The sequence below is a fragment of the Acidobacterium sp. FHG110202_01 genome (assembly GCF_059115305.1).
In genome coordinates this window covers 228,334-286,004 of the sequence record NZ_JBZYWJ010000001.1, presented here as the reverse complement: position 1 = coordinate 286,004, position 57,671 = coordinate 228,334, and the positions used below count along the sequence as shown (strand labels likewise).

Sequence of the window (57,671 nt, the reverse complement as noted above, 5' to 3'; positions counted from 1 at the left end):
GGTACCTGAACCAGGCCTATGAAACCACTCTCGCCATGAGCAGCCAGGCCCCGTATTACACGCAATTCGGCCTGATGGAAGGAACCATTTTCCTGCGCCTGCTCGACGACCTGCGCGCCGAAGGCTGGACAGAAAAAGCAACGCGCCTCGAAAGCGTTATGCGCTTGCGTGCCGATCATTGGAAGACCGAAGCCTATCCCTTCGGCAGCGAAATGCCATGGGACTCCACCGGGCAGGAAGAAGTCTACGGCTGGTCGCGTTTCTTCGGCTACAACGACAAAGCCGACGTAACCCTCAACGCCGTCCTCGCCTACACTCCCGTGCTACCTAGCTGGGGATACAACGGCAGCGCCCGCCGCTACTGGGATTTTCTCTATGGCGGCAAGTACACGCGCATCGAGCGCCAGCTGCATCACTACGGCTCAGGCCTCAACGCCATTCCCCTGCTCGATGAATATCGCGCCCATCCCGATGACCTCTATCTCCTCCGCGCCGGCTATGGAGGAGTGATGGGCCCGCTCACCAACATCGATCAGAAAGGCTTCGCCTCAGCCGCATTCCACTCCTTCCCCGATCGCATGGCCTTCGACCCATACACCGGAGACTACGGCCCCAACTTCTTCGGTCACGCGATGAATACGGCCACCTACCTCACACACGACGATGCCCTGGGCTGGCTATGCTTCGGCGGCAATGTCATACAAGACCACGGCCGCATTCACGTAACCGTGCTCGATTCACTCAGGCAGCGCGTCTTCCTCGCGCCGCTCTCTCTGTGGATCACCCTCGATGCAGGCCGCATCTCTTCACTCGACTACGACTCGAAGAAGAACACCATCGCGCTCCACCTGGCTCCCGCCAGTCCCAATAATCAAGCCGCGCGTCTGCGCCTGAGCATCACCACACCGAACACCCACGCATGGACGCTGTCAGAAAAAACCACCACAGATGCCGGAGCCTACACCATTCCCCTCAAAGCAACAGAGACCACCATCACACTCAGGCCACAATAAACTTTGGAGTTTGAGGTAGGCGAGGGGTTTCAGCCCTCGCCTGAAGATGAATGGGAATTCACGGGGCTTTAGGCAGTATCTGACGAATCAGGAAGCATAGTTTTCGGGTAGAAGCACCGGCCTTTAGGCCGGTGAATAATGGCTGAAACACAGGGGCTTCAGCCCCAGCCGGCACGCGGATGATTCATCAGATACTGCTTTAACCCCAGAGGGATGACTTTTCTTCCTATATACCCAGACGAAACCAACTTCAAAAATGCCCATCCGCATTCCAATCCGGAGTCGCCTCATTCAATAAATTGCGCACAAAGAAATCCATCAGCTTCTTTCTGCCGTAATCGCCGCCCGCCCCATGCTTTCCTCCGGGAACATAAAGCAGATCGAACATCTTGTTCGCCTTCTCCAACCGGTCCGCCACCTGGAACGTCGAAGATGGATCGACATTATCGTCCATCTCTCCCACCACCAGCATCAGCTTGCCCTGCAGCCGCCATGCATTGTCCACGTTCGACGACTCGGAATACTGCGGCCCGATTGGCCAGCTCATCCACTGCTCATTCCACCAGATCTTGTCCATCCGGTTATCGTGGCAGCCGCTGTTCGCAACCGCTGCTTTGTAAAACTCGGGATGGAACAGCAGCGCGCCCATCGCGCTCTGCCCGCCGGCAGACGTGCCGAAGATCCCGACGCGCGAAATGTCGTACCACGGATGATTCGCAGCATATGCCTTGTGCCACAGAATGCGGTCCGGAAATCCAGCGTCCTTCAGGTTCTTCCAGGCAACATCGTGGAACGCTTTGGAGCGGTTGTTCGTGCCCATCCCATCCATCTGCACCACCACAAAGCCAAGCTCCGTCAGCGGCTCCGCGCGCGTGCTGAAGGTCTTCGGCACAAACGACCCCTGCGGCCCCGCATAAATGTCCTCAATCACCGGATACTTCTTCGCCGGATCAAAATTCGCCGGCTTCCACACCACTCCCCAGATATCCGTCTTGCCGTCGCGACCCTTCGCGACGAATACCTCCGGCGCATGCCATCCCGCCGCTTGCAGCTTGTCAATCTTTCCGTGCTCGAGTTCCGTGACCTTCTGATTGTCATCCGTGCGATACAGTGTCAGCACTGGCGGAGTATCAATCGTGCTCACCAGGTCCACGTAAAACTTGCCGTCATCGGAATACTCCACCCGATGATTCCCCGGCCCCGGCGTCAGCGGAGTCAGTCCCGTGCCGTCAAAATTGATGCGGTACGCATGAACAAAATACGGGTCCTCACCCGCATTCATGCCGCTCGCCTCAAACCATATCTGCCGCTTCTGCTCATCCACGCGGTCCACCGCGCGCACCACCCAGTCACCCTTCGTGATCGCGTGCTTGAACTTGCCGGTCGCGCCATCCACTAAATAAAGGTGCTCCCACCCATCGCGCTCTGAAGCCCAGAGAATCTCCTTCCCATCCGCCAGGTCATGGCGATACTTCTTCCCCGTGTCCGCCTGGTCTTTCACCAGCGGCCTGTAGTCAACGAATGTCTTGCTCGGCTCATCGATCAAAGTGCGCGCCGCGCCCGACTTCGCATCCACATCGACCACCCTGTAGAGCTGATGCCCGCGCTGGTTGTATTCAAAGGTGAAGCCGCGGCTGTCCTTCCACCACGCCGCATTGCTCAGCTCATACGGATTGGGAAACAACGCATTGTCAATCGGCAGTTCACGCTTCCCCGCTACATCAAAAAGCACAGGCTGTTGCAGATCAAGCGTATCGCCCGGCTTCGTGTACACAATCGACGGATAAAGCGGCTGCAGCTGCGTCGCCGGCGACGACTCAACATAGTGCACCATCCGCCTGTATCCCGGCTTGATGCGATACGCCACCAGATACTTCGAATCAGGCGACCACGTAATCGAATCGAAGTCGTAGTAATTCCCTTCAGATCCGTCTGTGCTTAACGTGACCGTCTCCTTACGATCGGGCGTGCGCACCACAACGTTGTAATTCGCAATCACCGCCTCCCACTTCTTATCCGGAGACGCTTTCAACTTATCGAGACTGTTGCGCAAAGCAACCGGACCGCCGTCACCCTCCTCATCATCGTCCTCATCGCGGCGATGAACCGCTTCGCAATGATAGCTGTTCAGGTTGCACCGCCATCGTTTCTGCTCCGCCGTAAATTCAAGAGCTGTACGGTGATCCGTCATCTGCACCCGCATCAGCGGCAGGTCCAGCGGCTTCACATCCGTATGCGCAGCTTCATGCAGAGCCGCAGCCAGGCGCTGATGATCAAATGCAATCTGTTTGTTTCCATCCGAAGGATTCGCAAGAAAAAATTCATGGCCGCCGGGCACGGTCTTGCTGTAGAGAAGCATGTCCTCGCCCTTGATCCAGCTCGGGGCCGTCACCACGTCCTCGGTCAGATCGCGATACTTCGCCGTTAATCCCAGCGCGCGTTCGTAATCCGCCTTCGTCAGTTGCCCCCGAACCACGCCCGAACAACACACGAGCACACCCATCGCACCGCATAGCATCCTGCTGCCTGTACGCATCACGCTTATTTCATCTCCCGCGCTTTACATGTCTACGACGACTTCAAAACTCCGCTGCTTCGCAGGAGAAATCACCACAGTATGGTTGCGTATCTCCCCCGGCGAAATCGTTTTCCCATTCACGGTTGCTTTCGTAATCTTTTCAGCAGTACGGAACGCCACATGAAGCTCCGCCGGCAGTTCCCTCTTCCCCTCGAACTCAATCGTTGCCGCCAGCGTCTTTTCGCCGCGCGGCTTCAGCGTGTAATTCACGCGCCCCCACCGTGTCGGAGCGCCTTCAATTCCAATCGGCTTACCCTTGCGGATCCACTCCCGTGGCAGAGCGCGTCCAAAGTGCAGGCGGCTTTCATTCTGCTCCTCAAACACCAGCATCCAGCGAACCAGCAGAGGAATCGTCTGCTGCGCAGGAATGCAGAAGAGCGCACCGCCGCCGGTAATGCCGGAAACCTCACCCGCCGTCCAGCTTCCGCGCGAGTGGTCATGATAACGATGCGCATATGTGAAAAGGATGTACTCCTCGATGCGCCCCAGTCTTAAAAGCATCTGCGCGTAGCCATAGGAAATGAACCCGAGAATATCGCGCCCCTCCGCATTCGGCCGCCCGACATTGGCCACCACACCCAGCGTCGTCGCTCCATAAGCGCGCATGCAGTCAATCACCATGTTTGCCTGAGCGTCCGTCAGCACATCTGGCTGCAGCAGTTCCGCATAACAACGATGCGGCCATCCCTGCTCGCTCGGATGTTCCTTTTCAAGCGCCTCCCGGAACGTCAGCGTCGTCCCCGGCAGCGGCCCGATATACGGCGGCTTCATCTCATGCCGCGTATTGACATCGATGCTCTTCGTCAATGCAGCATGAAGCTGTTCCGCCCGGTGAGACCAGTCCCCGCTGCCGAATCCAAGCTCACGCCAGACCTCAACCAGATCGCGCCATCCGCGCACCGCAAAAGCGCTGTTCGAGAAATAAGGCTTCCACCACACTGCAGGATCAGGCGCAAGACAAGCATCCGACTCGCACCATCCATGAATCAGCCCATACCCACGATCCGACTCAGGCAATTTCAAAGCCTCATCCTGAAGCTCCGCCAGCATGACGGCGATAGCTTCAATCTTGCCGCGATGCTTCGCCAGCAGTGACCGGTCACCCGTGTAATGAAAGTAGCGGGCAATCAGCGAGAGCGTCAGGCCATACTGCCCCGTCTCCGGCCCGCGCATATTCACCATGCCCTTGGCGTCCGTGAAGTCCGTAAAGTAGTTATCGAATATCTCCCGCGCCGCATCGAAGCGCCCGCATTCCAGGTTCGCGTAAAGCGACATGGTAAAGATGTCCTGAAATCCGTCATACTCCGGCCCATAGTAGTCGCGGTCCACCGCGCCATACTTGGGATAAACACCGCCCGGACGCACCATCAGCTCTTTCACAAAGGCATACCGCGGCATGTCCATCCAGCTCGCATCCGGCAGAGTCATGCGGACCATGTTTTCCGTCTGCCGCTCCCAGTATTCAGCAAATTCCAGCAGCCCGCGATAAAACTCCTCGGCGGATGGTTCCTGCCGCCGCCGCGTATATGCGGGATAGCTGTATCCGTACTCGACCTTCACCACATGACCATCTTTTATCTGCGACGTGCGATGCCACGTCTGCACAATGAAACGGTCTTTGGCCAGCACATCGCCAAAAACAACCACCTCAAAGTAGGACCCGTCATCACTCGGCATCACCTTGCGCACCGCCGGCATCCATCCGCCTACCAGCCCTTCATAGCGCTGCTCCGTGCGCTTCTGCGTCAGCTCATGAAAATACTGCACCGGATGATAAGTGCGCGTGTTCCCGCTGGGATAAACCGGCATCGTATCGCTGCACTCCCGCGTGCCCACAATCGTGTTCCACCGCGGCCTGGCATTCGGTCTGTCGTTTCGCGCCGAATCCATCGGAGGCGCCGCGCGTCGCACTTCCTCCTCATCCGGATCGCCATGCGCCAGCAGCTTATCGGCCAGCAGGTCCGGCCCCGACAAGGCGATATCCTTAAGCGGCAACCCAAGATACTGCGGCCCGTCATCGGCAAAAGTCTTTTCCGCCGTCTTGCGCAGAACACGCGCCGTGGACTTCGACGAAACAAACGTAATCACGCCCTCACGCCTCGTCAGGTCTTCATAGACCGTCCACGTCTCGCCATTACGATCAAACCTCGCCAGCTGCGTATGCCCCGCAACATTCGCCTCGCTCGCAGGCACAGAACCGCCCGTCGCCGAAACGCCCTTATGCTGATCGCGCATCTGACCAATCGCAGAAAAATCTTTCAAGACAACAGCACTCGCGGCAGCAGTTTGCAGAAATCTCCGACGATCCACCGATTTTCCTTTCGTGATGTTGAATCCCGATACGGATAATCCTTGATATCACAAATAAATTCATAATTGTATACAATTTTTGAATCGAAAAATAACTGCCCCGACAGCACAAACCTGATGCCATTACCTCGTTTTTAGGCCCCGAAACGCTGGAGCCTAGGGAGCCACATCGGCTGTACGAGGCAGCACTACGGCCTTCCCCGCCTTATGCGCCCACAGAATCAGCAGCCCTCCGGCAATCACTGACCCGATGCTCGCCACCTGTGCATTGCTCATGCCCCAATAAATTCTGGGATTGATGCGGATAAACTCCACCAGGAAGCGCGCCACGCCGCTCAGCACAAGGTATTCGCCCGTAATCGCCCCCGCGGGCCGTGCCGCTTCCGGACGGCTGCGCCGCCACAAAAACCATGCGATCACCAACGCCACAATCAGCTCATAAATCGGCGTAGGATGCACGCGCACACCCGGAGCCGTAGGCACCAGCCCATTGGGAAAGCTCATCCCCCACGGTAGATTGGTAGGAATGCCATAATCCCCATCGCCCGAAGTCAGGCAGCCAAGCCGGCCCACGCCATAGCCGACCGCCGCTGCCGGAGAAGCCAGATCAAGCATCCCCAGCTTGCTCAACCCTGCACTGCGCCCCTGCCACAGCAGAACAAGAATTCCAGCAACCAGGCCGCCGAACCAGGCGAATCCGGCGCGGTCCAGCAGCAACCCCGCAGGGTCCTGCATCAGCAGTCGCGGTGTTTCCAGAACATGCCAGAGCTTCGCGCCAATCACGCCCGCAACAGTCGAGATGGCTACAATGCCGATCGCATCAGCGGCGACATTCCAGCGGCGAAAATTACGATAGAGCACCCAGCAGGCGCAGACTGCGGCCAGCCAGAGCATAATGCCGAAGGTGCCGATGGAAAACCGGCCAATGTGGATAAAGGGGTACACATAATTGAGTATAAAAGGGGCACACCTGATTGAATATAGACAGTAGTAGCTTTCGAGCTATCCTATGTCCATCATGAGCGCGCAAGCCACACTTCCTGCCTTGAAAGTTCTTTTCAGTCGTGAACAGATTTCCAGCCGCGTCGCCGAACTGGGCCGCCAGATTGACCGTGATTACGCCGGCCAGAACGTAGTGCTTCTCGGCGTGCTTAAAGGCGCAGCCATTTTTCTCGCCGATCTCGCCCGCAACACATCGGTCAACTGCACCTTTGATTTCGTTGCTGTCGCCAGTTACGGAAAGGGTCAGCAAACCACTGGCGCGGTCAGGCTCATCAAAGATATCGACCAGTCAATTGAAGGAAAAAACGTCATCGTAGTGGAAGACATTCTGGACACAGGCCTCACGCTCGACTTTCTCAAGAAGCTCTTCGAGCAGCATCAGCCGCGTTCCCTGCGTATCGCCACTCTGCTCGATAAGCCATCGCGCCGGCTGGTGAAAATTGATGCCGATTATGTCGGCTTCACCATCCCCAACCACTTCGTCGTAGGCTACGGCATGGATTATGCCGAGCGTTTTCGCAATCTGCCTGACATCTGTCTCATGCCTCCGGATTATCCGGAGTAAGTATTCCCGGAGTTGTACCTGATGACCACCAAAGCAGTATCCGCCATATCCATAGAAGAAGAATTCACGAACGGCACATTCGACGCCGCAGCCTTCACCGGGCAAACCCTTTCCAGCAGAAATAATCTCGCCGCCGTCTTCGACCACACCCTGCTCAAGCCGGAAGCGACACGCGAGCAGGTCATCAAACTTTGTGAAGAGGCAGCCGAACACCGCTTCGCCTGCGCCATGGTCAACCCCGCATGGGTCGGCACAGCCTGCGCGGCATTGAATGGAACCGGTGTTCCCGTCGGCACCGTCCTCGGCTTTCCGCTGGGCGCAACGCTCTCTATCACCAAGCGCGAAGAAGCCGTCGAGCTCATCAAGCTCGGCGCGCATGATCTCGACATGGTCCTCAACATCGGCATGCTCAAGTCTGGAATGAACGATCGTGTGCAGCAGGACATTCACGGCGTCGTCGAAGTAGCTCGCGACGCCGGAGCCATCGTCAAAGTTATTCTCGAAACCTCCCTGCTCAACGTGGAAGAAAAACTGCGCGCCTCTGAGCTCGCCATCGCCGCAGGCGCAGATTTCCTCAAGACCAGCACCGGCTTCTCCACCGGAGGCGCAACACCAGAAGACGTTGCCCTGCTCCGTGGCGTTGCCGGTAGCCGCTGCGGCGTCAAGGCATCAGGAGGCATCCGCACACTCGCCGACGCGCGCGCCATGCTCGAGGCCGGAGCCAGCCGCATCGGAGCCAGCGCGTCCGTCAACATCCTCCGCGAATTCGACCAGACGTAATCATTCGCATTTAAACTCGGGTGTCCAGAGCTTGCCCTGAGCGAAGTCGAATGGGTTCGCGTAGCTAAACCTGGGGTAGTTTTGCAAACAAAGCGGACCCTGAGGCAGGCGAGGACTTAGAGGGTGCTGAACAAGTTTTGGCTTTGAAGGGGCACGGCTTCAGCCGTGCCATAAAATGTTCAGAATTCAGCGCGGCTTTAGCCGCGGGATCGCTTCTCAAGTCAAACGAACTTTTCAGCGTCTTCCCGGCTGCAGAGGTAGGTGATCTCGCCAAAACGGTTTCGAGCTGCGTTCGTCTCATATAGCCGAACCATCTTAGCCAACCGGACCACGCAACCCTTCACCTCTGTGCCGCGATATCATGGGGCGTTCACCTTTGTGTGTCTAAAATCAACCAGGAACCCAGTGACCAAAGAACAGACCCGAGCCAGCAAAACCAATGAAACACCAGCAGCCGAGAATACAGGCACGGGTCTGGACAGCGCGGAGTACTCCGGAGATCCGGGGTTTCCGCCCCCGCCCACGAAAAACGCGCATGCCGGGGAGCCCGGCTTCGAAGGCGACTATCGGCCGGCCTCCGAACTGCAATCGCCAATTCAGGTTCGAGTCGAACCACTGCAGACAGAATTCCTCGTCCGCCTCGCTGACGCGCTCAACACCACGCTCGACCTCCAGACGCTGCTGCAGCGTACCGCCGATCTCGTCCGGGCTGCCATCGATTACCGTATCTTCGCCATCCTGCTGCTCAACGATCGCACTCATGACCTGCGCATGCGTTTCCAGCTCGGACACACACCGGAGGCTGAGCGTCTGCGCATACGCGTCGGCAAAGGCATCGTCGGACAGGCGGCGCAGCAGCGTCAGCCTGTGCTCGTCAACGACGTCTCGCAGGCCGAGAGCTACATCAATGTCAATCCCGATGTCCGCTCCGAGCTGGCCGTGCCGCTCATCGTCAAGAACCGGCTCATCGGCGTCATCGATATTCAGTCCGAGCAGCTGAACTATTTCCAGCCTGAACACCTGCACCTGCTCAAGCTCACCGCCTCGCGTATTGCGCAGGCCATTGAGAATGCGCGCCTCTACACGCGCGTCGCGCGCCAGGCGCAGACACTTCAGGTACTCAACGAAATCAGCCGCGAGCTTACGTCCATCCTCGACCTTGAATCGCTGCTCGAGCGCATCGGCACTCTTCTGCGCCGCATCATCGACTACCAGATGTTCTCCATCTGGATCGTCAACGAGCGCGACCAGGTGCTCGAAAACCGTTTTGCCGTGCGCTTCGGCGAACGCTTCTACCCGGATGAAAAACTGCCGCTCGATCGCGGACTCGTCGGCGCGGCCATCTCCGAGCGCCGCCTGATCTACGCGCCAGACGTGCGCAAAGATCCGCGCTATCACATGTTTAATAAAGAAACGCGTGCCGAGATGGCAATGCCGCTCATCTACAAGGGCACGGTCATCGGCATTCTTGACATCGAGCACACGCGCGCCCACTTCTTCAATGAAGATCACGAGCGCGCCGTCACCACGCTCGCCGCGCAGATCGCCATCTCTATCGAAAACGCGCGTCTCTACCAGCGCGTAGCGCAGCAGGAACAGCGCCTCGAGAGCGACCTGGCCATGGCGCGCGAAGTGCAGCTGCGTCTGCTGCCTTCCGCCAAGCCAAAGCACAAACACGCCGAATTCGCAGCGCGCTTTCTCCCCGCAAGAATGCTGGGCGGCGATCTCTACGACTTCATCACCTATGAAGGAAACCGCAGCGCCATCATGCTCGGCGATGTAAGCGGTAAAGCCGCGCCGGCTGCGCTCTACGCCGCTTTGGTCAGCGGCATCATGCGCTCCGAAGCGACACAGCACCTGTCGCCTTCCGAGATGCTGAAGACGCTAAATGACGCATTGCAGGAGCGCCATCTCGATTCGCAGTACGTCACCATGCTCTACTCTGTATGGGACGACGACAACCAGACCCTCCAGATATCGAATGCCGGCGCTGTGCAGCCGCTCTTCTGTCGCGAAGGCGACGTGGACACAGTAAAAGCAGAAGGCTTCCCTCTCGGACTCTTCCCCGACGTCCGCTACGAAGAATTCACCCTCTCGACCCAGCCCGGCGACTCGCTCATCTTCTACTCCGACGGAATCGTCGACGCGCAAAACGCCGCCGGCGACATGTTCGGCAGCGACCGCCTCATCGCCGTAGTCAAAAAGAACCAGCAGAAATCCGCCGCAAAAATCGCCGAAGCCATCTTCAACGAAGTAGGCAAATTCCAGAAAGGCGTAGAGCGCTTCGACGATGAAACAGTAGTAGTACTGAAAGTCCTTGCATAACTCAGGACTCGGATCACAGGACATAGCGCCCAAAGCGCATCGCTAACACAAATCGCACCACCACAAAGATGTCATCCTGAGCGAAGCAACGCGGACCGGGGGTTCCCGGACTGCGTGGTGTTCGCAGGCTGGGGTGGGGGAGTCGAAGGACCCCCACGAGCAACGCTCGTGGGAGGCTGACCGAAGGTCAGCGGGGAATGCATATCGAGGCGATGCAACCCATTGGCAGTCACAAAATCGCTTCCTGCCGGGTGCCCCAGGTTCGCGTAGCTAACCTGGGGTAGTTTGTCTCGAAAGCCACAACATGGAGCATCCACACTTTGCGCTGATGTCGCATAAGTGTGGGAGCCACATCTCTAATTCGTGCCCTGAACGCTGCGCCCTGCCCCTTGTAAAATAAAAAATAATGCTAGCCACCAAAACAGAACGCATCATCACGCCCGCGCGCAACATCCTCGGCAGCCTTCGCCTCCCCGGAGACAAAAGCATCTCCCATCGTTACGCGCTGCTGAGCGCGCTCGCTTCCGGAACAACGAAGATCACCAACTTCTCCACCGGAGCCGACTGCGCCAGCAGCCTCGCCTGCTCCGCCGCGCTCGGAGCAAAGGTGTCGCGCCTCGAAGACGGCGTCATCGAAGTCACAGGAACAGGCGGCAGCCTGCAAGAGTCCGGCTCTCCACTCGACTGCGGCAACTCCGGCTCGACCATGCGCATGTTGACAGGCCTGCTCGCCGCAACCCCGCACACCTACACACTCATCGGCGATGAATCCCTGAGCCGCCGCCCCATGGAGCGCGTGCGCAAACCCATCTCGCAAATGGGCGCTGAAATCACGCTGACCGAAGGCCACGCTCCGCTCACCATCCGCGGCGGCAGGCTCAAGGGCATCGACTACACCACGCCCGTGCCCAGCGCGCAGGTAAAGACCGCGCTCATTTTCGCCGGACTGCAGGCCGAAGGCACCACCACGGTGCGCGAAGCCGTCCGCACGCGCGATCACGGCGAGCTGGCATTGCGTGCCTTTGGTGCGAACGTCGAGCGTACAACCGATTCCGTCAGCATCACCGGCAGCCAGCCGCTCACAGCCATCGAAGCTGCCGTCCCCGGAGACATCTCATCGGCAGCCTTCTTTCTCTGCGCCGCTGCGCTCTTCCCCGGCTCAAACCTCGTTTTCGACGCGCTCGGACTCAACCCCACACGCGCCACGTTGCTCGACGTGCTCACCGCACTAGGCGCGCACATCGGTGTACTCAACCTCGAAGAAAAGAACGGCGAGCTCGTAGGAACCGTGCAGGTCAATGCGCCTGCGAACGGCCTCACTGGAACCACCATCTCCGGAAGCCTGGCCGCACAGCTCATCGACGAGCTGCCTGTACTCGCCGCCATCGCGCCTTACACGCAGAACGGCATTCGCATCCGCGATGCGAAAGAACTGCGTGTCAAGGAATCAGACCGCATCGCGCTGGTCGCCAATAACCTGCGCGCCATGGGCGCCGAAGTAGAAGAGTTCGAAGACGGCCTCGATGTCCCCGGCGGCCAACAGATCCACGGAGCGGAGATTAACTCCGGCGGCGACCACCGCATCGCCATGGCCTTCTCAGTAACAGCATTGCGCGCCACCGGCGAAACCGTCATCCACGGAGCCGAATCCGCAGCCATTTCCTTCCCAGAGTTCTACGAATTGCTTGACCGTGTCGCAGAGCGGTAGCTAAGGCTTTCCATCCGTTTTGCTATCGCGAAGGCAGACCATACGAATAATGAATAGCAATCAATAAAAAGAGCAGGAGTTTTTACTCCTGCTCTTTTTATTGGTACGTCCGTCTGGCGAAGACCGCCCTGCGCGCAGCGGCCTCCGGAGGCATAGTTATTGTGGCTGTTGCGGCTGAGTTGGCTGCTGTGGCAAAGGCTGAGGCTGTGGAAGATTCTGCGGCTGTGGCACAGGCTGCTGCTGTTGCTGCTGCAGGTTCTGTTGCTGGCCAGGAACCACGACGTCCGGCAGCTGCTTCGCCGGCTCGAGCCCGGGAACAACAGGCTTCTGCGTGACCGTGCCCGTTGCTGCCTCGGCAATGTTAATGCCATAGCGATCGAGAGTATTGGCAAGCGTCTGCGCAAGACCGGAACGGTCCGTGGCATACTTCGCCGTCGCCGAAATCACATTGTTCTCCGCCGTGGCGAGGTTGCGCTCCTGCTGCAGCACATTCGCCGTAGTCGAAGCGCCAAGACGGTATTTCTTCTGCTCGGAGTCAAGACTCTGGAAGGCAAACTCGCGCGCAGCCTGTGCAGCCTGTACCGCAGCACGGTCATTGGTGAGCGCATATTGCTGGTTGGTGACGTTCATGCGCGTCTGCACATAGAGCTGCTGCAGCCGCATCTGCGCCTGGCGGTATTCCAGCATCGATCGCGCCTGCTCCGCCTGCGCGGTGCGGTTGCGGATAGGAACCGTGAGGTTGAATCCGACACCCTTGTTCGGCCCTGAGCTGTTGAAGAGGTTGCTGAAAACCGTCCCATAACCGGCTGTGGGCAGGCTTGTGCAGAAATCCGAACCAGTGCTCGCGCCAAAGATTGCCGAGTTGCAGTACGGGCTGATCGCACCGCCTACCGCCTGTGCGCCATAGAAGCCGAAGACATCCAGCGTAGGCAGCAGCCCGTTCTTCACGCCCTTCAGCGTGATCTCGTCATTCTTGATAGCGAGAACGGCCTGCTCGATCGATGGACTGTTGGCATCCGCCTGGCGTACCAGGTCCTCGACCGACATCCTCTCTTCCGGAGTCTCCAGCAGGCTCACGCGGTCCGTCGGAATAACAGGAGCATTTGCCAGTCTTGGATCGTCCAGGTTGCGCGAAATCGCCTGCTTCATCACCAGCTGCTGATACTCCAGCGTGCTCTGCGATGAAATAAGCGCCTGCTTGTCGCTTGCGACCTGGCTGTCCGCGTTGACTACATCCAGAGGAGCCAGCGTGCCGATCTCCAGCTGTTTCCGGTTATCGGAAGCCAGCTGCGTCGACTGCGCCAGCGCGCGCTGCTTGGCTTGCACGTCTTCATATGCGCTCACCAGTCCCCAGTAGATGTTCTCTACCTGATTAATGGTGTAAAGCAGCTGGGCGCGGAAGGCCGAATCGGAAATGCGGCGGTTGTTCTTCGCCTGCACAATAAAGCGGCCATTGATGCCCCATCCAAAGCCCTGCAGCAGGTGCTGCGTAAGCTGCATGTTAAAGGTGCTCTGCAGAGCCGGGCTGTAGACGTTATAGATGCTGTTTGAAGTCGTATAGCTGTTGTTGAATGACACCTGCAGCGCGGTGCCCGTAATGAATCCCTGGTTGTAGGAAAAGTTGTACTGGTTCAGGTTCGTGTTCAGGTGCGTCGTGCCTACAAACAGCGGGCTGAGCTCGGGCGTCACCTGCCGCTGGAGCTCAATCAGCCCCGTCAGCGACGGGTCCATGTTTTCCGGGGCCGGACCGCCGCCGTTTGTCGAGAGCGACAAACCGCCTTGGCCTGTGCCCGCGCCACCCGAAGCAACACTCGTGCCACCCGGGCCGCCGCCCACCGAGCTTACATTGGATGTGGCGCCGCCGACTGTGCCCGTGACTGTACCGCTGTTCACGCCGAGAAGCGTCGATCCGGCGCGCGCGCGCAGCAGATCGGTGTCGGCAATATCCAGGTTCATCCGCTGGATGGCAATGTCAAAGTTATTCTCAAGCGCCAGCAGAACCGCATCGCTGAGGCTGAGATAGATCTTCCCGTCCTTCACCAGGTTGTCGAGGCTGGGCGAGTTAAGAAAGTTCGGCGCAGCAACCGTAGTTGTCCGGTAGGGCTCCAGCGGATTGGGCCAGTAATTGCGCGCCTTCGAAAAATCGCGGTTCGTCGCGCGCATAAACAACGGCTGCGTGTAATTCGGCGCTGGCTCCGGCGGAAGCCCCTGCAGGGCCGGATCGGTGGTGTTGGCCTGATTCTGTGGAGCAGCCTGCTGGCCCATGGCCCACGACGGCATAGCCCCCGCCAGCACGCAGCCAATAGCGGCTGCGGCCCGTAATTTTAGAAATAAAGCGTGTTGCGGCCTTAATGATTCGCGGCGCCCGTTAGAAAATTCCATTCGCCTCTCCATCGAAAAAAATGCAGCTGTTCCCAGGCCACGTCCTGTTTTGAACGCGCCAATCTGCCCCTGTGCACGCCCCCGCTGCGTCTGGACGCACCTCGTGAATTGCCGTAATGCTTACGGTTACTTCGTCATATACGCGACCGGCTTCCCCTTCGTTCCCCGGGATGCTGCAGTTCGCGTGGCGAACCCCTGCAGGAAAGCTGAGTATATCGCAGCGATTGGATGTTTTATCCTCGCCATTGGACGCGCTAAATGATTGAGAAAAATCAAGAAAATGATTAAGAAGAATCAAGAAACCGTGAGCCGGCCCATTTCCGGATGGAAACTGGTCCTCGCCTATGATGGTACCGACTTTCATGGATGGCAGGTACAGCCCGAACGGGCCACCATCCAGGGAACCCTCGCCGATGCCATCGAACGCGTTACAGGGGAAAGGGTTCTGCCCCAGGGCAGCGGCCGCACCGATGCCGGCGTGCATGCCCTCGGCCAGGTAGCAAGCTTCGTATTAGCCGCTCCGATACCCCCGGCCAATTTCCACAGGGCACTGAACCGCACCCTGCCTGCCCCCATCCGGGTGCTGAGCGCAGAGCCCGTTTCCCCGGATTTCCATGCCCGCCACGACGCCACAGGCAAGACCTATGAATATCGCATCTTTCGCGGCGAAATCTGCCCACCCTGGCTCGCGCGCTACGTCTACGCCCTCAACTGGCCGCTGAATATAGATGCCATGCGCAAAGCCGCCGAGCTGGTCGTCGGCGAGCATGATTTCGCCTCCTTCGCCGCCAGCGACTCCGACCTTGCCCAACGCCTCTCCGACGGCGAGCCCCGCAGCACCATCCGCAGAATTTTCTCTTCAGAATGGAAAGAACACGAAAACGACCTGCTGACCTACCGCGTGCACGGAACAGGCTTCCTCCACCACATGGTGCGCAACCTGGTCGGCACTTTCCTCGACGCAGGACGCGGCCATTTCGCCCCCGGCGAAGTCAAAACCATCCTCGAAGCCCGCTCCAGAACAGCCGCCGGAGCCACCGCCCCCGCTCGCGGCCTCTTCCTGGTTTCAGTAGATTATTTAGGTTAGGGTATTCATACCTCGAATATTGTCATCCTGAGCGGAGCAACGCGGACCGGGGTCCCCGGACTGCGTGGGGTTCGCAGGCTGGGGTGGGGGAGTCGAAGGACCCCCACGAGCAGTAAGAGCCTTCCCTGAACGGACCCGAAGGCTCGTGGGAGGTTGGCCAGTGGCCAACGGGATGTGGACCCAGGTGATACTCTCGCCGGGTGCCCCAGGTTCGCGAAGCTAATCTGGGTTTGTTTGTCGGTTTCTTCCACATCCAACACCAACAGGTGCCCCATCCTGTCGCGCTGGGTTTGCGCGATAGGATGGAAAAGCAAGCAACCATCCAAGCCACAACAATCAAAGCCCTGAGCCCTGTACGCTGAGCGCTGCACCCTGTACGCTGAGTCTAGTGTCCGCCACGCTCCCAGCAACGGCCTTCGCTCGCATCGCCCAGCTCGCATCGCAGCGGAGCGTTCACGAGGCCTTCGGCTGGCTGCATCTTTACGAACAGAAAATCATGCGCTGGCAGCAGGAGCTGGTCGAGGTCCCCGCTCCTCCCTTCGGAGAAGGTCCGCGCGCCGAATGGCTCTGCGCGCGCTTCCGCGAGCTGGAGCTCGAAGATGTTGCCATCGACAGCATGGGCAACGCCATCGGCATTTACCCGGGCGAAACCCGAAGCGCTCCCTGTGTTATCCTCTCCGCGCACATCGATACCGTCTTTCCCGCCGAAACTCCCATCCACCCGCAGCTTGACGGCACGAAGCTCTCCGCGCCCGGAGCATGCGACAACGGCGCTGGCGTCGTTGCCCTTCTCGCCATTGCCTCGGCGCTGCGCCACGCGCAGATCAGGCCCGCAGGCGACCTTATATTCATCGGCAACGTAGGCGAAGAGGGCGAAGGCGATCTCCGCGGCATGCGCCACATCTATGAACATGCGCCATGGCGCGACCGCATCGCAGCGCATGTCGTGCTCGACGGAGCTGGCCACGAAGTCGCCGTAACCCACGCTCTCGGAAGCAAAAGATACCTGGTCACCATCCACGGTCCCGGAGGCCATTCGTGGACCGACGCCAGCCGCCTCAATCCCATCGTTACCCTGAGCCGTGCCATTGCACGCCTCGGTGACTTGCAGTTCAGTGGCACGCCGCGCACCACGCTCAATGTCGGCACCATTGAAGGCGGAACCGCCATCAACGCTATCCCCGAACGTGCCAGCGCCCGCTTCGATGCTCGCTCGACCGATTCCGAACAGCTCATCCGCCTCGAAGTCGAAATCCATCGCGCCGTCGAAGACGCAGTGCTCGAAGCCAACCATGGCGTAAAGAAAGAATTAGCGCTCAAGTTCACCATCGACAAGATCGGCGACCGCCCCGCCGGAGCGCTGCCCGAAGCATCATCGCTCCTGGAAAATCTGCGCGCCGTCGACAGGCACTTCAATATCCGCACAGAGCCGCGTGTCGCTTCGACCGACGCGAACATCCCTCTCTCGCTCGGCATCCCCGCCGTCTCTCTCGGAGCAGGCGGCGACGGCGGCGGCATCCACACCCGCTCCGAGTGGTACGACGCGCGCAACCGCGAGCTGGGCCTGCGCCGCATCCTGCTTCTCCTCCTGGCCTCCTGAAAAGTCGTTACAATCGAGGACCGGTATACCGTTGCGCGATCATCGCGGTATAAAGGCGCAATACCTCAACTGAGGAGACGCGATGAAAGTGCTACTCTACTGGACAATTACAGCTATCCTCGCAGCGGAATTGTTCGTCGGTGGCATCGCGGATCTGATGCGGGCGAATTGGGCCACGGAAGCGATGCGCCATCTCGGCTATCCGCCATACATGATGTCCATTCTTGGTTTCTGGAAAATTTGTGCGACAGTTGCGCTGTTAGTGCCCCGATGGCCTCGCATCAAGGAATGGGCCTACGCTGGGGTCTTTTTCGAGCTCACCGGAGCAGCAGCATCTTACCTGCTTCACGGTGATTCTCTGCTGAACGTAATCGCTCCTGCTGCCTTTTCCCTTCTAACAGTTTTTTCATGGCTCCTCTGGCAAGCACAAAACCACAATAAGCCGTCATCCTGAGCGAAGCGCAAAGCGCGGAGTCGAAGGACCCCCACGAGCAGAAAGAGCTTGCCCTGAGTAGATCAAAGGGCTCGTGGGAGGTCGGCCAGAGGCCGACGGGATGCCGATCAAACCAACGCAACCAACAGAAGCCACAAAGCCAGGCAATTGTCATTCCGACCGGAGCCAAAGGCGAAGCGGAGGGACCTGCAGTTCGTCTCGATAGCCACAACAATGGGTGCCCCATCCTTTTGTCGTGTTGTTCAACAAAAGGGTGGGAAAGCAAACACCCACCCAACCACAACAATCTATCCCCTATACCCTGCACTCTCCCACCTTGCTCTTGATAGACTCCAAAACGTGAAAGCCATTCTCCTGCTCGCTGCCTTCGCTTCCTTTGCCGGAGCCCAGACCGTGACGCCAGCCGACGCCATCTACTACCACGGCAACATCTTTACTGGAACAGACACGCAGCGCGTCTCCGCCATCGCAGTGCAGCACGGAACCATCGTCGCCACCGGCAGCGACTCTGACATTCAGAAATGGAAAGGCCCCTCAACCCAGATGGTTGACCTCGGCGGCGCCTTCGCCATGCCCGGATTCAACGATGCGCACCTGCATCTGGGAAACGCAGGACAGATCAAGCTCTCCGTCGACGTTACCGGAACAAAATCGCTCTCCGAGATGCAGCAGCGCGTAAGTGCCGCTGCCAAGGCCGCTGCACCCGGAGCATGGCTCACTGGAGGAGGCTGGGACCACACTCTCTGGCCATCAAAGACCCTCCCCACAAAATCCGACCTCGACGCTGTAACCGCAGGCCATCCAACGTTTCTCATCCGCGTCGATGGACACATCGCCATCGCCAACTCCGCCGCGCTCACCGCAGCCGGCATTTCAAAGAGCACACCCGATCCGCAAGGCGGCAAAATCGACCGCGACAAAAACGGCGACCCCACAGGCATCATTCGCGAAACAGCCCGGGCACTGATCGAAAAGAAAATCCCTCCGCCGCTTCCAGCGCTGCGCCGCCGCGGCATCGAGCTCGCACTTGCCGATGCCGTAGAGCACGGTCTCACCTCTGTACAGGACAACTCCGACCCGGAAGACTTCCAGGTCTACGAGCAACTGGAAAAGGAGGGCAAGCTCCCCATCCGCATCAGCGAGTGGCTTCCCTTCAACGCCTCCGTCGATCAGCTCAAGCAGTACCGCGCCTCTCATCCACAGGACGACCCGATGCTCCACACCACCATGCTCAAAGGCTTCATGGACGGCTCACTCGGCTCCCGCACCGCAGCACTCAAAGCTCCGTACACTGACGACCCGGGCAACTCCGGAATCCCGCGCTACGACCAGCAGAAGCTCAACCAGATGGCCGTCGAGCGCGCGCAGGCTGGTTTCCAGCTTGGCTTTCACGCCATCGGCGACCGCGCCGTAAGCATGGCCCTCGATGCCTTCGCCGCCGCACAGAACGCAGGTCCCCTTAAAGCCAACATGCAGACCCTCCACGTCCCCGGACACAGAATTCTCCACGCAACTCTCACCGGCCCCCGCAACCGCATCGAGCACTCGCAGGTCGTCGACCCCGCAGATTTCGCCCGCTACAAACAGCTCGGAGTCATCGCGTCCATGCAGCCCAATCATCTTCTGACAGACATGAACTGGGCCGAGCAGCGCCTCGGCCCAGAGCGCGCAAAGACTGCCTACGCCTGGAAATCCTTTCTCGATGCCGGCGTGCCGCTCGCCTTCGGCACCGATTACCCGGTCGAGCCGGTCACGCCCTTCCGCGGACTCTACGCCGCCGTCACCCGCATGAACGAAGCCGGAACCATGACCTGGCACCCCGAAGAAAAACTCACCATCCAGCAGGCCATCTACGCCTACACGCAAGGCTCAGCCTACGCAGAATTCGCCGAACAGGAAAAAGGCAAGCTCTCCAGCGGCTACTACGCCGACTTCGTAGTCCTCGACAGTGACCTGACCACAATCCCCCCCGCCGAAATCCTCAAAACCAAAGTCCTCCGAACAGTAGTAAGCGGCAAAACAGTGTATGTAGCCGGTATAAAAGCCCGCTAAAATACCGTCAGGAGGAGCGATGGCCACAACGACGCACTTGGCGCTCGAAACCTATCTCAAGACCTCCTACCACCCCGACCGCGACTACGTGGACGGCGAGGTCGAGGAGCGCAACTTGGGCGAATTTGATCACGCTGAATTACAAACGGCCTTAGCAGCCTGGTTTCATGCGCATCGCAAGGAATGGAATATCTATGCACTGACCGAGCAGCGTGTCCGCGTCTCCGCAAGTCGGGTGCGCATTCCCGATGTGTGCCTTGTCTCCCGCGACCTGCCCATCGAACAGGTCATCACCAGATCTCCTGTCGCCATCATCGAAATCCTGTCACCGGAAGACCGGGTGCGCCGCTACAACGACCGCCTCGAAGACTACCGCAGCATGGGTATCAAGCACATCTGGGTGCTAGATCCCGCCACGCAATCAGGCTTCGACTGGATCGCCGGGTGGCACGAGGTCCAGCGCTTCGAAGCCGCAGGAACCCCGATCTATCTCGACGTCCGCGAAATCTTCGAAAGTTTGACAAAATAAAACCGCCACACCTCGCCCTGAGCCCTTCGGAAATTGTGATGCTAAAATAGATCACATGAAACGCGCCTCCGTCCGCGACCTCCGCTACAGCTTCCCAAAGATCGAGCGCCTTCTGCGGCAGGGCGAGGAGATCGAGATCACCAAGCGCCGCCGCGTCATCGCTCGCCTGCTCCCGGAAAAACAGGAGCCCGTCAAGATGCCTGACTTCATGAAGCGCTTGCGTGAAATCTATGGCGACAAGGCACTCGAGGTCACCGGGGCTGAAATCATCGCCCGGGACAGGGACCGCTATTGAGAACCTACCTCGATACCAGTTTCCTGGTATCGCTCTACAGCCCTGACGCAAATTCCCAACTCGCCGCGCACATGCTGCGCGCCCAAACCGTTGCCCTTCTTGTTTCCACATTGGGCGAATTGGAGTTGCTCAATGCCCTTGAATTACGTGTCTTTCGCAAGGAAATCTCTCCAGCCAGCGCGCTCTCTTCGCGCAATGACTTTGAAAGCGACATCCTGAACGGGGTCCTGCTTCTCACTCCTCTCCCCGAGCAATCCTTTGAACGCGCAAGATTTCTCTCTTTGCAGTCCACCGCAAAACTCGGCATCAGAACAGCCGATCTCCTGCATGTAGCCATTGCCCTTGAACTCAAAGCCGACAACTTCTACACCTTCGATCGCCAGCAGAAAAAGCTCGCGCAATCAGTTCGCCTGAAAACCAACTGAGCCACCACCATGTCCCGCTCCCTGCGCGCCCACCTGATGCTCATCGCGGTCGTCTTCATCTGGGGAGCGACCTTCGTCGTCATCAAGGACGCGCTCACGGACATCACCCCACTCCTCTTCAACCTCATCCGTATGACCGTGGCCTTCGCCTGCCTGGCCATCGTCTACCGCACACACTGGAAACACCTGACCCGTCAGTCATTAACAGGCGGAGCCGCCGCCGGCTTCTGCCTTGCCATGGGCTATCAGTTCCAGACCGCCGGCCTCCGTCTCACCACGCCATCAAAATCCGCCTTCATTACCGGACTCGTCGTCGTACTCGTGCCTCTGCTCTCGGCCATCCCGTTTCTGCGCCCACCCGGAGCGCACGCTCCGCGCTGGAACGCGTACCTTGGCGCGCTCGCAGCCTTCGCAGGAATCATCCTGCTCACCATTCCTGCACATGCATCACTTGGTTTTGATTCCATCAATCTCGGCGACCTTCTCACCCTGGTCTGCGCTCTCGGATTCGCCCTCCACGTGCTCGCTCTCGCCCACGCCCTGCCGCGCGTCCCCTTTACGCAACTGGCACTGTTACAAATAGGATTCTGCGCGCTCTTCATGGCCCTGACCAGCCCGCTCGTCGAACACCCTCAGGTCCACTGGACGCCCCGCGTCATCCTGGCCCTCCTGGTGGCCGCCGTGCTCGCCACCGCCGCCGCCTTCACCGTGCAGTCCTACGCGCAGCAGTACCTTCCCGCCACCCACACCGCGCTCATTCTCGCACTGGAGCCGGTCTTCGCCTGGCTCACATCGTTTGTCGTCCTGGGAGAACACCTCGGCCTGCGCGCTTCCATGGGAGCCGTGCTCATCCTCGCCGGCATCACACTGACCGAACTCGTGCCCTCTCCCATCCCCGCAACCCCGCACGAACTTTAAAAGAACGGGGTAGTTACAGATTTTGCCTCAGTGTGATCCGTCATTCTGACCGAAGGGGGGAAGAATCCATACGAAATTGAATGTGCCGTTGCAGCTTTCCGTTTTCTCCCTGAATACCCTGATTGCCGGGTGCCCCAGGTTCGCGGAGCTAACCTGGGGTTGTTTTTATCCCGGCCACATCCGCAGCAAACAGCCGTAAATTTTAGTGCTGTCATCCCGAAGAGTGGCCCATTCAAGCCTTCTGTTGGCTTGAGTGGGGCAGTTAGGATTTTTCTGTCCCACCACAAAATTTCCCACCCACTCCCATGCAACCAACTTCCCTCAAAGACGTTCCACTGACAGAGACGTAACCTCAAAACCATTTCCTGCGTCTAACAAAATGAGAAGAGAAAGTGAAACCTGCCCTTTCGCACGCCATCCGCTTCCGCAGTTATACTGAAGTGTTGGGAAGTGACTGCGCCGGCAGTGCTACAGAACAACTCCCGAAACAGATACGAGGTTAGATTCGAATGAAATCTTTGCTGGAACGGCTTCGCATGCGCCGTCTCGCTTCTACATTTACGATTCTTGCAACACTTTCAGCCGGAATCATCATCGGTTCGGTCGTTGCTCACGGAGTGCGCGGTCAGGAAGCCAAAGTTGACAGCTCCGACGCCACTCCCCTGCGCGTGCCTGCTCCAAAAGAGCTTTCCACCGACTTCACCAAAATCGCCAAGGAAGTCGGCCCTGCAGTCGTCAACATCAATACTGAAACCCTGCCCAAGGAACAGCAGCAGGGCCGTCGTCGTCCCGGACAGCGCTTCCGCCAGCTGCCCCAGAACCCCGGCAACGATGACAACAATGATGACGACCAGGATCAGCAGGGTGGTGGCGGCGATCAGGGCCAGGGCGGCATGCAGGACTTCTTCAACCGATTCTTCGGCATGGGCCCCGATCAGGGCCAGCCCGATGACCAGGCGCGCGAAGCCCTCGGCTCCGGTTTCATCGTCGACCCCAAGGGATACATCATCACCAACAATCACGTCGTCGAAAAAGCCGACCGCATCTACGTGAAGCTCTCCACCGATCCCGACGGCAACCAGGGCCATCCGGCAAAAGTCATCGGCGTTGACAAGTCCACCGACCTCGCCGTCATCAAAATCGACATCGACCACCCGCTGCCCACCGTCAAGCTCGGCAACTCTGACTCGTCCCAGGTAGGCGACTGGGTCGTCGCCATCGGCAGCCCGTTCACCCTCAATCAAACCGTCACCGCCGGCATCGTCTCCGCCAAGAACCGCACCATGCCCGGCATTCAGGGTCAGTTCCAGCACTTCATTCAGACCGACGCCGCCATCAACCCCGGCAACTCCGGCGGCCCGCTGCTCAACATGGCCGGTGAAGTCGTAGGCGTCAACACCGCCATCTTCACGCAGTCGGCAGGCTATCAGGGCATCGGCTTCGCCATGCCGTCGAACACCGTTGTCGATGTCTACAACTCGCTCATCGGTCCGACCCATAAGGTCGTTCGCGGCTCTATCGGCATCACGTTCCAATCCGCAGTCTCGAGCGCCGTGCAGCGTGTCTACGGCGCAAAGAATGGCGGTGTCATCATCCGTAACGTGCAGCCCGGTTTCCCTGCCGATAAGGCCGGCCTCAAGCCCGGAGACATCATCACCACCATCGACGGCCGCCCGGTCAAGGATGGCGACGATCTGGTGAACCAAATCAGCGCGCGCAAGCCCGGCAGCAACGTCCAGCTTGGATACAGCCGCGACGGCAAACAGTCCACCGCAAACGTCTCCATCATTGACCGCACAGACATGGAGCGCGCAGCAGCCGGCGGCGATAACGACGATCAAAACGCCGGACCGGGCAGGGGCGGCGATGATACTTCGCAGAGCAAGCTCGGCATCACCGTCAGCGACCTGCCGCAGAATGCTCCTCCGGGACTGCACGGCGTGCTGATCCAGCGCGTCAAGCCCGGCTCCTTTGCTGACGAGATTGGGATGTCTGGCTATGAAGGTTCTGTTATCGCGGCTGTCAATAAACGTCCGGTGAATAACAAAGCTGAATACAATGCGATCATTTCTAATCTCAAGTCTGGACAGGATGCGGTCTTTGATGTTGTCGATCCACAACATCCAAAGGCAGGCGGACAGTTATTCGGTGGAACACTGCCTTAGATAAAAGAGATACGGACGGCACTGTTCGTGATATCGGCCAGTGTTTTCGGGGCGATGTCTAATCTCGTGGGCTTTATGATAAGTTAATGTGCTAGTGGTTACTTTTTGGTTATAAGAGATTCCCGTGAAAAGCAAGTTAGTACCGTGTTGTTTCCTAGCACTTCTGTTGATGTTCGTATTCGGAAGTAACCGTTCAGCACTTGCGGCCAGCAATGAGCAGTGCACTGTTCAAAAGTCCAGCATCTCAACAACATCTAATCTTTTGCAAACGTCAAATTTTAGGGCTACGCCCACGGCTAGCTTAAAGCTAGGTCCTGCTCCAGACTGTGACTGGAATTGCATGTGTTTGAGGGGATGCATGCCATGCTGTTATCACTCAACTGAAAGGACTTCGTCGCCAAATCAGTCCGAAGTCATAAAGAAAGAAGAGTGGACATTAGCTAAGAGTCTCAATTCAGCAGAGGCTTTTAAAGTCAATCGAAAGTGAATTGCTCTGTTTTTGCTCAATAGTATTAGTCTGGTACTGGCGTCACAAAAAATTGTGACGCCAGTACTGTTTCGCTTGCAATCTGGTGCGATCTTTTTTAGTCTCACCAAAAGGTTTGAATTGATTTCCCCCAGATGAGGTTCCATTGCAATGCTTTCAGTCAGAGCTTGCTCAACATTCTTGTTAAGCGCCATGCTTGTTGCCGCGCCCGCTTTTGCTGGACGCAGCCATCGCGCCGCCACTTCCGGCCACAAAAAGAAACCTGCTTCCCATAAAGTGAAAGTCGTGGGGCAGCGAGGCATCACCGACGACCGCGCCCGTGAAATTCAGTCCGCGCTCATCAAGGAAAAGTATCTGACCGGCGAGCCATCCGGCCAGTGGGACGATGAGACCCAGGCAGCCATGGAAAAGTACCAGTCCGACCACGGCTGGCAGACCAGGCTGGTCCCCGACTCCCGCGCTCTGATCAAGCTCGGCCTGGGCCCTGACCACACCACCGGCAGCCTGACCGCCACAGCGAGCGCAGCAAGCAAGCCGACGGCGCAGCCAGGCGTTCCCACTCCCGCAACTCCGGCCACACCGAACGTAGCGGCAGCCAACACGCTGGCCTCAGCCCACTCCATCCAGAACTGAAACCTGGTATCAATCCGGAATACCGGCTGATTCGTATCAGACAGAAAAAGCCCGCCTCACTGGCGGGCTTTCTGCTTTTAAGGAAATGTCATCCTGAGCGAAGCGAAGGATCCATACAGAGTATCGAGAGCCGCAGTGTCCGGCAGCTTTCTGCCACGAATCACGAATATAGAAGAATCAATGAGATAGCAGGAATGCCCCCCGTTATCTCATTGAAAACAAACAATCCCCATAAAACAGGGAAACCTATCTACGCTCCTCGACCGCATCCCCTTCCCCAGGAGCGAGAAACAGATTCGCCTCGAGACCATGCTGGCGGGTATAGAGGTCGTAGTACCGGCCTCCCAGGGCGTAGAGGCTGTCATGCGTCCCGCGCTCTATGATCAGACCGCCTTCGACCACGAGGATCTGGTCAGCGCGGCGGATGGTTGAGAGCCGGTGGGCAATGACGAAGGTCGTGCGCCCCTGCATCAGATAGCTGAGACCTTGCTGGATCATCTGCTCCGATTCGGAATCAAGCGACGACGTCGCCTCGTCAAGGATAAGGATGCGCGGATCAGCAAGAATCGCGCGCGCGATCGAGAGCCGTTGCCGCTGCCCGCCCGACAGCTTCACGCCGCGCTCGCCGACAACCGTGTCGTAGCCCTCAGGAAAACGCTCTGCGAACTCATCGACGCGCGCAATGCGGCAGGCCTCGAGAAACTGTTCTTCCGTCGCGTCCGGATACGAAAACACCACGTTCTCGCGGATGGTGCCGTCAAAAAGAAAAGATTCCTGCAGCACCACGCCGAGCTGGCTGCGGAAGCTGCTGAGCTTCACCGTCGCAAGGTCGATGCCGTCGACCAGCACGTGCCCCGAGTCCGGTTTGTGAAAGCCGCAGACCAGGCTGATGATCGTCGACTTGCCCGAGCCTGAAGAGCCGACGAGCGCCGTCACTGTCCCTGGCTTCGACTGGAACGAAAGGCCGTGCAGCACAGGCTTGTCCGGCTCATAGCTGAAGCGGACATCTTCAAACTCGACATTGCCATGGATCTCGCCCAGCGTGACCGTGCGCTCCGGATCACTGAACTCGTCCATCTCGCTCATGATCTCGGTGGTGCGGTCGAGCCCGGCAAGCGCCTCTGTGAGCTGCGTGCCGATGTTCACAATCTGAAAAACAGGCGCGATCATGAAGGCGAGAAACATGTTGTATTGAAAGTAATCGCCCAGCGTGAGCCGGTGCGCCAGCACATCACGCCCGCCAAGCAGCATTACCGTACCGCCGACGATGCCGAGCACGGTCGTCGCCGCAAACGAAAGCGCGCTGGTGGCTGTGAGCGAGCGCATCACGTTGTCCAGTAGCCGTTGCACGCCCTCAGCAAAAACTCCAGCCTCGCGCCCTTCGGCATGGTAACCCTTCACAACGCGCACTCCGCCAAGCGATTCGGTGAGGCGCCCGGTGACTTCAGCATTGATCTTGCCGCGCTCGCGGAAGATGGGGCGGATGGTCTTAAAGGCGCGCTGCAGAATGAGGACGAAGACGGCAATGACGGCAAAGACAATGAGCGTGATCTTGCGGCTGGTATGCAGCAGCAGCACAAAGGCCATGATGGCCGTCATCATTCCGCCAAGGAATTCGACCAGGCCGGTACCGATAATATTGCGCACGCCTTCCACGTCCGTCATGATGCGCGATACCAGCGTGCCCGTGCGGTTGGCGTCATAGAAGCTGACCGGCAGCAGGCCGATATGTTCCTGCACTTGTTTGCGCAGGTCGGCGATCATGCGCTGTGCAGCCTTCGAGAGAAGCTGCGTTAAGGAGAACGATGTGACGGCCTGAATTGCAGTCGCAGTGAAAACCACTCCCACCAGCGGCAGTAACTTCTCTGCATGGTGCTGGCGCATGACCGTGTCGATGAGGTACTTGGTCGAAGCCGGCAGGACGAGTCCGGCAACACGGTTGATGGCCATCAGGACAAGCCCGAAGACCAGCAGCCAGCGGCGCGGGCGGATGAGCTTCCACACCTCGGGAAGCACTTTTTTAAGATCAGCTTTCTTCTTCGGAGGATCGTCGCCAGCCGCTCGGATAGCGTTGCGGCGTCCGCCGCTGGTCCGCTCCGCCTTCATCGACATGGAACCGGGTCGCATAAAATCTCAGGCTCGCGCGCGGCGCGCTGCAATAAATGAGCGCACGCAAAGCAAAACAAAAAGCAGCAGGATCGCAGCCATGGCCGCTTTGGCCTCAACCGCCGCGGGAAAAGCAAACTGCCGTCCTCCGATCAACTGGAAGTAATCGTAGATGCTCTTCGCTGTGCCGAGAAAGCCCAGCAGTCCGACAGTGACGGCAATGTGCATGAAGAGCATGCGCCTCTTCGCGTCATCTGTGATAGCGAGAAAGCCCAGGATGCTGAGAACGATGCCAAAATATGTGGGTATCAGCGCAGTGGGATGCTGGTGGCCCGTAGATACAAAGCCGAAGATGCCGAGAAGAATCAGAATAACGCCGAAGACGATAGTAGTTCTTGCCATGCGTGGGAATATGCCTCCACTTATACCTATTAGTGTAAACGTGCCGTCATCCTTCTCCAGACGCTGAAAGGTATAAGCTCGACTCAATTTGTTTGCGCGGCAATGGCATCGAGAATCTGCCGGGCCGCAGCTTCCGGCGACTGCTGCGCCGAAACATGCAGCGCATCTGCTGGATTTTCGAGCGTGGCCAGCTGGCTTTCAAGCAGAGCAGGAGGCATGAAGTGGTGCCGCACCTGCATGCGCTCAGCGATCAGTTGCTTCGGTGCTTCCATCAAAGCGAAACAATAAGCGCTCGCAGGCAGTCCGCCAACCAGCGTGTTGCGGTATGTCTGCTTCAGCGCCGAGCAGGTGAGAATGCCGTTTTCGCCGCGCTCGTGCCATCCGCGGATGAGCCCGTGCAGAGTGGCCAGCCAAGGCGCGCGGTCTTCATCGGTGAGCGGAATGCCGGAGGACATCTTCCGGCGGTTGGCCTCCGGATGGTAATCGTCGCCTTCTGCAAACTGCCAGCCGGTGAGCTTCTGCAATGCCAGCGCAGCTGTAGTCTTGCCCGAGCCGCTGACTCCCATCACGATCACGATCATGCCTTTCCCTTTTCCGCCATGAGTTGCTTCACATCATCGACAATCTGGTCCGGCGACCAGTCGTTGGTTGGATACCACTTGAAGACCTTGCCGTCCGGCCCGATGACAAGCGTCGAAAGCGAGTGCGTGATGGTGCGATCTTTTTCCGGAGTGGCGCCTACATCGAAAAAGCGCAGCACAGCAGCAAGATCAGCTTTATTGGGTGCAGCGAAGTCCCAGTGCGCAAAGGTCTCTTTCGTGTAGTTGCCGGTGTAGGCACTCCCATAGCTGCGCAGCACCTGCGGCGTATCGTAATCGGGATCGAAGCTGACGCTCAGCAGATGTGTCTTGCCGTAGAGCTCGGGCTCCTTCTGCAAAGTCTTGTCAATCTGCGCAAAATTACGGCTCATGCGCGGGCAGAAATCAGCAAGCGGGCAGCGTGTGTAGATAAAAGTCATGAGCAGCACCTTACCGTGAAACTCGCCGAGGTGAATCTGCTTCCCGCTCTGGTTGAGCAGCTTGAAGTCGGGTATCTGATCGCCAGGCTTGATCGGATGATAAAAGTAGCTCGGCTTGTAATCGGGCTTGGCCTGGGCGACGATGACAATTTCATCAATCGAGTCGGAGTCGCTGGTCGCAGTCAGAGTGGCCGTGATGCTGTCGCCCGGATGAAGCTCGCTGATGATGCTCGGATTCTTGAGTTTGTAAGGCATCGTCATCGCTTCCATGTATCCGGGAATAGCAGCAGCGTCGAGCACCACTTCCGCATGCTGCGCATCGACGGAAACGACCTTGCCGCGTACAGGATAGTGCTTCGCTCCAGCGTACGATGCTTGGGTATTTTGTCTTCGGCAGCCGCCAAAAAGGAGCAGGCCCGCAAGCGCGGCGGCGCAAACTGGGCTCAGAAATTTCGGGTTCACAGGTCAGTTTACACTCTTTATGTGCTCCCACTCTTTGACTCTGAGACTCCGCAAACTCTGGCAGAAAGAGTGCACGATGCCCTTCACGACGGCGCTATGGTTGTCACGGCAAATGCGCGCGCCGCACGGTCTCTGCGCTTCCTGTATGCGGAGCAGCAACGCGCGAGCGGACGCGAGATGTGGGCCTCACCGCCAATCTTTGACTGGGACACATGGTTAAGGAGCCTATGGCGGGAGCTGGGATTTGTTGATCCAAGCCTTCCTCTGCTGCTCACGCCGCTGCAGGAGCGCTCTCTGTGGAGGCAGGTCGAGCAGGCTGACGCTGAGCTGGTGGTCTCGCCCGACGGCATGGCATCGCTCGCGCAGAGCGCTTATGCGTTGCTGAGCGAATACCGGCTGCATGATGCGCGCCGATCGTCATGGGCGGAGCCTGATGCGGAATGTTTTCGCAAGTGGGCCCAGTCCTTCGACCGGCTGTGCAGCGGCAATCGCTGGATGAGCCGCAGCGATCTCGAAGACAGGCTCTGCGCAGCAGTGAGAGCAGGCGCGCTTGTGCCTCCGGCAAACCTGCTGCTGGTGGGCTTTGACCGGACGACTCCGGTGCAGGAGCGATTACTCGAAGCGCTGCGCAGTGCGGGATCGACAACAGAAGACGCCGAGATGGCGCAGCCGGGGCAGGTGGAGCAGACGCTGGCTGTGGCCGATGATGCTCGCGACGAGCTCTTTGCCTGCGCGCAGTGGGCGAGAAAGCTGCTTGAAGCTGATCCGGCAAAGCGCATCGGTGTGATTGCCCCGGATATCAGCAGCATCCGAACAGAGGCGGAGCGCGTTTTCCGCGAAGTCCTGATGCCGCAGTCGCTCGATGTAACTGCCGAAGCGATTGCTGCGCCGTTTGAGTTTTCACTAGGCGTTCCGCTCGCTGGAGTTCCCGTTGTGCGCGCTGCGTTGCTCATGCTGCGTTGGACAATCGATCCGCTTCCGGAAGAGTCGATGACTTGGCTGCTGCTTTCAGGATTTTTTTCAACTGATTCAACGGAAACTCTCACCCTTGCCGATCTCGACTGCAGGCTCCGGGATTCGGGTTCGCTTTCTCCTGAGACTTCGCTTGAAGCATTCATCCAGAGAACAAAGCCAAATGCCTTCAGAGAACGGGCACAGCGCCTACTGCGCAAAGTTCCGGATGAGAAGAAGACCTACATCGAGTGGTGCGAGCTGGCGGAGCAACTGTTGAAGGAAAGCCGCTGGCCCGGTTATCGTCCCGTGGACAGCGTGCAGTTCCAGGCGCAGATGCGCTGGCAGAAGCTGCTGGATGAAATTGCGCTGCTCGATTTTTCCGGGCGCGCTATTGGCTTTAGAAGTTTTCTTCAGACGCTCGACCGACACGCCGCCGATACGATTTTTACTCCCGAATCGCATCATGCTCCTATCCAGATACTCGGAGCACTTGAATCATCTGGGCAGACCTTCGATGCCTTGTGGTTTCTGGACGCAGACGATGCGCAATGGCCTCAGTCAGGCAGACCGCATCCGCTTCTGCCGCCTTTTTTGCAGCACAGGGCAAAGCTGCCGCACTCAAGCACTCAGGCTGACACCGAGCTTGCATTGGCAGCGACGAAGCGCATCGCAGCCAGCGCGCCTGAGATTGTCTTCAGCCACGCGCGGCAGAACAAGGAAGGCGAGTTGCGGGCATCGCCATTGCTTACGGCAGTCTTTGGCACGGGACACGTGCCGATCACCACGCATGACCTTCGCAATCGGCTGGCGATCAGCAAGCCGATAAAAAATCGCCTCCTGCTGGATACGATCGTCAGATCTTCAGAAGCCGCTCCATGGCCCGCGGAGCGCGTCGCCGGTGGTGCAAGCATCCTCAAGGAGCAGGCAGCATGCCCCTTCCAGGCGTTTGCTACGCGGCGGCTGGCGGCGCGTCCGTTGAACCGGACGGAGTGGGGCCTGAGCGCGATGGAGCGCGGCAGCATCATGCATGAGATTCTGGAGCGCATCTGGTCGCCGGAAACCCCGGAAGCGTTCCGTATGGTCACGCTTGAGGATTTGAAAAAGGTAATCGCAGCGAACAGCCTGGACGATGTTTTGTCTTTTCATATCGGACAGGTCTTTGCGCAGCGAATCGAGGAGCACTCCGCCGATGCATGGATGCGTGCATATCTCGAATCCGAGCAGAAGCGCCTGCTCGTCCGCCTGCGCGAATGGATGCAGTGCGAAGCAGAGCGCGAGCCGTTCACTGTGGAAGCGCGCGAGAAGAAGCTCGAAGATGTAAACGTGGGTGGTCTGAAGCTGAATCTGCGCGCCGACCGCATCGATCGATTGGCTGACGGCAACCATCTGCTCATCGACTACAAGACAGGCAAGGTATCGACGGCGGACTGGCAGGGCGAGCGGCCGAGTGAGCCGCAGCTGCCGCTTTACGCGGTCTACGGAAATGTCGAACAAGTTAACGGCCTGCTTTTTGCCCAGATTCGCGCCGGCGAGACAGACTTCATTGGCCGCGTAGCTCATGCGAAAGAACAATTCAAGGCCGGCCTCACGCCAAGCAGCGCGCTGGTCAACGAGCCTTATGGCGACAGCATGCGCGAAGGCTGGCAGCGTGCGCTGCTCGGGCTGGCAGAAGAGTTTCTGCGCGGCGAGGCGTCAGTCGACCCGAAAGAAGGATTGAAGACGTGCAAGTTCTGCGCGCTTCCGGGACTGTGCCGCATAGCCGAGGCAGAGATCGCTGCGGATGGAGAAGAAGCGGGCAATGACTGAACTGCGCGTTGTGGCTCCAGATGAAGCACAGCGCAAGGAAGCGCTGAACACCCGCATCTCCTGCATTGTTCAGGCGCCTGCGGGCTCTGGCAAAACGGAACTGTTGACGCAGCGTTTTCTTAAATTGCTTTCCGAGGTGGACGAGCCGGAGCAGATTCTGGCCATCACCTTCACGCGCGCGGCTACGGCGGAAATGCGTTCACGCATCCTGAAGCAGCTTGAGTCTGCGCGCAACAAACCACATACAAAAGGCGACGTAGCGCTCGCTGCCGCGCGCGCGGCTCTTGCCCATTCCGAAACCAGGGGATGGAAGCTGCTCGAGCAGCCGCAGCGCCTGAATATCCAGACCATCGATTCGCTGTGCATGCGTATCGCGCACGAACAGCCGCTGCTGGCACGCATGGGCGGGCACCTGACGCCGCAGGAGGATGCGCGTGCGCTCTACGATGAGGCAGCGAGGCTCACGCTCGCAAATCTCGGCGGGAAACACGAGATCCATGCGGCGCTGATGCACCTGCTCGCGCTGCGCGACAACAACCTTCCCGACGCTCAGGCGCTGATTGCCTCGATGCTCGCCGCGCGCGATCAGTGGCTGCATGTGCTTCCGCTGAGCCGCGAGCTGTCGGGCGAAGACTGGGATAACATCCGGCTTCAATTGGAGGAACCTTTCCGCAATGCAGTCCGCCGAGCGCTCAAGGACGTCCATCAGACACTCACGGCCATACCGGCTCTCGGCAAAGAGCTGATCGAGCTCGCAAACTATGCAGCGAGCAATCCGAATGAACTCGATCTGGGACCGGTTGCTCATATGCGTTCGCTGCCTGAGCCCACGGAGAAGTATCTCGACCAGTGGCTCTGCTTCTGCAAATTGCTGCTGACGAAAAACAGCGATGCGTGGCGCAAACAGGTGACAGTCAAGGATGGCTTCCCTGCTGCAAAGAGCCGCACGAAAGATTCGCCGGAGCAGCAGCACAAAGACCGCATGATGTCGCTGATCGGGCGGCTTTCGAAAATGGATGGCTTGCTCGAAGCGCTTGCGAGCATCCGCAAGCTGCCGCCATCGCGCTACAACGAAGATCAGTGGAGCATTCTGCACGATTTGTTCGTAGTCCTGCGTTATGCGGTTGCTGAGCTGCGTGTTCTCTTCGCAGAGCAGAACATGATTGATTTTGTCGAGCTGGGCATTGCCGCTTCACAAGTGCTCGACAGCGATCATCCGAGTGAAAGCGCTCTGCGCTTCGGCGAACGCGTGCGACACCTTTTGGTGGATGAATTCCAGGACACGTCGCGCCGCCAATTAAAGCTTGTAGAAATGCTGCTGCGCGCGTGGGGCACCGATGAGCACCGAACCTGCTTTCTGGTTGGCGACCCGATGCAGTCGATCTATATGTTCCGGCAGGCTGAGGTCGAATTGTTCGAGCAGGTGCAGCGGCATGGCATTGTTTCTGATGGCCAGGTGCACGAATGTAGACCGCTGCAACTCACAGCAAACTTCCGCTCCCATGCAGGATTGACGGAAAAGCTGAACGCCTACTTCGATACGATTTTTGGAACTGCGCGTATTCCCGGAGCAGCCGCGGTTTCATTCTCGCCCTCTGAAGCAGTTGCTCCTGCATATGCTGGCGATACAGTAGTACTGCATCCGCGCTTCGTTCCCAAGGGCGACCCGGAGACCGCCGAGCAGGCACGCAATCATGAATCCGAAGAGGTGTTGGAACTTATCGGGACATACATGCCGCGCATCCAGCAGGCAGAGACAAATCCTGATGATTCGTTCACGGTCGCAGTACTGGCACGGGCGCGACAGCACATGACCCTGATTGCGCAGAAGCTGCGTGAAAATCATATTCCCTATCGCTCGGTTGAGCTGGAGACCCTGGGCGAGCGGCAGGAGGTCCGCGACCTTGTGTCGCTGACGCGCGCACTGCTGCATCCGATGGATCGCGTGGCTTGGCTCTCTGTCCTGCGTGCTCCGTGGTGCGGGCTGATGCTCGATGACCTGCATGTTCTCTGCGGCGAGGATGAGAAGCGCTTTGCGCGCCGGCCCGTGTTGCAGTTAGTCAGCGAAAGATCGAAACTGCTGACCAATGACGGGCAGCAGCGGCTGAAGCGCGTTTCCGCCATCCTTCAACGCGCACTTGAAATTCAATATCAGCAGGGACAGGCGTTCTCTACGTGGATCGAGCGGACATGGCACTCGCTGGGAGGCCCGCTATACCTCGATGAGACAGAGCGTGAGAATGCACGCGTCTTCTTCTCCATGCTGGATAGTCTATCTCCTGACGGCATTGAGATGGATCAGCAGTTGGAACGTCTCTTTGCTCAGCCCGACCCGCGCGCGAGCGAACGCTTTGGTGTGCAGCTGATGACCATCCACAAAGCCAAGGGCCTGGGTTTTGATGCGGTTATCGTGCCCGGGCTCGAGCGCAATACGGGGCGTGATCCGAAACCGCTGATCAGCATGCTGCAACGCGCGCGTCTTGATGATGCGGATGAGGACGAGCTGTTAGTGGCCCCGATCGACAGCAAGGGCAGCGACACGCATCCGCTGTATCGCTGGGTGCAGAAGCAGCGTCAGATACGCGATGTCGAGGAGCGGAAGCGCATCTTCTACGTTGCCTGCACACGTGCGAGGCGCGAGCTCCACCTATTTGGAACTGCCACGGTGACAAATAGTGGTGACCTTCTGGCAGGCACAACGGATAGCCTTCTGAATTCAGCATGGCCTGCGGTGAAAGATGAATTTGTTTCGGTGTACGAGGAAAAGAACAGGCAGAATGTGATTCCCTTCCCTGCTCCGCAGCCCGGAGTCGTGGATATTGCAGCGGTCGCGGCTCCTGTACATCCTTTTCTGATGCTGCACCGGCTGCCTCTGGATATAGCGTGGCCGGATGTGGAGACAAATGTAACTGTCACTGGCACATTTGCGACTCCTATAAACGTCGAGCGCGAGCCTTTTGAAAGGCCGGAGGGTTCGCGACTGCAACGGTTGACGGGCAGCATAATCCATGCGTTGCTGGAGCGATTGAGCCGGCGGCCGCAGTCAGATGACAAGCTACGCCCCTGGCTTGAGACGCAAGCGACAGCGATGCTGCGCGCAGCAGCTCTGCCTTCATCTCCGTCTGCGCGCACGCAGGCGGAGATTGTGGAGGCTGTCGAAGCTGCGGCTGCCGATCCTTATGGCCGCTGGCTGCTGGCGGAGCATCCAGAAGCGCAGTCGGAGGCTTCGTGGACAGGATGGATGGATGGAACACTGCGTACGCTGCGCGCAGACCGCATTTTCCGCGCCGGCGGTGAGCCGCTGTCTTCAGGAACAAGTCATATCTGGGTGGTGGACTACAAGACGACGCAGTATTCCGGCGCGGATGTGGCTGGGTTTCTTGCTGCACAGCGGGAACAGTACGAGCCTCAGCTTGCGCTCTACGGACGAGCGCTCCGGAAGATTCACGGCGAGAACATATCGTTGCGATTTGCGCTTTACTTTCCGAGGATAAGAAAGCTGGAGTATTGGCAAGCCTAAAACGGATGACCGCGGAACAGATAAAAGAGCTCGATGATAAGAATGATGACGACCGTCAGCTCCAGAAAGAAGGCGCGGCTCTGGTTGAACTGGTCGACCATAAAGTGGTAGAGCTCGCGGGCGGTCTGGACCTTGTTGGTGACGAGGTCCTTATAGTCGGGCACTCCTACTTTGGCCGCAGCCAGCTTGTAGAGGCGCGCAGAGAACATATCGCTCAGGAACTTGATGGCATTGTCGGCGTGCTCGGTCAGCTCGGTAACTTCAAGCAGAACAGTGTTTAGCTTTGTGGCGTCGCGCGCCAGTCGCCAGCGCGCAAAGAGTCCTGTGCCTTTGTCGAGCGAGTTGTAGACGCCTTCGAGTTCGGTAGTAAGCAGGTCATCGTAGTGGCGGAATTCTAGAAGCTGTGAATTCGCATATTCGAGCAGCTGGATGGCGCTCTCGGCTCCGGCAGGCGTGTCATAGAGAAAGGCAGCGTTCCAGCCGATAACAGCAAGGTCGCAGACGGAGTAAGAGATGCCGGACTGCAGGACTTCCTGGCGTTCGCTGGAAGATAGTTCTGTCGTGTCGCCGCGCACAATCTGCGAGATTTCCTTTCCGTGCTGTGCGAGCAGCATGGCTGCAGTTGGCGTTCCGGGCAATTCGTGGACATGAAAAATGAAGTAGTCTTCGTTGAGCCAGTTCTTATAGGGCTTGATCAGCGCAGCTGCGGCCTGATCGAGGCGCCTGCGTGCGATGCTAAGGGCATGCGCAGAAAAATCGACGTCCCACACCCAACGGCTGGAGAGTTGGACAAGTTTCTGCCAGTTTCCGGTAAAAGGCAGCTCGAAAATCACGCTGACGACACCGTAGTCGTAATACTTGATCTGCCCATGCAGACGCTCTCCGGTTTCGAGGGTGAGGCTCTCGGCGGATTCGACGACGGGCGGGCGTTCATAGCGGATGTAATTAGGCAGCGCGTGCTTCAGCGGCGGCCTTTGCACGGTCTGCGCGCTGAAGATCTGCCTCAGCTTGTCGAGGCGGATTTCTTCGCAGACATCGAACTGGATGAGGACGCGGACGGAGCCCTGAAGGATTTCGTCGTTTGCCACGAGAAACAATTGTATCGCCTGGATTTAGTTGTCGTGTCTACGCCCCGATTCTCTCGGGATGACAAAATATCTGATATGCCGAAGCGGAGCGCCGGGGTTTTGATGTATCGCCGTCGTAATGGCGGGCTGGAAGTTTTTCTCGTGCATTTTGGAGGTCCTTTCTGGGCTAGAAAGGACCTGGGAGCGTGGTCTGTTCCCAAGGGTGAATACTTGGACAACGAAGAACCTTTGACTGTCGCGAAGCGTGAGTTTGAGGAAGAGACCGGAGTTACAGTCGACGGGGATTTTGTTTCACTCGGCGATGTGAAGCAGGCTGGCGGAAAGCTGGTGAGTGTGTGGGCGGTTGAGGGAGATTGCGATCCTTCGCGGATGAAGAGCAATACATTTCAGATGGAATGGCCTCCCAGGTCGGGGAAGATGGCGGAGTTTCCTGAGGTGGATCGCTGGGGGTGGTTCTCACTTGAGGAGGCCGGAGAGAAGATTTTGAGCAGGCAGAGGGTGTTTCTGGAGAAACTGTCGGAGGTTGTTTAGACAAGTTCCTTCTGATCTTTGCTTTATCTACCGATGCAAAAGATGATCATTGCTTTCGCGACGATTAACCGCGGGTGCCGTCGCCTATGCTCATCTGGTGGCGAACGTCATAGCCCTGCACCCAAAAGATGACATCTTCGGCGATGTTGGTGGCGTGATCAGCAACGCGTTCCAGGCTGCGGGCAATCACCAGCGCATTGAGTGCCTGGGGCGTGTACTGCGGCTGCTCGCGCATCACGTTCAACAGCGCGTAGTGGATGGTTTCGTTCAACTTGTCGACGCTGTCGTCCATGGAGAGAACGGATTGCGCCATTTTTGCATCAGCTTCGATGAAGGCGTGCAGCGCCTTGCGCACCATGGCGACGGCAAGATTCGCCATACGGGGGATATCAATGGGGAGGTCAACTACCGGATAGGCTTCGAGATCGCGCACGCGCTCGGTGATGTTGACGGCTGAGTCGCCCACGCGTTCGACATCGGCGTTAATTTTGATGACAGCGAGGATGAAGCGGAGATCGATGGCCATGGGTTGTTCCATGGCGAGGAGATCGAGAGCCATCTGGTCGATCTCGCGCTCGAGGCGGTTGATAGCGAGTTCGCTGCGGTCAACCAGGTCACAAATGGAGATGTCGCGGGTACGATAGGCTTCTACGGCGCGGTGAATAGACTGTTCCGCCATTCCCGCAACCACGAGCAGTTTCTCTTTGAGATCATCAAGGCTTTTGTGAAAACGAAGGCGCATCATCCAAACCTGCCTGTGATGTAATCTTCCGTCCTCTTGTCGCCTGGATTTGTGAAAATTTTATGAGTCGTATCAAATTCGACAAGTTTGCCGTTCAGGAAGAACCCTGTGCGCTCGGCAACGCGCGCGGCCTGCTGCATATTGTGGGTGACGATAACGATGGTGTACTGCGATTTGAGCTGAAAGATGAGGTCTTCAATCTTCGAGGTGGAGACGGGATCGAGCGCCGAGGCAGGCTCGTCCATAAGCAGCACTTCGGGATCGACGGCAAGAGCGCGGGCGATGCAGAGACGCTGCTGTTGTCCGCCGGAAAGGCTGGCGCCGGACTTCTTCTTCAGGTCGTCCTTGACTTCGTCCCACAAAGCAGCGCCCTTCAGCGAACGCTCGACGACCTCATCCAGTACGCGGCGATTGCGGAAGCCGTTGAGGCGCAGGCCGGCGGCGACGTTGTCGTAAATAGACATGGTCGGAAAAGGATTGGGGCGCTGGAAGACCATGCCGATGCGGCGGCGGACTTCTACGGGTGAGACATCGTTATATATGTCAAGGTCGCCAATGCGGATGGTGCCGGCGGTTCTGCCGATGGGATTTGTCTCGTGCATGCGGTTGATGCAGCGCACGAAAGTGGACTTGCCGCAACCGGAGGGACCGATAAGCGCAGTAGCCTGGTTTGCCGGAATATGCAGGTTGATGTCGTGCAGCGCATGATTTGCGCCATACCACGCATTGAACTGTGAAACTTCAATTCCGACACTCACTTAATTTGCTCCCTTCAAAACACCGCGCGTGGTAACGTAACGCACCAATGCAACGGACACAACAATTAAAACAATGAGAACCAGAGCTCCCGCCCAGGCAAGACGATGCCACTCGTCATACGGCGAGAGAGCATACTTGTAAATCCGGAGCGGCAAGGCATCGATCGGCTGGTTGACGGAGGCGCTCCAGAACTCATTGCCGAACGCGGTAAAGAGGAGAGGAGCCGTTTCTCCGGCGACGCGGGCAAAGGCGAGCATGCATCCGGTGATAACACCAGGCAATGCTGTCTTGAGCGTGATGGCGAGCACGGAGCGCCAGTTGGGCACGCCGAGGCCAAGCGCGGCTTCGCGAATCGGATTGGGCACCATTACGAGCATCTCTTCCGTGGTGCGTGTGATGGTAGGGATCATCATGATCCCGAGAGCCACTCCACCAGCGATCGCCGAGAAACCTTTTTGCGGAACAACAACCAGCGCATATGCAGCCAGGCCCATGACAATGGAAGGCACTCCACTGAGTACATCCGCAGTAAAGCGCACCAGGTTGGCCAGCCGGCTGCCGCGACCGAACTCCGAAAGATAGATGCCCGCGCCGATGCCGATAGGAACGCCAAGAAGACTGCTGAGAGCAAGCAGCACGGCCGACCCGACAATCGAGTTGGCCATGCCTCCGCCCAGTTCCCCGACAGGTACAGGATTCTTGGTAAAGAAAGCCAGGTTGAGCGAACTGGCGCCCATGTATATCAGGTAGAGAAAGATGGCAACCAGCGGCGCGACGACAATGATGGTGCTCGCAACAGCCATGCCCGTAGCCGCGTGGTCGGCAAACATGCGCCAGGTATGATTCGCTTTGCTGGTCTTTTGTAATGAGGCCATGATGGTTTGTCCGTTCTGTGCGCTCAGGCAGCCTGCGACGGCGCGCCGCGCGTAACTGCCCATACCAGCAGGCGCGCGATGGCATTGACAATGATGGTGACGATCAGGAGCGCCAGGCCGATCTCGATGAGCGCGCTGCGGTACAAGTCGTCCGTTGCCTCGCTGAACTCATTGGCAATGACGCTGGCCATGCTGTAGCCAAGCCCCAGAAGCGACTTGTTCATGACGGGACTGTTGCCGATGACCATGGTGACGGCGATGGTTTCGCCGAGAGCGCGGCCCAGGCCGAGAATGATCGATCCGACAATTCCGATGCGCGCATTGCGCAGCACGCCCATGCGGATCATCTCCCAGCGAGTGGCGCCGAGCGCCAGCACAGCTTCGCGCTGTGCATTGGGGACAGCAGTCATGACTTCGCGTGTGAGCGAAGAGATGATGGGCAGGATCATGATCGACAAAATGATGCCGGCGGCAAGGATACCCACGCCGAAGTTCGGACCGGCAAAGAATCCTGTCCAGCCAAGCAGCTTCATCAGCAGCGGATTTACATGCTCGCGAAGAATGGGAACGAGAACGAAGAAGCCCCAGACGCCGTAAACTACGCTGGGAATCGCAGCGAGCAGCTCAGTGAGGAAGGCAAGCGGCGCGCGCAGTACTTTCGGGCACATCTCGGTGAGGAAGACGGCAACGCCGACAGCGAGCGGCACAGCGATGATGAGCGCAACGATCGAGGAAACCAGCGTGCCGTAGACGAAGGGCAACGCGCCGAAGTCTCCGGAGACAGGATCCCATGCCTGCTTGAAGAAGAAGCCCAGGCCAAACTTCGAAAAGGCCAGGTTGGATTGGCGCGCCAGCTCCCAGGCAATCAGGGCGACGATGGCAAAAATGCACAGGGCGCAGATCAGCATCAGCCAGCGGAAGGAGTGGTCGGCGGCCGACGAATTTCCCCGGCCCAGCAGGAAGGCGCGAATTTGCGACGGCGGAGGATTTTCTGTCGTTGCCGCCGGATTTTTTGCCGCAGAATCTGAGGTCAAAGGCGGGCCGGACACACGAGGTTCCTGAACTTTGAGATTCACCATATTCTAGGCTAAACGGCTTTCTTGAATGCCGTGTTAAACACTATGAAATATAAGGAAATATCTGGGCCTGGGAGAAGCACTTACCTGCGCGAAATATACCTCAGGGTGCTAAGGCCTTCTTCAACTTCCTGATTTTATTGTGAGGGCTAAAAGGCACTTACGTGCATTAACAGTTGGCAAAGAATAAAGACGCGCCTTGAGACGCGTCTTTATTCCGGATGCCGGTGGATAACCTTACTTCAGCTGGGCAATCGTGCCGCGGACCTTCTCGGCCACGGACTTCGGCAGCGGAGCGTAGTAAAGAGAGCTGGTTTCGGACTGGCCATGATCGAGCATCCAGTTCAGAAAATCCTTGATGACCTTGCCATTTTCAGCATTGGGCGCCGGAGTGGGGATCAGCAGCCAGGTGAAGCTGGCGATAGGGTAGGCGTCCTTTCCGGGCGCGTTGGTGATGGAGACGCGGTAATCGGCAGGCATCTGCTTCACGGTGGCCGCAGCCTCCGTTACGCCTTCGACGCTGGCCTTGACCCAGTTGCCGGAAGCGTTCTTGACGTAGCCGTACTGAATCTTGTTCTGGAGCGCGTAGATCAGTTCGACATAGCCAATGGCGCCGGGCATCTGGCGGACGAGTCCGGCAACGCCTTCATTGCCCTTGCCGCCGATTCCCTTCGGCCAGGCCACAGCAGTGTTGCGGCCGACGCTGTTCTTCCAGTCGTTGCTGACCTTCGAGAGATAATCGGTAAAGATATAGGTGGTACCGCTGCCGTCGGAGCGATGGGCGACAACAATATCAGTGTTGGGCAGCTTCACGCCCGCGTTATCCTTCGCGATGCGGGCATCGCTCCAGTTGGTGATCTTACCGAGGTAAATATCAGCCAGGACATCAGGCGAAAACTTGAGCTCGGAGCCTATCCCGGGCAGGTTGTAGATAGGAACGACGGCGCCGAGCACGGTGGGAATATGGATGATCTTGACCTTCGAAGACTGGAGCTGCTCGTCGCTCATCGGGCCGTCGCTGGCGCCGAAATCCACAGTGCCTGAGGTGACCTGCTTGATGCCGCCACCGCTGCCGATAGGCTGGTAGTTGATCTGAACACCTGGGTGCTGGGAACTGTATTCGCTGAACCACTTCGAATAGATCGGATTCGGAAACGTTGCTCCGGCACCATTGATTTTCTGGGCAAACCCTGCAGCTGCCGAACACACAACGAGTGCAGCAGCAAAAAACGTGCTTTTTTTCACAAACTCCCCCTTGGAAACTACTTTCTGATTCTGGGTACGAATTGTTACAGATCGTTTACAGACGTGTGAATTGGTCGAAAAAGGGGTAGGATTTCCTGTCGCATCCGGGCATTTGCGGAACGCCTCCAATTACCTGATTTCAGGTAAACTTTCAGTAGGGATGCATCATGGCCATAACCAGAGCATTTCGCGTCATCACCGACCCAAGGGCCCAAAAAGCCGAGACTTATCGCTATTGGCAATCGCGAACCATTGCCGAGAAGTTCGCCGCGATCATCCAGGTCACGGCAGACGCTTATGCCATGGCCGGAAAGAGTTTTGATGCTACCCGCCGATCTGAAAGAACTTTTGCTCCCATTCAACGCTCACAAGGTTGAATATCTGATTGTCGGAGGCCATGCTGTTGGCGTCTACTCCGAGCCACGCGCGACGAAAGACCTCGACATTTTTATCCGGTCCAGCAAGAAAAACAGCGAAGCGGTCTATCGAGTACTAGCAGCATATGGTGCTCCTCTCAGTGGCGTTCTTCCAGATACTTGGAAAAACGGCCTTTCAGCTCGGAGTCGAACCTTACAGGATCGACATTCTCCAGGTCATCGATGGAGTTTCTTTTGATGAAGCGTGGAATGACCGGACGGAAGGCACTCTTGAAGAGGGTGTCCCGGTGAATTTCATTTCTCGAAAACACCTTATCCAGAACAAACTGGCTTCGGGACGTTATATTGACCTTCACGATGTAGATGTTCTTCGCAAGGCAGCCAAACAAGTACCTCCTCTACAACAGAAGTAGTCATCCTCTTTTTCAAACTTGCTTTACTGCTACCTGCATAACAGCCTCAGCAGACACCGGCTTTTTCTCAGGAGCCAGAGGCAGCGTAAAGAGAAAAGTAACACCCGAGCCAAGCTCGCTTTCAGCGCGGATGGTGCCTCCGTGGGCCAGAATAATGTGTTTCACGATGGCCAGCCCCAGGCCGGTGCCGCCAGATTCGCGCGACCGGGCCTTATCGACTCGATAGAAGCGCTCGAAGATACGATCCAGATGCTCAGAGGCAATGCCAGGCCCAAAATCGCGCACGAAGAATTCGACCATCTTTTCGTCCTTCAGCAGGTGAGCGCCTGCCACCACTCGCTTCCCCGATTTGCCATACTTCATGGCGTTCTCGATGAGGTTGCCGAAAACCTGATTGAGGGCGTCGGCATCGGCAAGAACGAGTGCGTCGGTGGTCTCTGCGGCTTCGAGGCTCACGTCGGAATCGAGCACCATGCCTGTAAGCGAATCGATAGCGTCTTCGACGAGCGCGGAGGCGCGCATGGATTGGAGGGCAAGCTTGTAATCGCCGGATTCAACGCTCGCAAGCGCAAGCAGGTCTTCGGTCAGGCGGTTCATACGCGTAGCATTCTTGAGGATGATCGAGAGAAATTCCCGCGCCTGCGGGGAGACATCTTCGCCGCCTTCAAGAAGCGTCTCGACATATCCAGAGATGGAAGTAAGCGGGGTGCGCAGCTCGTGCGAGACGTTGGCAATGAAGTCGCGGCGTGTCTTTTCCGCGCGCTCCACGCTGGTAACATCGTGGAGCACAGCAACAGCTCCGCCGCCAGGCGTGGGGGCCGCGTTGACTTCAAAGATTTTCCCGGGGGCGACGGTCAGAGCTTTGCCGGTAAGGATCTGACGCTGCTTGAGCGCGCCTTCGACACAGGCGAGAACGTCAGGATCGCGCAGCAGCTCGACTAACGGGCGGCCTTCGCGCACAGCGCTTGAACAGATGCGCTGCATGACCGCATTTGACCAGATGACCTGGCTCTGCGCGTTGACGGCAACGACGGCCTCCTGCATGCTGTCGAGCAGCGTGGTGAGTTCGCGGCGGCTGGCCTCAAGGGCGTGGAAGCTCTGCTCGAGGCGGCTTGCGGTGACGTCGAGTGCGCGGGCTACCTCAGAGAGTTCGTCGAGATCGTCTTCCTGCAAACGCGCTGAAAGATCGCCCGCTGCAATGCGGTTGGCGAAGAGAACAATGCGGTCCAGGCGCTTCGCGATGCGTCGCGTGAAAAATGCGGCCAGCAGCGTGGCCGCGACCAGCGCGAGGACGGAAGCCAGAATCAGGTCGCGTGTTGCGTTGGGCTGTTCACTGACCGCGCGTTCGAGAAGAGGACGCAGGGAGAGGTCGAGGATGAACGTTCCGGCCAACAGCACCAGAACGAAAGACAGAAGCAGTTTGGTGAATACTCTGCCCGTCATTGCACCGGCCGCGGAATCTCAAAGCGATATCCGGCGCCGCGCACAGTCTTTAGAAAGCGCGGATTTTCCGGATCAGCCTCGATTTTCTCACGGATACGGCGCACATACACATCCACGGAGCGCGGCGTCACGAAGCGGGCGTCACCCCAGACGGCATCAAGTAGATGGTCGCGGCTGAAGACCCGCCCGGGATGACGGGCCAGGTAGTCGAGCAGACGGAACTCTGTCGCGGTGGTGGTGGTAAGCTCGTCGCGGACCTTGAGCTGCATGGCTCCAGCATCGATAACGATGTCTTCAAAGGTAATGACGGACGGCGTCGACGGCCGCTCGAAGCGGCGCAGTACGGCTTTGACGCGGGCAAGGAGCTCGCGGGGCGCAAAGGGCTTGGTGATGTAGTCGTCGGCGCCAAGCTCAAGGCCTAGAACGCGGTCATTTTCCGAAGCGCGGGCAGTAAGAAAGATGATGGGAACCGTGCTCAGCGCGGCATGAGCGCGCAGGCGGCGGCACACGTCGAGCCCGTCTCCGCCGGGAACCATGATGTCGAGCAGGAAGAGCGAGGGCGGCTGGCGTTCAGCATCGGCGATGACGTTGGTAGGGTTCGCATAAACCCGGGCGCCGAATCCGGCGGCTTCCAGGTGATGCTGCACTAATCGTGAAATGTCTGCGTCATCCTCTAATACAAATACGGTCTGACTCACGCTTGTTTTCAACCTCGCGTAGTGCCCTGTCTGCAACAAGGCGCTGGGGATATTCCTCCTTCAGGCTACTCCAGGACGGCAAAGAGAATGCAAACGTTCTGTTAAAAAGGTCAGAGCTCAAAGCTCAGGGCAACAGAGCACAGAGCTCAGGGTAAGGGGTACAGCGCCCAGGTATACAGTTGTCATCCTGAGCGTAAGTATAAGGCTGTCATTCTGAGCGAAGCGAAGAACCTGCTTTTAGTAGCATCAATAGCCACAACACCGGATGCCCCAGGGCCTGCCCTGAGCGAAGCAGAATGGGTTGGCGAAGCTAACCTGGGTAAGTTGGTAGATTCTCCGCGATGGGTAGGAAAACAAAACAACCATCCGGGCCACAACTAATCCGACCCCTGCACCCTACTTCCCTGGCCTTCTCACATCGACTGCACCGGAATCCGCATAATATCCTCGATCAGCCCAATCTCTTTCTGCATAAAGGGTTCCGCATAACGGACCCCCGCCAGCAGGCCATAATGGCGAGCCTCGGCAAATATGCGTTCGCGAATTTCCTCCTCAGGAACAAAGAGGCTGCTGCCAGTGGACTGGTTCTGGTACTGGGATTTGTAGGCCATCAGCGACTGGTGACGCTGCTCGATGTATGGCGTGATGTCGACAACGAAGCTGGGGCGCACGTCGGCATAGAGGCTGGCGTAGAGAATTTTGTAAGGGCGATGCGGTGGCATGCCAGTGTCGAGCTTTGCCAGCCCTGACAGGAAACAGGCTTCATATCCGAGTGTGGACGTGGTGTAGTGATCCGGGTGGCGGCCAGTCCAATACGGAAGGATGACGACGCGGGGACGCACTTCGCGCAGGACGCGGACGATCTTCACACGGTTTTCGTATGTGTTCTCGACCCGGCCGTCAGGTATATCAAGGGCCTGCCGCCAGCTTACGCTGAGAATCTTTGCGGCTTCGGCTGCTTCGGCAGCACGCTCCTCGGCAGAGCCGCGGGTTCCGGTTTCGCCCTGCGTCAGATCAAGGATGGCAGTGCGCCAGCCCAGGGTTTTCATCTTTATTAGAGTGCCGCCGCAAGTCTGCTCCACGTCATCACGGTGGGCGGCTATGGCCAGGATGTCGGCAATGGAGGTTTCCGGCATTTCTTTAAGATACCGAAGTTTCTGATTGGCAGGCCTTTCGCTCGGGTGCCCCAGAGCCTGCCCTGAGCGAAGCCGAATGGGTTCGCGTAGCTAACCTGGGGTGTTTACCGGAGTGTATCCGGAATGTCAACAGTCTGGACAATTCACAAGCCATAGTCACTCCGGAAAATGTCATGCTGAGTGCCTATGCTTTCTCGCCTGCTTGCCATTGTGCTTTTCCTCGTGTCTGCGAACTCTCTGTCTGCGCAGACAAATCCTGACTGGACCGCTCCCTTCCCGCCGCACCGCGTGATCGGGAATGTGTACTACGTCGGAAGCAAAGACCTCGCCGCCTTCCTCATCACAACACCACAGGGGCACATCCTGATCAACAGCAATCTCGAGACGTCGCCGGCGCAGATCAAAAAGAGCGTTGAGCAGCTTGGTTTCCGCTTCAGTGACATCAAGGTCCTGCTCATCAGTCATGCGCATATTGACCATTGCGCAGGGAGCGCGCTGATCAAGCAACTGACTGGCGCTAAATACATGGTGATGGATGCCGATGTGCCTGCAGTGGAGGACGGCGGCAGGAGCGATTTCAAGTACGGCCAGTCAAAGAACATGCTCTTCCCGCCAGCAAAGGTAGACCGCGTTCTGCATGACGGGGATGAAGTCCGTTTGGGAAACGTGGTACTGATCGCGCATCTGACGCCGGGACACACAAAGGGCTGCACAACCTGGACACTGAAGGTCGAGGACAAGGGCAAAAGCTATGACGTCGTGATTGTAGGGAGCCCGAATGTCAATCCCGGATACAAGCTCGTGAACAATGCGAAGTATCCGCAGATTGCCCAGGACTACCAGCGGACCTTTCGCGTCATGAAGTCCCTGCACTGCGACATCTTTCTCGGTGCGCACGGAGGCTACTACGATATGCAGGAGAAATTCGCCCGTCTGAAAAATGGCGGCACGAACCCGTTCATTGATCCCGATGGGTACAGGGATTATGTAGCAGACCGGGAGCAGGCATTTCTTGCCGAGCTGAAGAAGCAGCAATGAAGCAGGGAGATAGTGATTAGGGAAATAGGGAATGAGGGAGTCGACTCCAACCTGTTTTTGTGGCTATCACTGCGATTCTTTGACGGAGTTACCTGAGTGAAGCCAAAAGGTTCAGGATGCCTATTCATTCTGTGCCCTGCACCCTGAGCGCTGTGCGCTAATCCCTACTTCCCTATTCCCTACTTCCCTAATAGGTAGTGTTATTCGCGTCGCTGCCGCCATCCATGTAGGCGACATCATAAGCGGTTCCGGTAACAGTCACGTTGGAGTTATCGCGCGCCGAGCCATCCCCGGTATTGTAGATGTATACCTGCCCGCCTTCCGCGGTATAGACCTTGTGCAGTCCGGTCACGGCAGCGATGCCTGTGCCGTCGCCCTTGAACGACTCGATTAGCACAGAATTATTAGCCGTGTTGAACATGGTGATACAGCCGAAAGGCGTCCCCGGAGCGGTAGACTGGCTGAGCTTATAGCGCTCGCCTGATTCACACTGGACCGAGCCGATCCAGAGCGTGTTGTCATCGGCCAGGATCATCTTGTTATGCGTGCCGTCGCTGATGGAATAGGTGCCAGTAACCTGCCCGGTAGTTGTGTTCACAATCGACAGGTTCCCTGCAAGCAGGCCATCGCTTTGCAACTGCTGGCCGGCAACGTAGAAGGTAGTTCCATTAAAGACGCCGTTGGTAACTCCCCCGGGCACTGCGATAGTTTTTGTTGCCACGAGAGCAATGCCGCTCGCGCCTACTCCCTCGGGATTGAGCGACGTCGTCGTGATGGGAATCTGGGTAATGCTCGAAGCTGTGCCGCCGCACTCGGGTCCGCAGTTCAACACCCAGGCTGATGCACCGTCGGATGAGAAGACGGCTTTCACCGGGTGGTCGAACGACGCGCCATTTGAAGCGGTGACGGGAAAGACACAGTACACAGGAAGGTTCTGAGGCTCACAGTCCTGCGCGCCATTCCAGTTGGGATTATTGATGGCCAACTGCTGCTGGTCGGCGTTCAGGTGCACAAGGCTGTAAACCTCATTGGTGTTCTGCACAAAGGCCAGCACGACCGTGTTACCGGGATTCATGGAGACGCGATAGACGCCGGGCAGGTTCAGCGAGATGGTGGCGCCGTGATCGACCACAGAAAGCGTATGCGCCGACTGCGATGCAGCGTAGGTATAAAGCAGGTCGCGCGAGGTAAAGATGCTCTGGGAAATGCCGTTCAGGCTGGTGGTGCCCGAAACGGTACTACTTACCTTTTCCCCCGCATAACTGATAATGGTCAGACTGCCGTCGCCGATGGAGTACACAGCTCCCTGCTGCTGCTCTGGCATGTTCTGAATAGTGACTGGCAGCTTGCCGGAGAACCCGCTGATGGAGAAGTTCACATTGACATTGTTGAAGGCGTGGCGGATGTCGTAGTTGGCATCATCGAAGAGCAGAGTGCCCTGTGCCAGCGCGCTGGGGTTCTGGACGGCGACGAGAACGCGGTTCAGGACGCCACTGGGCGGCAGGTTGCGGCCTGCAAAGTAGAAATTCTTGCCGCATGCAGTCAGAAACGATACGGCGCACAGGATGCCAACAGCGAGAAACAGACTTCTTTTATTCAATCCTTGAGACCTCAATCCGCTTCGAAACACGGAGTTTGTAGGAAAGCCAAGTATAACAAAGGGCAGGCTCGTGAGATTAGACGCGATGTGTGGAATCAGGTCACAGGTCGCAGAAAACAGGGCGCAACGCCCAGGCTGCAGCGTACAGAAAAATAGTTTGTCATTCCGAGCGAAGCCGAGGAACCTGCAGTTTGCATCGATAGCCACAGAAACGGGTGCCCCATCCGTAACAAATCCGCACCCTGAGCCCTATTTCCCTATCTCCCTCTCCTGTCATAGCATTACCTTACGGACTCAGATGACAAACCGCTTACAGGACATCTTCAAAGACCGCACGGTGCTCTTCGATGGAGCCATGGGCACCATGCTCTACGATCGCGGCGTCTTCATCAACCGCTGTTTCGATGAGTTGAACCTCTCGCAACCGGAACTAGTGCGCTCCGTGCACGAGGAGTATCTGCAATCCGGCGCCGAGATCATCGAAACCAACACCTTCGGTGGAAACAGCTTCCGCCTGACGCGCTATGGGCTGCAGGACCAGGTGGCCGCCATCAATAAAGCCGGAGTCCGCATTGCGCGGCAGGCGGTGAACCAGCTTAAAGATAAGCAGGCCGGAACCGCATGGGTTGCAGGCTCTATCGGGCCGCTGGGCATTCATCTGGAGCCGCTGGGCAAGACCTCGCTCGATGAAGCACGCGCCGCATTTGCCGAGCAGATTCGTGCGCTGGCTGATGGAGGCCCGGGAGTCGGCGTCGACCTGCTCGTGATCGAAACCATGCCCGCTCTGAATGAGGCGGAACAGGCGCTGCTGGCAGCGCAGGAGGTGGCTCCTGACCTCCCGGTGATTGCCATGGTCACCGTGGATGAAGAAGCGCACTGCCTCGATGGCGCCACGCCTGAAGTGGCGGGAACAAAGCTGACGGCAGTGGGCGCGGACGCCATCGGCGTAAACTGCAGCACCGGTCCGGCGACGATTCTTACCGCAATCGAATGCATGGCGGCGGTGAGCGACCTCCCGCTGGTGGTAATGCCGAATGCCGGCATGCCGCGCGCTGTGGATGGGCGCAACATCTATCTCTGCTCGCCCGAATACATGGCCAGCTTTGCGCGGAAGTTTCTGAAAGCCGGCGTGCAGTTCATCGGCGGCTGTTGCGGCACAACACCGAACCATATCCGCGCAATGAAATCAGCGATGCGCGCCGTAGATGCGCAGAAGACGAGTCACGCGCATACTTCGCGCGCGCCCATCGTGACCGAGACCCCGCCTGCTCCAATTGAAGAGCGCTCGCGACTGGGCAAGCAGGTTCACGAAGGCAGCTTCGTCACCATGGTGGAGATTGTTCCGCCCAAAGGCATTGACTGCTCGAAGGAGCTCGCCGGAGCAAGCCTGCTCGCCGGACTAGGCATCGACGTAATTAACGTGCCCGATTCGCCGCGAGCCTCAGCCCGCATGAGCGCGCAGAGTCTCTGCATCCAGATCCAGCAGAAGACAGGCATCGAGACGATCCTGCACTACACCTGCCGCGACCGGAACGTGCTGAGTATCCAGAGCGACCTGCTGGGCGCATCCTCTATTGGGCTGAAAAACATTCTGTGCCTTACCGGCGATCCCCCGAAGCTGGGCAATTATCCGGATGCAACCGCAGTCTTCGATGTGGATGCCATCGGCCTGGTCAACATCGTGAACCGTCTGAACCACGGCCTCGATATCGGCGGCAATCCCATTGGCGCTTCCACCGGATTCACCATCGCGTGCGCAGCCAATCCGGGCGTGCCGGACATCGACAACGAAGTGCGCCGCTTCGCCTATAAGGTAGAAGCCGGCGCCGAGTATGCCATCACGCAGCCGGTCTTTGATCTGCGCGTGCTCGAAGCATTTCTGAAACGCATTGAGGAATTCCGTATTCCTGTCATCGCCGGCATCTGGCCGCTGACCAGCCTGCGCAATGCCGAGTTCATGAAGAACGACCTGCGCGTTTCTGTGCCGGATTCGATCATGCTGCGGATGCAGGCTGCTCCATCACCCGAAGCAGCGCGGGCCGAAGGTGTCCGCATTGCACAGGAGATGCTCGAAGCAGCGCGGCCCATGGTGCAGGGTGTCCAGGTGAGCGCGCCCTTTGGCCGTTATGCCTTGGCCGGCGAAGTGCTGGCGAGCGTCCTGCCATCCGGCGAATCGAAAACAGAAGAACCTGCTGAGGGAGCTGGCGTTGGCAAGCTTTGAAGAATCGCTGAAGCGTCTGGAAAAAATTGTGGAGCAGCTCGAGCGCGGCGACCTGCCGCTCGAAGACTCGATCAAGCTGTTCGAGGAAGGCACGCGCCTTTCCGCCGAGTGCAAGGAGTACCTGGAACAGGCCGAAGGCAAAGTCCAGATCCTGATGAAACAGCGCGACGGATCAGTGAAGGCAGAGCCTTTTCCCCCAGCGAAGTGAACCGTCCTACCAGCTTGTCATCCTGAGGCGCAGCCGAAGGACCTGCTTTTCGCCCCAATAGCACAGAAAAACCCATGGGTGCCCCAGGTTCGCGGAGCGTAGGCGGAGCTAACGTGGGAGGTTCGCAGGACGCAGAATCTCACCAAAAACCCACGTCAAGTCCCTAAAGTAACACCCATCCGCGCAACCCCAACAATCCAAATAACATAGAGCTCAAGCCAAAGCGCAGGCAATTACCCTCAAATTTGCTATCCTGAAGGTAAGAGAAGAAATGAAAAAGGCATGGCCCAAAAAGCCATGCCTTTTCTGTTCTCTGTGATTTCTCCGTGTCCTCTGCGTTCTCTGTGGTGAGAAAAGCACTGAACGCTGTACGCTGTAACTCACTGAAAATAAACGATCCCCGTACAGAGATATCCCCCTAAACCAATGAAAACAAACATTCTCCGTACAAAACCAGGGGAGGGGTCACTGACAACACAGCCCAGAAAGGCAGCGACCAACGGGAGCGAGGAAGAACGCCAAAACTCAAGACTGCTGCAAAGAGGCGCCGAAGGCGCGTTCGCCTGGACGGCTAGTCCATGTCGGCAAAGATGGTGTCGAGATGCAGTTCAACGGACGTGCCGGCTGCGGTGAAATCGTTCATCTCGATCCAGTTTCCAGTGGAGCAGTCGAAACCCTTGCGGTCTTTAGGATCTATGACCCAGATGTTTTTCACGCCCATCTTGCGATAGTCTTCGAGCCGGGCGCGGTAGCGGCCGAAGCGATCTTCCGGGGAGAGAATTTCAATCACTGCCAGCGGCGGTGTCTGGATGATCTGCTCGCGCGGCGCAGAGGTGGAGATGAGGCAAACATCGGCAACGCGGAAGCGGGTCGGCGACACCTGAATGCGAATCTCTGGAACTGCTTTAATTCCCCACTCGTGCCTGTGTGCGCCAAACCATGCCAGCAACGCTCCCTGCAATTCCGAGTGGTCGAGCTCTCCCAAATTCCTCTCCTCAATGACGCCGTCAACATAGTCGCAATCCGGGTGATAGCTGGTGTGGAGATACTCGCTCACCGGGACAGGAAGATTGCGCGCTGTTGCCATAGATGCCTCTGTAACATCCATTATGCTTCTACCCCGCGCGTGCGTACAGGCCGACGAGCCTTCCCTCGGCGAGCACGTGTCCTCTTTCGGCATCGGCGACTTCCCTTCTGCTTGCGCCCTGCGACAGCGGCAGCGTGGTATCGAGCGCGTAGACATGGAAGATGTAGTGATGCGGCTTCCCTCCCGGCGGACAGGGACCGCCGTAACCGATCTTGTCGAAATCGTTCCGGCCTTCGATTTCTCCCGGAGCGGAAGAGCCTTCGGGAAGTTCCTGCGATCCAGGAGGAATGTCAAAAGCTACCCAGTGAATAAACGTTCCCATAGGAGCATCGGGATCTTCGACGATCACTGTGAGGCTCTTTGTACCGGAGGGCACGGAGGAGAAAGCAAGCTCGGGAGAATGATCTCCACCATCGCAGGTGTACTTTGCAGGAATCATTCCCTTGTCTGCAAAGCTGGTGCTGCGGACGATGAAAGTTCTTCCCGGTTTGAGGTCTTCACTGCTCTGATTGCGCTTCCACGCCACAAACAGCGCCACCGAGACGATCACGAACAGCAGCACAAGAACCATGATCCATACGCCCAAATGCCTCTCTCCGGGCATGGCTTGATTCCTCCTCTTATCTGGAGTTCGCATGCACGCTTATCGCTGCTCTACGAAGCTCACAACATCTTGCGCCATGCAATCGGGCTGGGCAACCATGAACTTCAGTCTGCTTTCGATGAGATTCAGGGAGACACCCGGGAACAACCCCATATCTCATTCCCTGCTTTTGCCAGTGGACCGCGTGAGACGGGCGAGCGCGGCCAGTTCCTTTAGATAGTCCTTGATGGGGCGGGCTGGTGTTCCCCAGAAGACGATTCCCGGGCCGCGGATTTTCTTGCGGGAAGGGATTCCGGCCTGCGCGCCGAGGATAACTTTGTCACCGATCTCAACGTGGTCGGCGATGCCTACCTGGCCTCCGACGATGGCGTCATCGCCGATGGTGCTGCTGCCGGAGACTCCAGTCTGCGCAGCGATGACGACGTTCCTGCCAATGCGGACGTTGTGGCCGACGTGGACGAGATTGTCGAGCTTCACGCCGCGCGCAATGCGGGTTTCTTCGAGCGCTCCGCGGTCGATGGTGGTGTTGGCGCCGATCTCGACATCATCTTCGATCACCAGCGTTCCCTGCTGCGGGAATTGCAGGTATTCTCCGGTTTCGGCGTCGCGCACATAACCGAAGCCGTCAGCGCCGAGCACTGCGCCGGCGTGGACGACGACGCGGTTACCGAGAGTCACACCGGAATAAAGCACGACGCGCGGATAGATACGGCAATGATCTCCAATGCGCACGCCAGAGCCGATGACTGCGCCTGCGCCGATGGCGCAATGCGCCCCGATCTGCGCGCCTTTTTCGATGACTGCGTATGCGCCGATGGAAACGCCTGCCGCAATCTGAACTTCGGGAGCGATGATAGCGGTGGGATGAATGGCCGCTGCTGATTCTGTGATCTGTAAAATTTTTGCTGCGCGCGCAAAGCCCAGCCTGGGCTGGCGCATTACTAACAGAGGCTTGATATATCCGGCTTGCTGCACCAGCTCTTTGGTTACAAGCACAGCCGCAGCGTTCGATGCGACAGCTTCCTGAAGAGTGGATTCGTCTTCGGCGAAAACAATGGAGTCCGATGTTGCCAGCGACGCACTAGCTACGCTGGCAATATTCGCCTCATTGTCGTTGCGCAATTCCGCTCTGATAGCAGTTGCCAGATATTTTAATTGCATTGAATTCCTGATTTTCCCATGAACTTATTTATCCCTATTCCCTGCTTCCCTGCCTCTAATAAATCTTTGCTTCGCCTTCGGGGCGGGTTTTCCATCTGCGGTGCACCCAAAGCCACTGGTCAGGATAACGCCTTATGCAGGCTTCGATCGCGGCAGTGCATCGGGCCGTGTTGGTGATGGCGTCGGCTTCATCGTCTCCTGTGCACGCCAGCTCGATCTCCTGGCCAAAATGCAGGACATATTTCTCCTCGGATTCTTCCCACAGCATGAAACCGGGAAGCACGGCGGCTCCAGTTCTGAGAGCCACGCGCGCAAGGCCGGAGGCGGTGCAGGCCTGGATTCCGAAGAAGGGCACGAAGACTCCCTGCGGAGGAGTCATGTTGGTGTCCATGAGGATGCCGACAGTTTCGCCCTGGCGCATGGCGGCGAGCAGCCCACGGGCAAAGTCGTCCTTGTGCAGGACACGGTTGCCGTGCAGGCAGCGGATGCCGTTGACCAGGCTGTCGACCTTCGCATTGTCGAGACGGCGGATGACCATGCTCATGGGGTGACCCATCAGCGAGTGGTAGAAGCTTGAGAGCTCCCATGCGCCGAGATGTCCGGTGACAATGAGCACGCCTTTGCCTTTGTCGCGCGCGGCGAGATAGTTTTCAAGGCCATCGTAGCGAATGAAACTCTTTGTGTTCTCGCGCGTGTAGGAGGACATCTGGCAGAACTCGGCAAGCTGCCAGCCGAGGTTGCGGTAAAGCTTGCGCAGGATTTGCTGCCGCTCTTCTTTCGTGAATTGAGGAGATGCCAGCTCCAGATTCTTAAGACCGGTCTTGCGCAGGCTGGAAACAGTATGGAATGCCAGCGCGCCGACTCCTGCGCCGATGATGCGGGCGAGTGGACGCGGCAGCATTCCCAGAATGCGAACCAGCAGCCAGACTACGAAAAACTCAAGGCTTTCTTTCATTCGCTGAGGTAATGGTAACTGTCCAGAAGTTATCCGCCGCCCCGCAATCGCACAAAGAACATACGGATAAGTCCGCGGGCGAGGATTCGCAGCTTGGTAAATGTAGGCACCGAGATACGCTGCGAGAAAACATCAAAGTTGCCGCGCTCGATGCGATCCAGGAGACCGTGGTAGATGGTAATCAGAACCCAGAGCGCAGGACGGGCATCGGGCGAGATGAGGGGAAGCAGCGCTTCTCCTGACTTGTAGTACTGCTCGGCACGATTGGCTTCGAACTCGAGAAGCTCACGCTGATTCAATGTCAGGTGATGGCCGTCTTTGAGATTGAGGATGTCGTCGACGGAGACCCCGAAGCGTTCGAGGTCTTCGAGCGGAAGATAGATGCGGTCGCGTTCGGCGTCCTCGCGCACGTCGCGCAGAATGTTCGTGAGCTGGAAGGCGATTCCGGTTTCTTCGGCGAGTTTTTCGGCGTGCGGATCGCTGTACTCGAAGATGCGGATGCAGACGAGCCCGACAACCGAGGCGACGTAGTAGCAGTAGCGATAAAGATCGTCGAAGGTCGCATAGGTATCTAAGCGCAAGGCATGGACGGCTTCACTCTGCGGCGATTGGGTATGCAGGTCCATGGCTGTTCCCTGCACCAGCTGGTCCAGTAATTCAGTCGTGATGTGGAAGCGGCCCTGGGCGTCGCGCAGTGCGGTGAATACCGGATCATTGGTCTCGCTGCCGTGTGCGGCTTCGTGCCATGCAGCCAGCCACGCATTGAGATTTTCGCGGCGCTCTTCGCGCGACTTTGTCTCATCGTCAGAGAGGTCGTCGGCGTGGCGCATGAAGGCATAGACCGCACAGATGGCATTGCGCTTCGCTTCTGGTAGCGCCACGAACGCGTAGTAGAAATTCTTGGCTTTGCGGCGCGCGATCTGGCGGCAGGTGGCGTATGCCTGATCGATATTTATCCTGGCTTCGCTGGATGGAGTCACGCGGCCTCAAAGATGCGGCATTCGGCAGACAGTGCAGACCGGCCTTTTTCAATCAGTTCGTTTTGTGTGATGTTCTCGGTCATTTTTGGATCAAAAATCTGAGACTACCGTGATCAAAAAGCAGATCCTTCCGCTTCACTACGTTCAGTGTCAGGATGACAACTTTATGAAACTTGTTTTTGAGGCACCTGGTTTTCTGTCGGCGCAGTCCTTCTTACGGGATGATGGCTGTTTTTATGTCGTTGGAGCGGTCCATCAGCTTGCGAAAGACATCGCCCAGGTCGATGAGGCGGGCGCGTCCGGTGATGTACTCGCGGCATTTAAAGCGTCCGCTGGTAATCAGCTCAAAGGCGCGGCGCGCGGTTCCGGGTGTGTGATGGAAGCTCGCCTTCAGTGTGATGTCGTTGTAGTGCAGGCGGTTCGTGTCGAGCTCAACTTTGGTGCCTGCGGCGCATCCACCGAAGAAGTTGACCGTGCCGCCTTTGCGCACCATGTCGACGGCCTGCTGCCAGGCAACGGGAGTGGCGACGGCTTCGACGGCGATATCGACTCCGCGGCGGTTGGGTGTGAGAGCGCGCACGGCCGCGATTACATCATCGACGGCCGTGATTTGAATGACCTCTTCCGCGCCGAAGATCTTTGCGGCTTCCACCTGCTCGTCGCGCTTGACTACGGCGATGACACGCAGGCCGGCAAGCTGCGCTGTGTGGATGAACATAAGCCCGATGGGGCCTGCTCCGATTATGACGATGGAGTCGCCGGGCAGCGCGTTAGTCTCTTCAAGCCCGCGGACGACACAGGCCAGCGGCTCGGTCAGCGCGGCGTGCTCGAAAGGCACTCCATCAGGAATGTGCAGCGTGTTTTTGGCGACGATACGCGCGGGGATGCGGATGTACTCGGCATAAGCGCCGTTGTTGAAGAGCAGGTCATCGCAGAGGTTCTGCTGGTTGTGGCGGCAGTAATAGCACTCGTCGCAGGGCGCGGAGTTGAGCGCGACTACGCGATCCCCAGGGTGGAACTCGGTAACGCCCGGGCCAACCTCTTCCACTGTTCCTGCCAGCTCATGTCCGAACTGGATGGGAGGCTTCAGCATGCGGGCGTGGTAACCGCGGCGGTAGACCTTCAGGTCGGTTCCGCAGGTCAGCGCTGCTGCTACGCGAACTATGATTTCTCCCGGTCCCGCTGCTGGGACGGGCAGCCGCTCGATGCGCAGGTCTTCCTTGCCGTAGAGCACGGCGGCTGTCATCGTGTTAGCCATAACCTTCTATTTTCTCAGACCCGGCTGGATAAAGATCTTCATTGATGCTGCGGTCGGGTTAGAAGCAATCTTAATGGCTTCGACGGCCTGCTCCAATGGGAAACGGTGGGAGATGAGCTTTGTCAGGTCGAAGCCGTTCCTGTAGCCCTCGAAAACCAGCTTCTGGCCCTCCTGCTGTATCTCAACCGAGGCGCTGTAAGAGCCCATCAGGGTCTTCTCATCCATACAGACGGCTGCCGGGTCGATGACGGCGTCGCCGTGCTGCGTCTGAGCAAAGAGGAGCACCCGTCCGCCGGGACGGGCTGCATCCATAGCGGTGCGGATGAGCGCGTTGCCACCGACAGCGAGGATGACGGCATCGGCGCCACGGCCCTCTGATTCGCGCTTTGCCACTTCGACAACGTTTTCCTTGCCAGCATCTATGGGGTGCTTCAGGCCATATTCTGCGGAGAGGGCGTGGCGCTCGGGATAGAGGTCGGAGGTCAGGACTTTTGCTCCGGTGCGGGCGGCAAGTGCGGCCAGCATGATGCCGATGGGGCCCTGTCCGATGACGAGCACAGTCTCGTCTGGGGCGAAATTGAGATTCACGATGGCCTTGAG

General features: G+C 58.0%; 48 protein-coding genes (2 of these 48 only partly in view). 23 read left to right on the top strand and 25 right to left on the bottom strand.

The features are described from left to right. A protein-coding gene (locus tag AC5S16_RS01170) for a DUF5695 domain-containing protein (protein WP_493928166.1) crosses the window boundary here: on the top strand, positions 1–1,013 show its 3' end. 1,726 nt of this gene lie to the left of the window's left edge; 1,013 of the gene's 2,739 nt are visible here — the last part of the coding sequence; the start codon falls outside the window, past its left edge; the stop codon is at positions 1,011–1,013. A 250-nt stretch (positions 1,014–1,263) separates the two neighbouring features. Here AC5S16_RS01170 and AC5S16_RS01165 read toward each other — a convergent pair whose 3' ends face one another. The 3 genes from AC5S16_RS01165 to AC5S16_RS01155 all read right to left on the bottom strand — a co-directional run bounded on the left by AC5S16_RS01165 (position 1,264) and on the right by AC5S16_RS01155 (position 6,846). Then, a complete protein-coding gene (locus AC5S16_RS01165) occupies positions 1,264–3,549 on the bottom strand; it encodes a S9 family peptidase (protein ID WP_493928638.1) in 2,286 nt (761 codons plus the stop codon). Positions 3,550–3,573: 24 nt separating this feature from the next. Continuing rightward, complete coding sequence (locus AC5S16_RS01160; RefSeq protein WP_493928165.1) at positions 3,574–5,901, bottom strand: Tat pathway signal protein; 2,328 nt, start codon at positions 5,899–5,901, stop codon at positions 3,574–3,576. 156 nt (positions 5,902–6,057) lie between these two features. Then, complete coding sequence (locus tag AC5S16_RS01155) at positions 6,058–6,846, bottom strand: prolipoprotein diacylglyceryl transferase (protein WP_493928164.1); 789 nt, start codon at positions 6,844–6,846, stop codon at positions 6,058–6,060. A gap of 73 nt (positions 6,847–6,919) precedes the next feature. Between AC5S16_RS01155 and hpt the strand changes: the two genes are divergently transcribed. The 4 genes from hpt to aroA all read left to right on the top strand — a co-directional run bounded on the left by hpt (position 6,920) and on the right by aroA (position 12,281). Beyond that, positions 6,920–7,468, top strand: a complete 549-nt coding sequence (gene hpt / locus AC5S16_RS01150) for a hypoxanthine phosphoribosyltransferase (protein ID WP_493928637.1) — start codon at positions 6,920–6,922, stop codon at positions 7,466–7,468. 21 nt (positions 7,469–7,489) lie between these two features. Continuing rightward, positions 7,490–8,248, top strand: a complete 759-nt coding sequence (deoC, locus tag AC5S16_RS01145) for a deoxyribose-phosphate aldolase (protein ID WP_493928163.1) — start codon at positions 7,490–7,492, stop codon at positions 8,246–8,248. Positions 8,249–8,653: 405 nt separating this feature from the next. After that, positions 8,654–10,573 (top strand): SpoIIE family protein phosphatase, encoded by a 1,920-nt coding sequence (locus AC5S16_RS01140; RefSeq protein ID WP_493928162.1) that lies wholly within the window; start codon positions 8,654–8,656, stop codon positions 10,571–10,573. Between the two features lie 406 nt (positions 10,574–10,979). Then, positions 10,980–12,281 (top strand): 3-phosphoshikimate 1-carboxyvinyltransferase, encoded by a 1,302-nt coding sequence (aroA, locus tag AC5S16_RS01135; protein ID WP_493928161.1) that lies wholly within the window; start codon positions 10,980–10,982, stop codon positions 12,279–12,281. Between the two features lie 156 nt (positions 12,282–12,437). On the opposite strand, the gene AC5S16_RS01130 is transcribed toward aroA, so the two are convergent. After that, complete coding sequence (locus AC5S16_RS01130; protein WP_493928160.1) at positions 12,438–14,663, bottom strand: TolC family protein; 2,226 nt, start codon at positions 14,661–14,663, stop codon at positions 12,438–12,440. Between the two features lie 304 nt (positions 14,664–14,967). Here AC5S16_RS01130 and truA point away from each other — a divergent pair, with 304 nt between their 5' ends. The 10 genes from truA (at position 14,968) to AC5S16_RS01080 (ending at position 25,308) form a co-directional block, all read left to right on the top strand. Beyond that, positions 14,968–15,750: a tRNA pseudouridine(38-40) synthase TruA gene (gene truA, locus AC5S16_RS01125; RefSeq protein WP_493928159.1), complete on the top strand. Its 783-nt coding sequence runs from the start codon at positions 14,968–14,970 to the stop codon at positions 15,748–15,750. 388 nt (positions 15,751–16,138) lie between these two features. Continuing rightward, positions 16,139–17,350 carry a M20/M25/M40 family metallo-hydrolase gene (locus tag AC5S16_RS01120; RefSeq protein ID WP_493928158.1) on the top strand — a complete coding sequence of 404 codons (1,212 nt, stop codon included), beginning with the start codon at positions 16,139–16,141 and terminating at the stop codon, positions 17,348–17,350. Positions 17,351–17,432: 82 nt separating this feature from the next. Continuing rightward, entirely contained in the window at positions 17,433–17,804 is a 372-nt protein-coding gene (locus tag AC5S16_RS01115) for a DoxX family protein (protein WP_493928157.1), read from the top strand. 339 nt (positions 17,805–18,143) lie between these two features. Next, positions 18,144–19,856, top strand: coding sequence for an amidohydrolase (locus AC5S16_RS01110; protein WP_493928156.1), 1,713 nt, complete (start codon positions 18,144–18,146; stop codon positions 19,854–19,856). A 19-nt stretch (positions 19,857–19,875) separates the two neighbouring features. Then, positions 19,876–20,385, top strand: coding sequence for a Uma2 family endonuclease (locus tag AC5S16_RS01105; protein WP_493928155.1), 510 nt, complete (start codon positions 19,876–19,878; stop codon positions 20,383–20,385). 55 nt (positions 20,386–20,440) lie between these two features. After that, a complete protein-coding gene (locus tag AC5S16_RS01100) occupies positions 20,441–20,680 on the top strand; it encodes a type II toxin-antitoxin system Phd/YefM family antitoxin (protein ID WP_493928154.1) in 240 nt (79 codons plus the stop codon). Beyond that, a complete protein-coding gene (locus tag AC5S16_RS01095) occupies positions 20,677–21,105 on the top strand; it encodes a type II toxin-antitoxin system VapC family toxin (RefSeq protein WP_493928153.1) in 429 nt (142 codons plus the stop codon). The genes AC5S16_RS01100 and AC5S16_RS01095 overlap by 4 nt, the downstream gene beginning before the upstream one ends. Before the next feature lie 9 nt (positions 21,106–21,114). After that, the gene (locus AC5S16_RS01090) at positions 21,115–22,023 is read left to right on the top strand and encodes a DMT family transporter (RefSeq protein ID WP_493928152.1); all 909 of its coding nucleotides are present in this window, start codon (positions 21,115–21,117) and stop codon (positions 22,021–22,023) included. A gap of 509 nt (positions 22,024–22,532) precedes the next feature. Then, positions 22,533–24,188 carry a trypsin-like peptidase domain-containing protein gene (locus tag AC5S16_RS01085; protein WP_493928151.1) on the top strand — a complete coding sequence of 552 codons (1,656 nt, stop codon included), beginning with the start codon at positions 22,533–22,535 and terminating at the stop codon, positions 24,186–24,188. 637 nt (positions 24,189–24,825) lie between these two features. Beyond that, positions 24,826–25,308 (top strand): peptidoglycan-binding domain-containing protein, encoded by a 483-nt coding sequence (locus AC5S16_RS01080; RefSeq protein WP_493928150.1) that lies wholly within the window; start codon positions 24,826–24,828, stop codon positions 25,306–25,308. Positions 25,309–25,554: 246 nt separating this feature from the next. Here the strand turns inward: AC5S16_RS01080 and AC5S16_RS01075 are convergent, their stop codons facing one another. The 4 genes from AC5S16_RS01075 to AC5S16_RS01060 all read right to left on the bottom strand — a co-directional run bounded on the left by AC5S16_RS01075 (position 25,555) and on the right by AC5S16_RS01060 (position 29,296). Continuing rightward, entirely contained in the window at positions 25,555–27,435 is a 1,881-nt protein-coding gene (locus AC5S16_RS01075; protein ID WP_493928149.1) for an ABC transporter ATP-binding protein, read from the bottom strand. A gap of 6 nt (positions 27,436–27,441) precedes the next feature. After that, a complete protein-coding gene (locus AC5S16_RS01070) occupies positions 27,442–27,816 on the bottom strand; it encodes a hypothetical protein (protein WP_493928148.1) in 375 nt (124 codons plus the stop codon). Positions 27,817–27,899: 83 nt separating this feature from the next. Further along, positions 27,900–28,397: a gluconokinase gene (locus tag AC5S16_RS01065; RefSeq protein ID WP_493928147.1), complete on the bottom strand. Its 498-nt coding sequence runs from the start codon at positions 28,395–28,397 to the stop codon at positions 27,900–27,902. After that, positions 28,394–29,296, bottom strand: coding sequence for an SCO family protein (locus AC5S16_RS01060; protein ID WP_493928146.1), 903 nt, complete (start codon positions 29,294–29,296; stop codon positions 28,394–28,396). Before AC5S16_RS01060 ends, AC5S16_RS01065 begins: the two co-directional genes overlap by 4 nt. A 69-nt stretch (positions 29,297–29,365) precedes the next feature. Between AC5S16_RS01060 and AC5S16_RS01055 the strand changes: the two genes are divergently transcribed. Together AC5S16_RS01055 and AC5S16_RS01050 are read left to right on the top strand one after the other, a co-directional pair. Next, positions 29,366–32,056, top strand: coding sequence for a PD-(D/E)XK nuclease family protein (locus AC5S16_RS01055; RefSeq protein WP_493928145.1), 2,691 nt, complete (start codon positions 29,366–29,368; stop codon positions 32,054–32,056). Next, the gene (locus AC5S16_RS01050; protein WP_493928144.1) at positions 32,049–35,576 is read left to right on the top strand and encodes a UvrD-helicase domain-containing protein; all 3,528 of its coding nucleotides are present in this window, start codon (positions 32,049–32,051) and stop codon (positions 35,574–35,576) included. Before AC5S16_RS01055 ends, AC5S16_RS01050 begins: the two co-directional genes overlap by 8 nt. Here the strand turns inward: AC5S16_RS01050 and AC5S16_RS01045 are convergent. After that, the gene (locus AC5S16_RS01045; RefSeq protein ID WP_493928143.1) at positions 35,573–36,664 is read right to left on the bottom strand and encodes a hypothetical protein; all 1,092 of its coding nucleotides are present in this window, start codon (positions 36,662–36,664) and stop codon (positions 35,573–35,575) included. The genes AC5S16_RS01050 and AC5S16_RS01045 overlap by 4 nt on opposite strands. A gap of 75 nt (positions 36,665–36,739) precedes the next feature. Here AC5S16_RS01045 and AC5S16_RS01040 point away from each other — a divergent pair, with 75 nt between their 5' ends. Next, entirely contained in the window at positions 36,740–37,195 is a 456-nt protein-coding gene (locus AC5S16_RS01040; RefSeq protein WP_493928142.1) for an NUDIX hydrolase, read from the top strand. A 64-nt stretch (positions 37,196–37,259) separates the two neighbouring features. Here AC5S16_RS01040 and phoU read toward each other — a convergent pair whose 3' ends face one another. The 5 genes from phoU to pstS form a co-directional block, all read right to left on the bottom strand. Next, positions 37,260–37,937 carry a phosphate signaling complex protein PhoU gene (gene phoU / locus AC5S16_RS01035; RefSeq protein WP_493928636.1) on the bottom strand — a complete coding sequence of 226 codons (678 nt, stop codon included), beginning with the start codon at positions 37,935–37,937 and terminating at the stop codon, positions 37,260–37,262. Next, complete coding sequence (gene pstB, locus AC5S16_RS01030) at positions 37,937–38,695, bottom strand: phosphate ABC transporter ATP-binding protein PstB (protein WP_493928141.1); 759 nt, start codon at positions 38,693–38,695, stop codon at positions 37,937–37,939. The genes phoU and pstB overlap by 1 nt, the downstream gene beginning before the upstream one ends. After that, positions 38,696–39,571, bottom strand: a complete 876-nt coding sequence (gene pstA, locus AC5S16_RS01025) for a phosphate ABC transporter permease PstA (protein WP_493928140.1) — start codon at positions 39,569–39,571, stop codon at positions 38,696–38,698. A gap of 23 nt (positions 39,572–39,594) precedes the next feature. Continuing rightward, entirely contained in the window at positions 39,595–40,620 is a 1,026-nt protein-coding gene (gene pstC, locus AC5S16_RS01020; RefSeq protein WP_493928139.1) for a phosphate ABC transporter permease subunit PstC, read from the bottom strand. Positions 40,621–40,884: 264 nt separating this feature from the next. Next, positions 40,885–41,892, bottom strand: a complete 1,008-nt coding sequence (gene pstS / locus AC5S16_RS01015) for a phosphate ABC transporter substrate-binding protein PstS (protein WP_493928138.1) — start codon at positions 41,890–41,892, stop codon at positions 40,885–40,887. Between the two features lie 167 nt (positions 41,893–42,059). Here pstS and AC5S16_RS01010 point away from each other — a divergent pair, with 167 nt between their 5' ends. Together AC5S16_RS01010 and AC5S16_RS01005 are read left to right on the top strand one after the other, a co-directional pair. Beyond that, entirely contained in the window at positions 42,060–42,269 is a 210-nt protein-coding gene (locus AC5S16_RS01010) for a hypothetical protein (protein ID WP_493928137.1), read from the top strand. 125 nt (positions 42,270–42,394) lie between these two features. Then, a complete protein-coding gene (locus tag AC5S16_RS01005; protein WP_493928136.1) occupies positions 42,395–42,682 on the top strand; it encodes a hypothetical protein in 288 nt (95 codons plus the stop codon). A gap of 12 nt (positions 42,683–42,694) precedes the next feature. On the opposite strand, the gene AC5S16_RS01000 is transcribed toward AC5S16_RS01005, so the two are convergent. The 3 genes from AC5S16_RS01000 to bshB1 form a co-directional block, all read right to left on the bottom strand. After that, positions 42,695–44,125 carry a sensor histidine kinase gene (locus AC5S16_RS01000; RefSeq protein WP_493928135.1) on the bottom strand — a complete coding sequence of 477 codons (1,431 nt, stop codon included), beginning with the start codon at positions 44,123–44,125 and terminating at the stop codon, positions 42,695–42,697. After that, positions 44,122–44,823, bottom strand: coding sequence for a winged helix-turn-helix domain-containing protein (locus AC5S16_RS00995; protein WP_493928134.1), 702 nt, complete (start codon positions 44,821–44,823; stop codon positions 44,122–44,124). Before AC5S16_RS00995 ends, AC5S16_RS01000 begins: the two co-directional genes overlap by 4 nt. Positions 44,824–45,236: 413 nt before the next feature. Beyond that, a complete protein-coding gene (gene bshB1 / locus AC5S16_RS00990) occupies positions 45,237–45,959 on the bottom strand; it encodes a bacillithiol biosynthesis deacetylase BshB1 (protein ID WP_493928133.1) in 723 nt (240 codons plus the stop codon). Between the two features lie 186 nt (positions 45,960–46,145). On the opposite strand from bshB1, the gene bla reads away from it, so the two are divergent. Beyond that, on the top strand, positions 46,146–46,997 hold the full coding sequence (gene bla, locus AC5S16_RS00985; RefSeq protein ID WP_493928132.1) for a subclass B3 metallo-beta-lactamase: 852 nt from the start codon (positions 46,146–46,148) through the stop codon (positions 46,995–46,997). Positions 46,998–47,184: 187 nt separating this feature from the next. Here bla and AC5S16_RS00980 read toward each other — a convergent pair whose 3' ends face one another. Further along, positions 47,185–48,597: a hypothetical protein gene (locus AC5S16_RS00980; protein WP_493928131.1), complete on the bottom strand. Its 1,413-nt coding sequence runs from the start codon at positions 48,595–48,597 to the stop codon at positions 47,185–47,187. Positions 48,598–48,895: 298 nt separating this feature from the next. Between AC5S16_RS00980 and AC5S16_RS00975 the strand changes: the two genes are divergently transcribed. Together AC5S16_RS00975 and xseB are read left to right on the top strand one after the other, a co-directional pair. Continuing rightward, positions 48,896–50,818 (top strand): bifunctional homocysteine S-methyltransferase/methylenetetrahydrofolate reductase, encoded by a 1,923-nt coding sequence (locus AC5S16_RS00975; RefSeq protein WP_493928130.1) that lies wholly within the window; start codon positions 48,896–48,898, stop codon positions 50,816–50,818. Further along, entirely contained in the window at positions 50,805–51,026 is a 222-nt protein-coding gene (gene xseB, locus AC5S16_RS00970; protein ID WP_493928129.1) for an exodeoxyribonuclease VII small subunit, read from the top strand. The genes AC5S16_RS00975 and xseB overlap by 14 nt, the downstream gene beginning before the upstream one ends. A gap of 571 nt (positions 51,027–51,597) precedes the next feature. On the opposite strand, the gene AC5S16_RS00965 is transcribed toward xseB, so the two are convergent. The 7 genes from AC5S16_RS00965 to AC5S16_RS00935 all read right to left on the bottom strand — a co-directional run. Beyond that, positions 51,598–52,113: a Uma2 family endonuclease gene (locus tag AC5S16_RS00965; RefSeq protein ID WP_493928128.1), complete on the bottom strand. Its 516-nt coding sequence runs from the start codon at positions 52,111–52,113 to the stop codon at positions 51,598–51,600. A 28-nt stretch (positions 52,114–52,141) separates the two neighbouring features. Beyond that, entirely contained in the window at positions 52,142–52,717 is a 576-nt protein-coding gene (locus AC5S16_RS00960) for a YbhB/YbcL family Raf kinase inhibitor-like protein (RefSeq protein ID WP_493928127.1), read from the bottom strand. Positions 52,718–52,873: 156 nt separating this feature from the next. Continuing rightward, positions 52,874–53,878, bottom strand: a complete 1,005-nt coding sequence (gene lpxD, locus AC5S16_RS00955) for a UDP-3-O-(3-hydroxymyristoyl)glucosamine N-acyltransferase (RefSeq protein WP_493928126.1) — start codon at positions 53,876–53,878, stop codon at positions 52,874–52,876. Between the two features lie 55 nt (positions 53,879–53,933). Continuing rightward, positions 53,934–54,833, bottom strand: coding sequence for a lysophospholipid acyltransferase family protein (locus AC5S16_RS00950; RefSeq protein ID WP_493928125.1), 900 nt, complete (start codon positions 54,831–54,833; stop codon positions 53,934–53,936). Between the two features lie 29 nt (positions 54,834–54,862). Then, a complete protein-coding gene (locus AC5S16_RS00945; protein ID WP_493928124.1) occupies positions 54,863–55,813 on the bottom strand; it encodes a phytoene/squalene synthase family protein in 951 nt (316 codons plus the stop codon). A 214-nt stretch (positions 55,814–56,027) separates the two neighbouring features. Continuing rightward, complete coding sequence (locus AC5S16_RS00940; RefSeq protein ID WP_493928123.1) at positions 56,028–57,071, bottom strand: zinc-dependent alcohol dehydrogenase; 1,044 nt, start codon at positions 57,069–57,071, stop codon at positions 56,028–56,030. A gap of 6 nt (positions 57,072–57,077) precedes the next feature. Further along, positions 57,078–57,671, bottom strand: the 3' portion of a protein-coding gene (locus tag AC5S16_RS00935; RefSeq protein WP_493928122.1) for a zinc-dependent dehydrogenase. 528 nt of this gene lie beyond the right edge of the window; the window shows 594 of its 1,122 coding nt (coding positions 529–1,122); its start codon lies beyond the right edge, outside the window; the stop codon is at positions 57,078–57,080.

Excerpts from the sequence above, each read along its gene's own strand:
- AC5S16_RS01165 (WP_493928638.1), bottom strand. The coding sequence starts at position 3,549 with ATGCGTACAGGCAGCAGGATGCTATGCGGTGCGATGGGTGTGCTCGTG.
- hpt (WP_493928637.1), top strand. The coding sequence starts at position 6,920 with ATGAGCGCGCAAGCCACACTTCCTGCCTTGAAAGTTCTTTTCAGTCGT.
- deoC (WP_493928163.1), top strand. The coding sequence starts at position 7,490 with ATGACCACCAAAGCAGTATCCGCCATATCCATAGAAGAAGAATTCACG.
- aroA (WP_493928161.1), top strand. The coding sequence starts at position 10,980 with ATGCTAGCCACCAAAACAGAACGCATCATCACGCCCGCGCGCAACATC.
- AC5S16_RS01130 (WP_493928160.1), bottom strand. The coding sequence starts at position 14,663 with ATGGAATTTTCTAACGGGCGCCGCGAATCATTAAGGCCGCAACACGCT.
- AC5S16_RS01115 (WP_493928157.1), top strand. The coding sequence starts at position 17,433 with ATGAAAGTGCTACTCTACTGGACAATTACAGCTATCCTCGCAGCGGAA.
- AC5S16_RS01105 (WP_493928155.1), top strand. The coding sequence starts at position 19,876 with ATGGCCACAACGACGCACTTGGCGCTCGAAACCTATCTCAAGACCTCC.
- AC5S16_RS01100 (WP_493928154.1), top strand. The coding sequence starts at position 20,441 with ATGAAACGCGCCTCCGTCCGCGACCTCCGCTACAGCTTCCCAAAGATC.
- AC5S16_RS01090 (WP_493928152.1), top strand. The coding sequence starts at position 21,115 with ATGTCCCGCTCCCTGCGCGCCCACCTGATGCTCATCGCGGTCGTCTTC.
- AC5S16_RS01085 (WP_493928151.1), top strand. The coding sequence starts at position 22,533 with ATGAAATCTTTGCTGGAACGGCTTCGCATGCGCCGTCTCGCTTCTACA.
- AC5S16_RS01080 (WP_493928150.1), top strand. The coding sequence starts at position 24,826 with ATGCTTTCAGTCAGAGCTTGCTCAACATTCTTGTTAAGCGCCATGCTT.
- AC5S16_RS01075 (WP_493928149.1), bottom strand. The coding sequence starts at position 27,435 with ATGCGACCCGGTTCCATGTCGATGAAGGCGGAGCGGACCAGCGGCGGA.
- AC5S16_RS01070 (WP_493928148.1), bottom strand. The coding sequence starts at position 27,816 with ATGGCAAGAACTACTATCGTCTTCGGCGTTATTCTGATTCTTCTCGGC.
- AC5S16_RS01065 (WP_493928147.1), bottom strand. The coding sequence starts at position 28,397 with ATGATCGTGATCGTGATGGGAGTCAGCGGCTCGGGCAAGACTACAGCT.
- AC5S16_RS01050 (WP_493928144.1), top strand. The coding sequence starts at position 32,049 with ATGACTGAACTGCGCGTTGTGGCTCCAGATGAAGCACAGCGCAAGGAA.
- AC5S16_RS01040 (WP_493928142.1), top strand. The coding sequence starts at position 36,740 with ATGCCGAAGCGGAGCGCCGGGGTTTTGATGTATCGCCGTCGTAATGGC.
- phoU (WP_493928636.1), bottom strand. The coding sequence starts at position 37,937 with ATGCGCCTTCGTTTTCACAAAAGCCTTGATGATCTCAAAGAGAAACTG.
- pstA (WP_493928140.1), bottom strand. The coding sequence starts at position 39,571 with ATGGCCTCATTACAAAAGACCAGCAAAGCGAATCATACCTGGCGCATG.
- AC5S16_RS01010 (WP_493928137.1), top strand. The coding sequence starts at position 42,060 with ATGGCCATAACCAGAGCATTTCGCGTCATCACCGACCCAAGGGCCCAA.
- AC5S16_RS01005 (WP_493928136.1), top strand. The coding sequence starts at position 42,395 with ATGGTGCTCCTCTCAGTGGCGTTCTTCCAGATACTTGGAAAAACGGCC.
- AC5S16_RS01000 (WP_493928135.1), bottom strand. The coding sequence starts at position 44,125 with ATGACGGGCAGAGTATTCACCAAACTGCTTCTGTCTTTCGTTCTGGTG.
- bshB1 (WP_493928133.1), bottom strand. The coding sequence starts at position 45,959 with ATGCCGGAAACCTCCATTGCCGACATCCTGGCCATAGCCGCCCACCGT.
- bla (WP_493928132.1), top strand. The coding sequence starts at position 46,146 with ATGCTTTCTCGCCTGCTTGCCATTGTGCTTTTCCTCGTGTCTGCGAAC.
- AC5S16_RS00975 (WP_493928130.1), top strand. The coding sequence starts at position 48,896 with ATGACAAACCGCTTACAGGACATCTTCAAAGACCGCACGGTGCTCTTC.
- AC5S16_RS00965 (WP_493928128.1), bottom strand. The coding sequence starts at position 52,113 with ATGGCAACAGCGCGCAATCTTCCTGTCCCGGTGAGCGAGTATCTCCAC.
- AC5S16_RS00960 (WP_493928127.1), bottom strand. The coding sequence starts at position 52,717 with ATGCCCGGAGAGAGGCATTTGGGCGTATGGATCATGGTTCTTGTGCTG.
- lpxD (WP_493928126.1), bottom strand. The coding sequence starts at position 53,878 with ATGCAATTAAAATATCTGGCAACTGCTATCAGAGCGGAATTGCGCAAC.
- AC5S16_RS00950 (WP_493928125.1), bottom strand. The coding sequence starts at position 54,833 with ATGAAAGAAAGCCTTGAGTTTTTCGTAGTCTGGCTGCTGGTTCGCATT.
- AC5S16_RS00940 (WP_493928123.1), bottom strand. The coding sequence starts at position 57,071 with ATGGCTAACACGATGACAGCCGCCGTGCTCTACGGCAAGGAAGACCTG.